At 71.9% G+C, this 43394-nt stretch carries 23 protein-coding genes and 7 pseudogenes; 6 read left to right on the forward strand and 24 right to left on the reverse strand.

The genetic code is table 11. The features are described from left to right. The 4 genes and pseudogenes from BM536_RS09580 to BM536_RS09595 form a co-directional block, all read right to left on the reverse strand. Positions 1–194 (reverse strand): flavodoxin-dependent (E)-4-hydroxy-3-methylbut-2-enyl-diphosphate synthase (locus BM536_RS09580; RefSeq protein ID WP_158086517.1); only part of this gene is annotated, 194 nt, incomplete at its 3' end. Between the two features lie 169 nt (positions 195–363). Continuing rightward, on the reverse strand, positions 364–1656 hold the full coding sequence (locus BM536_RS09585; protein WP_211362862.1) for a M50 family metallopeptidase: 1293 nt from the start codon (positions 1654–1656) through the stop codon (positions 364–366). Between the two features lie 8 nt (positions 1657–1664). After that, positions 1665–2920 (reverse strand): annotated as a pseudogene (gene dxr / locus BM536_RS09590) (1-deoxy-D-xylulose-5-phosphate reductoisomerase). Positions 2921–3036: 116 nt separating this feature from the next. Next, the gene (locus BM536_RS09595; protein ID WP_073499235.1) at positions 3037–4971 is read right to left on the reverse strand and encodes an acyl-CoA dehydrogenase family protein; all 1935 of its coding nucleotides are present in this window, start codon (positions 4969–4971) and stop codon (positions 3037–3039) included. A gap of 843 nt (positions 4972–5814) precedes the next feature. Between BM536_RS09595 and BM536_RS09600 the strand changes: the two are divergent. Together BM536_RS09600 and BM536_RS09605 are read left to right on the forward strand one after the other, a co-directional pair. Further along, a pseudogene (locus BM536_RS09600) lies at positions 5815–6827 on the forward strand (LacI family DNA-binding transcriptional regulator). A 129-nt stretch (positions 6828–6956) separates the two neighbouring features. Next, positions 6957–9005: a glycoside hydrolase family 31 protein gene (locus BM536_RS09605; protein WP_073499233.1), complete on the forward strand. Its 2049-nt coding sequence runs from the start codon at positions 6957–6959 to the stop codon at positions 9003–9005. A gap of 311 nt (positions 9006–9316) precedes the next feature. On the opposite strand, the gene BM536_RS09610 is transcribed toward BM536_RS09605, so the two are convergent. From BM536_RS09610 to BM536_RS09640, 7 genes and pseudogenes are all read right to left on the reverse strand, one after another. After that, a complete protein-coding gene (locus tag BM536_RS09610; RefSeq protein ID WP_073494105.1) occupies positions 9317–10030 on the reverse strand; it encodes a glycoside hydrolase family 12 protein in 714 nt (237 codons plus the stop codon). A gap of 47 nt (positions 10031–10077) precedes the next feature. Continuing rightward, a pseudogene (locus tag BM536_RS09615) lies at positions 10078–12269 on the reverse strand (glycosyl hydrolase family 95 catalytic domain-containing protein). Next, positions 12266–14233, reverse strand: coding sequence for a beta-galactosidase (locus BM536_RS09620; RefSeq protein WP_094102806.1), 1968 nt, complete (start codon positions 14231–14233; stop codon positions 12266–12268). Before BM536_RS09620 ends, BM536_RS09615 begins: the two are co-directional and overlap by 4 nt. Further along, a complete protein-coding gene (locus BM536_RS09625) occupies positions 14233–16452 on the reverse strand; it encodes a 1,4-beta-glucanase (protein WP_094102807.1) in 2220 nt (739 codons plus the stop codon). Before BM536_RS09625 ends, BM536_RS09620 begins: the two co-directional genes overlap by 1 nt. Before the next feature lie 267 nt (positions 16453–16719). Then, positions 16720–17670 carry a carbohydrate ABC transporter permease gene (locus tag BM536_RS09630; RefSeq protein WP_073494107.1) on the reverse strand — a complete coding sequence of 317 codons (951 nt, stop codon included), beginning with the start codon at positions 17668–17670 and terminating at the stop codon, positions 16720–16722. Beyond that, entirely contained in the window at positions 17667–18701 is a 1035-nt protein-coding gene (locus tag BM536_RS09635; RefSeq protein WP_073494109.1) for an ABC transporter permease, read from the reverse strand. Before BM536_RS09635 ends, BM536_RS09630 begins: the two co-directional genes overlap by 4 nt. Positions 18702–18727: 26 nt before the next feature. Next, positions 18728–20421, reverse strand: a pseudogene (locus BM536_RS09640) (extracellular solute-binding protein). Positions 20422–20805: 384 nt separating this feature from the next. Here BM536_RS09640 and BM536_RS09650 point away from each other — a divergent pair. After that, on the forward strand, positions 20806–23655 hold the full coding sequence (locus BM536_RS09650) for a glycoside hydrolase family 3 C-terminal domain-containing protein (RefSeq protein ID WP_073494111.1): 2850 nt from the start codon (positions 20806–20808) through the stop codon (positions 23653–23655). Positions 23656–23797: 142 nt separating this feature from the next. Here BM536_RS09650 and BM536_RS09655 read toward each other — a convergent pair whose 3' ends face one another. From BM536_RS09655 to gabT, 5 genes and pseudogenes are all read right to left on the reverse strand, one after another. Beyond that, complete coding sequence (locus tag BM536_RS09655) at positions 23798–25261, reverse strand: aldehyde dehydrogenase family protein (protein WP_094102808.1); 1464 nt, start codon at positions 25259–25261, stop codon at positions 23798–23800. A gap of 934 nt (positions 25262–26195) precedes the next feature. Beyond that, positions 26196–26867 carry a phosphatase PAP2 family protein gene (locus tag BM536_RS09660; RefSeq protein ID WP_094102809.1) on the reverse strand — a complete coding sequence of 224 codons (672 nt, stop codon included), beginning with the start codon at positions 26865–26867 and terminating at the stop codon, positions 26196–26198. Positions 26868–26880: 13 nt separating this feature from the next. After that, entirely contained in the window at positions 26881–27753 is an 873-nt protein-coding gene (locus BM536_RS09665; RefSeq protein WP_073494113.1) for an alpha/beta fold hydrolase, read from the reverse strand. 178 nt (positions 27754–27931) lie between these two features. Continuing rightward, positions 27932–28152 (reverse strand): annotated as a pseudogene (locus BM536_RS42660) (phosphatase PAP2 family protein); the annotation flags it as partial. Positions 28153–28287: 135 nt separating this feature from the next. Then, on the reverse strand, positions 28288–29622 hold the full coding sequence (gene gabT / locus BM536_RS09675; protein ID WP_073494115.1) for a 4-aminobutyrate--2-oxoglutarate transaminase: 1335 nt from the start codon (positions 29620–29622) through the stop codon (positions 28288–28290). A 268-nt stretch (positions 29623–29890) separates the two neighbouring features. Between gabT and BM536_RS09680 the strand changes: the two are divergent. Then, positions 29891–32421, forward strand: a pseudogene (locus BM536_RS09680) (ATP/GTP-binding protein). A gap of 112 nt (positions 32422–32533) precedes the next feature. Further along, positions 32534–34165 (forward strand): PucR family transcriptional regulator, encoded by a 1632-nt coding sequence (locus BM536_RS09685; RefSeq protein WP_094102810.1) that lies wholly within the window; start codon positions 32534–32536, stop codon positions 34163–34165. Between the two features lie 164 nt (positions 34166–34329). On the opposite strand, the gene BM536_RS09690 is transcribed toward BM536_RS09685, so the two are convergent. The 7 genes from BM536_RS09690 to BM536_RS09720 all read right to left on the reverse strand — a co-directional run bounded on the left by BM536_RS09690 (position 34330) and on the right by BM536_RS09720 (position 42125). Continuing rightward, positions 34330–34782, reverse strand: a complete 453-nt coding sequence (locus BM536_RS09690; protein WP_073494117.1) for a hypothetical protein — start codon at positions 34780–34782, stop codon at positions 34330–34332. A 155-nt stretch (positions 34783–34937) separates the two neighbouring features. Then, positions 34938–36371, reverse strand: coding sequence for an NAD(P)/FAD-dependent oxidoreductase (locus tag BM536_RS09695; RefSeq protein ID WP_073494119.1), 1434 nt, complete (start codon positions 36369–36371; stop codon positions 34938–34940). 21 nt (positions 36372–36392) lie between these two features. After that, positions 36393–37193: an ABC transporter permease gene (locus tag BM536_RS09700; RefSeq protein WP_073494120.1), complete on the reverse strand. Its 801-nt coding sequence runs from the start codon at positions 37191–37193 to the stop codon at positions 36393–36395. Then, entirely contained in the window at positions 37194–38123 is a 930-nt protein-coding gene (locus BM536_RS09705; protein ID WP_073494122.1) for an ABC transporter permease, read from the reverse strand. Continuing rightward, positions 38123–39274, reverse strand: coding sequence for an ABC transporter ATP-binding protein (locus BM536_RS09710; RefSeq protein ID WP_073494124.1), 1152 nt, complete (start codon positions 39272–39274; stop codon positions 38123–38125). The genes BM536_RS09705 and BM536_RS09710 overlap by 1 nt, the downstream gene beginning before the upstream one ends. Before the next feature lie 4 nt (positions 39275–39278). Beyond that, positions 39279–40526, reverse strand: a complete 1248-nt coding sequence (locus tag BM536_RS09715) for a polyamine ABC transporter substrate-binding protein (protein WP_073494125.1) — start codon at positions 40524–40526, stop codon at positions 39279–39281. A 54-nt stretch (positions 40527–40580) separates the two neighbouring features. Continuing rightward, positions 40581–42125, reverse strand: coding sequence for a gamma-aminobutyraldehyde dehydrogenase (locus BM536_RS09720; protein WP_094102811.1), 1545 nt, complete (start codon positions 42123–42125; stop codon positions 40581–40583). Between the two features lie 211 nt (positions 42126–42336). Here BM536_RS09720 and BM536_RS09725 point away from each other — a divergent pair. Next, positions 42337–42893: pseudogene (locus BM536_RS09725) on the forward strand (NADAR family protein). Between the two features lie 43 nt (positions 42894–42936). Here the strand turns inward: BM536_RS09725 and BM536_RS09730 are convergent. Then, on the reverse strand, positions 42937–43394 hold a 458-nt coding region (locus BM536_RS09730), incomplete at its 5' end, for a DUF4190 domain-containing protein (protein ID WP_245873350.1).

The following is a 43394-nucleotide window of genomic DNA, read 5'->3' on the forward strand; positions in this document are numbered from 1 at the left end:
CAGCCGGACGCCGTCAGCTCGGCGATCTGCTGGAGCGTCGCGCCGATGTCGGACGTCCGGGTCGTCGTCATCGACTGGACGGACACCGGGGCGTCCCCGCCGACCGCCACGGACCCGACCTGGATCTGCCGGCTCTTCCGGCGCTCGGCGAGCTTGGTCGGAACGGACGGCATGCCGAGAGAAATCGCAGTCATCTGCTGTGCAACCCCAAGTCGTGGATCAAGGTCCAGGTCCCGTCGGTGGCGGGCTCCAGGCTTCGAGATTACGGCACCGGCCCCTCCCCGGGCACCTCGCGGCCGTCGAACCCACTCGATGGAAGGCGGCCCGGCACAGATCGTGCCGGCGCCGGTGAACGCCGTACGGCTAGGAGATTCTCACCGGGTTGACGACGTCCGCGATCAGCACCAGGAGGGTGAAGCAGACGAAGATCCCGGCCACCACGTAGGCCACCGGCATCAGCTTCGCCACGTCGAAGGGGCCGGGGTCGGGGCGGCGCAGCACCCTGGCGATGTTGCGGCGCAGTGACTCCCACAGGGCGCCCGCGATGTGCCCGCCGTCGAGGGGCAGCAGGGGGAGCATGTTGAAGAGGAACAGCGAGAGGTTGAAGCCGGCGAGCAGCATCACGAACATCGCGAGCTGTTGCGAGGCCGGGATGTCGAGGGTGGCGATCTCGCCGCCGACCCGTGCCGCGCCGACGACGCCCATCGGGGAGTCCGCTTCGCGGGGACCGTCGCCGAAGGCCGCGTCCCACAGGGCGGGGACCTTGGAGGGCAGGGCGGCGAGGGAGTCGACGGCGTCGCCGACCCGCTCGGTCATCCAGGTCGCGGACTCGCCGAAGTCCTGTTTGACGACTCCGGTGGCCGCGCTGAAGCCGAGGAAGCCGGCCTTGACGTACTCGCCCTGGACGTAGGTGCCGTTGGCGTCCTTCTTCGCGACCTGGTTGGTGGCGATCTTCGCGTTCAGGGTGACCTCGCGGCCGTCCCGGTCGACGACGATCTCGACTTCCTTGCCGGCGCTGACCCGGATGAGGTCGGAGAGGGTCGCCCACTCCTCGGTGCGCTGTCCGGCGAAGGAGACGATCTTGTCGCCCTTCTCCATGCCGGCGGCGGCGGCCGGGGAGGCCGGGTCGGACTTCTTGCAGGTGTCGCGGTTCTCGCTCTGCGCGATGACGCAGGGCGAGACGGAGGCGACGGAGGTTGTCTGCTGCTGGATGCCGAAGCCCATCAGCACGGTGAGGAACAGGGCGATCGCGAGGATCAGGTTCATGAAGGGACCCGCGAACATCACGATGACCCGTTTCCACGGCTTGCGCGTGTAGAACATGCGCGTCTCGTCGCCGGGCCGGAGTTCCTCGTACGCCGCCGAGCGGGCGTCCTCGATCATGCCGCGCCAGGGTGAGGTGGAGCGGGCCGTGACGCGGCCGTCGTCACCCGGCGGGAACATGCCGATCATGCGGATGTAGCCGCCGAACGGGATGGCCTTGATGCCGTACTCGGTCTCGCCCTTGTGCCGCGAGAAGAGCGTCGGGCCGAAGCCGACCATGTACTGCGGCACGCGGATGCCGAAGAGCTTGGCGGTGGACAGGTGCCCCAGCTCGTGCCAGGCGATCGACACCAGCAGGCCGACGGCGAAGACCACTATGCCGAGGATGAACATCAGGGTCGTCATGCGCGGGCCTCCGCCGTCCGTACCGCCAGTTCCCGGCCCGGGCCCGTGCCCAGGTCTCCGCTTCGAGGACGTCCGGCACGGTGAGCGAGGTTCCCGCGCGCGGGGTGCCGTGTTCCTCGACGACCCTCGTCACGGTCTCCATGATCCCGTTGAACGGCAGCGCGCCCCTGCGGAACGCCTCCACGCACTCCTCGTTGGCGGCATTGAACACCGCCGGGGCCGTCCCCGCGAGCTCGCCCACGTGCCGGGCGAGGTTCACCGAGGGGAAGGCCTCGTCGTCCAGCGGGAAGAACTCCCACGTCGACGCCTTGCTCCAGTCGAACGCGGGGGCCGCGTCGGGCACCCGCTCGGGCCAGCCGAGGCCGATGGCGATGGGCCCGCGCATGTCGGGCGGCGTCGCCTGCGCCAGTGTCGATCCGTCCGTGAACTCAACCATCGAGTGGACATACGACTGGGGATGCACGACCACCTCAATGCGGGAGAAGGGAATGTCGTAGAGGAGGTGTGCCTCGATGACTTCCAGGCCCTTGTTGACGAGGGTCGCGGAGTTGATGGTGATGACCGGGCCCATGGCCCAGGTGGGGTGTGCCAGGGCCTCCTCGACGGTGACGTGCGCCAGCTGTTCCTTCGTACGGCCGCGGAAGGGGCCGCCGGAGGCGGTGACGACGAGCTTGCGGACGTCGGCGCGGGTGCCGGCCGCGAGGCACTGGAAGAGCGCCGCGTGCTCGGAGTCCACGGGGATGATCTGGCCCGGCTTGGCCAGCGCCTTCACCAGCGGGCCGCCGACGATGAGCGACTCCTTGTTGGCGAGCGCGAGGGTGCGGCCCGCCTCCAGGGCGGCGAGGGTGGGCGCGAGGCCGATGGAGCCGGTGATGCCGTTCAGCACGGTGTGGCTGTCGGAGGCGGCGAGCTGGGTGGCCGCCTCCGGTCCGGCGAGGATCTCGGGGAGCGGCTCGGCAGTGCCGTACTCGCCGCTCAGGGCCTCCCGCAGGGCGGGTACGGCGTCCTCGCGGGCGACCGCGACGGTCCGCACCCGCAGTCGGCGGGCCTGCTCGGCGAGGAGGGCGATCCGGCCGCCGTTGGCGGACAGGCCGGTCACCCGGAAGCGGTCCGGGTTGCGCAGCACGAGGTCGATGGCCTGGGTGCCGATCGACCCGGTCGACCCGAGGACCACCACGTCCTTGGGGCCGTCGCCCGCCACGGGGTCGAAGGCGAGGTGCGGGTCGGCGAGGAGGGCTGGACTGTCGCTCATTCCCCCATTGTTGCCGCAACGCACGGGGGCGTGGACAGGGTGTCCCCCCACGGCCCCCTCCTGGGGGGCTCTTGGGGTGCTCTTGGGGGGACAGCCCTGGCCAGGTGTGCCCGGTGTCACCCGATCGTGCGACGGACGTTCTCGTGTTCGGACGGTCCCGGAGTGGTGTCGGCGATCCAGGGGCCCTCGCCCGAGGGGTCGACGATGCCCTGCTCCAGCCACTCGTAGGTGCCCGCGAGGACGCCCTTGACGACCTTGTGGTCGAGGTCGTCGGTGTTGGACCACAGGCGGGTGAAGAGTTCCTCGACGCGGATGCGGGACTGGCGGCAGAAGACGTCGGCGAGCTGGTAGGCCTCACGGCCGTGCTCGCCGCGGGAGCGCAGCAGCTCGGCGCGCACACAGGCCGCGCTCATCGCGAACAGCTCCGCGCCGATGTCGACGATCCGGCCGAGGAAGCCCTGCTTGGTCTCCATGCGGCCCTGCCAGCGGGACATGGCGTAGAAGGTGGAGCGGGCCAGCTTGCGGGCGTGCCGCTCGACGTAGCGCAGGTGCGGGGAGAGGTCGACCTCGTGCTTGAACTCGGTGAACGAGTTCGGGAGTTGACCGGGTCCCGCGACGAGCTTGGGCAGCCACTTGGCGTAGAAGACACCCGCGTTGGCGCCCGCCCTCGCCTTGTCCTGGAGGGACTTGTCGGGGTCGATGAGGTCGCCGGCGACCGAGAGGTGGGCGTCGACGGCCTCACGGGCGATCAGCAGGTGCATGATCTCCGTCGAGCCCTCGAAGATGCGGTTGATGCGCAGGTCGCGCAGGACCTGTTCGGCGGGGACCGCCCGCTCGCCGCGGGCGGCGAGGGAGTCGGCGGTCTCGAAGCCGCGTCCACCGCGGATCTGGACCAGTTCGTCGGCCATCCGCCAGCCCATCTCGGAGGCGAACAGTTTGGCCAGGGCGCCCTCGATGCGGATGTCGTTGCGGTCCTCGTCGGCCATCTGGGAGGACAGGTCGAGCACGGCCTCCAGGGCGAAGGTCGTCGCCGCGATGAAGGAGATCTTCGCTCCGACCGCCTCGTGGTGGGCGACGGGCTTGCCCCACTGCTCGCGGGCCGCCGACCACTCGCGGGCGATCTTCAGGCTCCACTTGCCGGCCGCCACGCAGGAGGCGGGCAGCGAGAGCCGGCCGGTGTTGAGGGTGGTCAGGGCGATCTTCAGGCCCGCGCCCTCGGGACCGACGCGGTTCGCGGCGGGGACCCGGACCTGGTGGAAGCGGGTGACGCCGTTCTCGATGCCGCGCAGGCCCATGAAGGCGTTGCGGTTCTCGACGGTGACGCCGGGCGAGCCCGCCTCCACGACGAAGGCGGTGATGCCGCCCTTGTGGCCCTCGCTCTTCGGCACCCGGGCCATCACGACCAGCAGGTCGGCGACCACGCCGTTGGTGGTCCACAGCTTGACCCCGTCGAGCACGTAGTCGTCCCCGTCGGGTACGGCGCTGGTGGCGAGGCGGGCCGGGTCGGAGCCGACGTCCGGCTCGGTGAGGAGGAAGGCGCTGATGTCGGTGCGGGCACAGCGCGGCAGGAACCGCTGCTTCTGCTCGTCGGTGCCGAACAGCTTCAGCGGCTGCGGCACGCCGATCGACTGGTGTGCCGAGAGCAGCACGCCGACCGCCGGGCTGGCCGAGCCGACCAGGGCCAGCGCCTTGTTGTAGTACACCTGGGTGAGACCGAGCCCGCCGTACTTGGGGTCGATCTTCATGCCGAGGGCGCCGAGTTCCTTGAGACCGCGTACGACCTCGTCGGGGATGCGGGCCTCGCGCTCGATGAGGGCGCCGTCGATCCGCGTCTCGCAGAACTCGTGGAGCTTGGCCAGGAACTGCTCTCCGCGCCGTACGGCCTCGCCGGTGGGGACGGGATGGGGGTGGATGAGGTCGAGGCGGAAACGGCCCAGGAAGAGTTCCTTGGCGAAGCTGGGCTTGCGCCAGTCCTGTTCCCGGGCGGCCTCCGCCACCTGACGGGCCTCACGTTCGGTGACGACGGGCTTCTTGAGGGGTGGTGCGGACATGAGGCTCACCTCGCCGCGAATCGGGTTCTCGGACCACGTTGGTTACCGATGGGTGCTACCCGATCGTTGGTACCCGATCCCGGGCGAGCCCACCACCCCTCGCGCGTCCGATCGGCCGACGTCGACCGAGCACGACGTGGTGTCCGGGCGGCCCTTTCCCCTGGAGCCCCCGGTGCCGGACTCGGTTCCGGAGGCGTGCCGGTCGTTGCCGAGGAGCTTGCGCCGGACGAGTGCCCGGGTGGAGTCCGGCGGGCCGGTCGTTACCGAGGAGCTTGCGCCGGACGAGTGCCCGGGTGGAGTCGTCGAGGTCGGGGGTGGCCCGCCCCGGCGGTCGGGCCGGATCACGATCCCGCCGGTGGGCCGGTCCCGCCGGCCCGTGGTGTTCCTGCCGCGCGGCCCAGGTCGTGGGCGACGCTCGTGACGCCGGGGTTCGCTGAGACGGAGAAGCCCCCGTTCGACCACCTCCTGCGGCGCCGACCCGGATCGGCGGGCCGGCGCACGCCATCCACGCCCCGTCGACCTGTGACGCCGACGGCGGCGGCGAAGCCCTTCGCCCCCCGGGAAAGGCGGGTCCGCGGTGTTGCCTCAGGGGTCCTTCCGGGGGGACGGTTCCCGTACGTCCTCCAGCGGCCGCAGCGGCGCGGAAGGCCGCCGCGGCCGACGGAGTCGGGGCCGCCGGACCGGCCCGCGCGACCGGTTCGGCGAAGTCCCGAAGAAACCCTGTCGAAGCGCTTCGACAACCTATGGACACCCACTCGCGCTAGAGCTACTGTCAAAGCACCCTCACCCGCCCTTGTTCCCCCTGCGCACTGTCGAAGCGCTTCACACATCTTGGAGAGCTGGATGGTCACCCTCGCCGAGGTCGCCCAGCACGCCGGAGTCTCGGCGAGCACGGTGAGCTATGTCCTCAGCGGCAAGCGGTCCATCTCCGCGACCACCCGGGAGCGGTGGAGCAGAGCATCCGCCAGCTCGGCTACCACCCGAACGCGGGCGCGCGGGCCCTGGCCAGCAGCAAGTCGAACATCATCGCGCTGATGATCCCGCTGCGCACCGACATGTACGTGCCGGTGATGATGGAGATCGCCATCGCGGTCGCCACCACCGCCCGCACGCACGGCTACGACGTCCTGCTGCTCACCGGCGAGGAGGGCCCCGACGCCGTGCGCCGGGTCTCCGGCAGCGGGCTCGCCGACGCGATGATCCTCATGGACGTCCAGCTCGACGACGAGCGGCTGCCGCTGCTGCGCGGCACCGACCAGCCGTCGGTCCTGATCGGGCTGCCCGCCGACACCACGGGCCTGACCTGCGTGGACCTCGACTGGACCGCGACCGGCGCGCTGTGCGTGGAGCACCTGGCGACGTTCGGACACCGCGACATCGCTGTCATCGGCGAGGCGCCCGCCGTGTACGAGCGGCACACCGGTTTCGCCGAGCGCACCCTCGAAGGACTCCGCTCCCGGGCGAAGGAACTGGGGCTGCGGGTGCTGCACCGCCCGTGCGAGAACGGGTACGACGCGATGGCGGTGACGCTGGCCCGGGTCCTCGACGAGCGTCCTGGCACCACCGGGTTCGTCGTGCAGAACGAGTCGGCGGTCGAGCCGCTGCTCGCGCTGCTGCGGCAGCAGGGCCGGGCCGTCCCCGAGGACGTGTCCGTGGTCGCCATCTGTCCCGACCAGGTCGCCGTGCAGGCGTCGGTGCGGCTGACGTCGGTCGCCATCCCCGCGCAGGAGATGGGGCGGCGGGCCGTGGAGTACCTGGTCGCCAAGCTCGATCGCCGGGGTGACGACGACGTGGTGCTGCTCGCCCCGGAACTGACGGTCCGCGCGAGTTCGGGCCCCGCGCCGGCCGCTTCCTGACCCACCGCACCTCCCGCACGTCCCTGCCGCACACCTCTCGCACACGCCTCTCCCACACCACGGACCGCACCGGTGCCCGCCCGTGGCACCCGCATGTCCCACTCCTCCAGGAGCACAGGAGCACGCCACGTGAATCAGCCTGCCGAAAACCAGCCTCAGGTCAGCCTGGCGCAGTCGTCTCCCACCGTCGGGACGTTCCGTGAGCGGGACGGCGCGCTGGAATGGAGCGGCCGTCAGGAGACCGTCCGGGTCGAGCCGTGGGGTCCGGACGGGGTCCGGGTCCGTGCGCGGCTCGGCGGTCCCGTTCTCGACGGTCTGCCCGGCGCGCTGCTCGCGGAGGCGCCGCCGGCCTCGTCCACGGTCAAGATCGAGGACGGGCGGGGGCGGCTGACGGTCGGCGCGCTGACCGTCGAGGTGGACGCGGAGGGCATGATCCGCTTCCTGGACACCTCCGACGACCGGGAGCTGCTGGCCGAGGAGCGCGCCCACTTCTGGTGGCCCGGTTCGCGTCTCTACACGGCCGTCGGCAATGGCCACCACCGCCTGGAGCAGCGCTTCGCCGCCTACGACGACGAGAAGCTGTACGGCCTGGGCCAGCACCAGCACGGACGGTTCGACCAGAAGGGCCTCGTCCTGGACCTGGTCCAGCGCAACGCCGAGGTCGGCATCCCGGTGCTCACCTCCAGCCGGGGCTACACCCTGCTGTGGAACAACCCGGCGATCGGTCGGGTGGAGCTGGCGCACAACGGCACCCGCTGGGTGGCCGACTCGGCCCGGCAGATCGACTACTGGGTCACCGCGGGCGCCCCGGCCGACGCCCAGCGCCGCTACAGCGCGGTGACGGGCCGTACGCCGATGCTGCCGGAGTGGGCGGCGGGCTTCTGGCAGTGCAAGCTGCGCTACCGCACTCAGGAGGAACTCCTCGCGGTGGCAAGGGAGTACAAGCGGCGGGGGCTGCCCCTGGACGTCATCGTGTGCGACTTCTTCCACTGGACGCACCTGGGCGACTGGAAGTTCGACCTGAAGGAGTGGCCCGACCCGGCCGCGATGGTCCGCGAACTGGACGAGCTGGGCGTGAAGCTCGTGGTGAGCGTCTGGCCGTCGGTGTCCCCGCTGTCGGAGAACCACCAGCTGATGGAGCAGCGCGGCTACTTCATCGGCACCCAGTACGGCCCGATGGCGCACGCCGACTGGCCGGACAAGGAGGTCGCCTCCACGGTCCAGGTCGCCTTCTACGACGCCACCAACCCGGAGGCCCGCGAGTTCGTGTGGTCCAGGGTCCGCGACAACTACCTGGCTCCCTACGGGATCACGGCGTTCTGGCTGGACGCCTGCGAGCCGGAGCTGAAGCCGGGCTTCCCGGAGAACCTGCGCTACTGGGCGGGTCCGGGCCTGGAGGTCGGCAACATGTACCCGGCCGAGAACGCGCGCACCTTCTACGAGGGCCTGCGCGCGTCCGGCAGCGGCGACGACGAGATCATCACCCTCAACCGGTCGGCGTGGGCGGGCAGTCAGCGCTACGGCGCCGCCCTGTGGTCCGGTGACATCGGCACCGACTTCCCGACCCTGCGCCGCCAGATCGCGGCCGGCCTCAACACCGCCCTGTCGGGCATCCCCTGGTGGAACACCGACATCGGCGGCTTCCACGGCGGCGACCCGGACGACCCGGAGTACCGCGAGGTGCTGGTCCGCTGGTTCCAGTTCGGCGCGCTGTCCCCGCTGATGCGCCTGCACGGCTTCCGCGACCCGGGCACGCCGCTGGGCCCCCAGATGACCGGCGGCCCCAACGAGGTGTGGTCGTACGGTGAGGAGGCCGGGGCGGTCCTGGAGAAGTACCTGCGGCTGCGCGAGCGGCTGAAGCCGTACGTGCTCCAGGTGATGCGGGATGCGCACGAGGAGGGGCTGCCGGTGATGCGGCCGCTGTTCCTGGAATTCCCCGACGACCAGGCCGCCTGGTCCGTCGACGACTCCTACCTCTTCGGCCGGGATCTGCTGGTCGCCCCGGTCCTCACGGCGGGCGCGACGGCCCGTACGGCCTACCTTCCGGCGGGCGCGCGCTGGACGGACGCGTGGACGGGTCGGACGTACGAGGGCGGTACGGCCGTGACGGTCGACGCCCCGCTGGACCGGATCCCGCTGTTCCTGCGGGACGGGGCGCGGCTGCCCGTGGCCGAGTAGCCACGGCGGGCGCGCGGACGCGGCCGGTCTCCCCCGGGAGGGACCGGCCGCGTGGTCCGTCCGCGGGGGCGGACCGAGGCCAGGAAGCGGACGAGGGCGCGGGTGTGCGGGACGTCGGGGTGCAGCGGGGGGCGGGGGCCGTGCGGGCGACGTGCGGCTGGACCGCCCGGCCGCCACGGCCGCGACCGTGGCGCCGAGTGGGTGCCGCCGTCGCGGTGCCCGGTGTGGCGAGCGGCGCGGCGGCGGCGACCAGGATGACGCGGAGGGGGTGGGGGTCCGCACGGGCTCCGGGAGATCCCACCCCCGCCCGGTCAACTGCTGCTGACGGTGAGGTTGTTGGTCTGGAAGTTCAGGCCGCCCGAGGACGAGGTGATCTCGAAGCCGAACTGGACGTCGCCGATGGTCTCGTTGCCCATCCAGCCCTTGGTGTCCTTGATCCACTTGAGGATGGGGAGGATCTGGACGGTGCCGGAGGACGAGTTCGAGGTGCGGATGAAGGAGAACACCTCGTTGGCGCCGTTGTCGCCCTTGTAGACGGTCCAGGTGTGACCGCCCAGCGTCACGTTGCCCTGCGAGGTGCCGAGGGGACCGACGGCTCCGGTCTTGTTGACCCAGAGCATGATCTCGTAGTCGTAGTCGGTGTCCCAGATGTCGTACGAGGAGTTGTAGGCGCCGGACGACGGGACGGTGACGTTGTAGCTGCTGCTGAGGGAGCCCAGTGAGGTGATCGTCTTGTTGATCACCTTCTTGGAGTTCGGGTAGGACTTGATGCCGCCGGTGTTGGGGTGGTTCGCCCAGGCGCCCCAGTTGGTGCCGGAGTTGGCCCAGACGCACTGGCTGCCGGCGCCGGAGCCCCAGATGTTGTTGTAGAGGGTGTAGCCGTTGAGGCTGGTGTTGCCCCACTGTTCGCAGGAGTTCCAGACGGCTGCCTGGGCGGGGGCGGAGGCGAGGCCGATGGTGGCGCCGAGCGCCAGGGCGGGGGCGAGCAGGGCCTTGGTGACCCTGCCGAGCGTGCGAGATGCCATGGTGTCCCTTCCATGGGTGGGGGGAGATGCGGGGGAATTGCGGGGAGTCACCACGCCCCCAGGGTGAGGACGTGGTCTTCTCCGGCGACGAGGTCGAGCGGCTCCGTGCCGGAGGAAGTCCGGACTTCGATGCGGTGTGTGCGGTGCGGCCTGAGGACGGCGCGGGCTCCGTCGGGCCCCAGGCGAGGTCGAGGTCGGCGCCGAACCGGGTGCGTACGCCCCGGAGTTCGCCCGCCGGGAGGGCAGGGCCGAGGGCGGGCAGCAGGACCAGCCGGTCGGGGGTCGACTGGACGAGTGCCTCGATCAGCACGGCGGGCAGGGTGTGGGCGGCGTCCGCGTTGTAGACGTCGCGGTGGGGGTAGTGGGCGCTCATCGAGGGAGGCGTGGAAGAAGTCGCCCTGCAGCACCTGGGCGAGGGCCTCGGTGACGCGTCGGCCGTCGCGGAGCCGGGCCGCGATCAGCGCGTGGTGGAGGTGGCCGTGCGCGGAGTCGTTCTCGGCGCCGCGCAGTTCGAGGGCGCGGTGGGCGGCGGCGGCGAGCCGGGGGGTGTCGTAGGGATTGATCTCGTCGAGGGGCCAGACGGCGTAGAGGTGGCTGAGGTGGCGGTGGTCGTAGGTGTCGTCGAGGCCGGGCCAGGCCCATTCGGCGAGGGCGCCGTCGGCGTTGGTCCGGTGCGGCGGGAGGCGGTCGGCCAGGGCTCGCCAGCGGGCCGCGTGGTCGGGGTGGTAGGCGGCGGCGGTGAGGAGCGCGTGCCGGGCGGCGGAGAGGTCCATGGCCGCGTTGACCGCCCCCCAGCTCGCGTTCGCGGGCCGGTTCTCCGGTGAGTAGGACGGGACGACGACGAGGTGCCCGTCGGCGTCGGTGCGGGTGAGGAAGTCCTCGTAGAACAGCGCGACCTCGGCGAGCGCGGCGGCGGTGCGCGGGTCCTGTTCGCCGCGGATCTCGTCGTGGTCGACGAGCGGCTTGAGGAGCCAGTCGGCGCCGGCGGTCCACAGGTGGAGGGGGAATTCGCGGCTGAAGTGGTACGTCAGTCCCGACTCGCCGTCGGTGTGCGGCGGGGCGACGACGCCTCGGGCGCCGAAGATGGCGCGGGCGTTCTCGCGCCAGTCGTCCGCCTGCCCGTGGATCAGGGCGGCGAGGGCCGCCGTGACCTCGGGCAGGGCGGCTGCCGCCGCCGACGCCGTCTGGAGGTTGAGGTTGGCGTCGGTGGTGAACGCGCCGGCCCAGGCCGTGTCCCAGTCGCCGGTCCACAGGCCGGTGAGGCGGGGCGGGAAGACGCCGCTCGCGCTGAGCAGGTGGTAGCGGCCTGCCGCGAAGAGCCGCTCCAGCAGCGCCGTGGCGTCCGGACGCTTCAGCAGCTCCGAGCCCGGCAGGGCGCGTTCGCCGGGGTCGGCGGCGAGGTCGAGGCCGACGCGTTCGTAGGCGGTGCGGTGGAGTGTCGTGTGCCGGTCGCGGAGTTCGTCGTACGACCGTCCGGCGAGGACGGCGCGCAGGGCGCGGGTCTCCTCGGCGACGTCGAGGTCGCCGGTGTGACGGCGGACGCGGGTGAGGAGCAGGACCGATTCGGCGTCCTCGACCCGGGCGCCGGGGGCGGCGAGGGAGAGCCGGCCGCCGGTCACCGCGACGAGCGTGACTCCGGTGTAGGCGCGGTCGCTGTCCGGGTAGCGGGCGCGGAGGCTGAGGACGGCGCCTCCGGGGTGAGGAGCGCCCCGTGGCCGACGCCCAGGCCCGCGGGCACGTTCGCGAGCCGGTGGTCCAGGGTGATGTCCAGGCTCGGTCCGGGGCCGGTGATGTGCTGGACGATCACGTCGTCCGCCCGGGAGACGAGGACGCGGCTGGTCCAGCCGGCGGTGGCGGCGGTGATCTCGCCGGTGGAGAAGTCGACGCCACGGCGGTAGTCGCGGGCGGCGGCGTCCGGTCGTCGCAGCCGGATCTGGAAGGCGGGGTGGAAGGGCTGCACCCATTGCAGGGGCCGTCCGTCGGTGAAGTCCTCGGCGGCCGTGAGGTCTCCGGCGAGCAACCGGGCCTGGAGCGCGGGGAGTTCGCCGGCGAGTCGCGGGGGCTCGGCGTGTTCGGCGCCGTTGGGGCGGACGAGGGTGTGATGGGTGACGATGACCCGGTCGTCGTTCGGATCTCCGAACACGAGGGCTCCGTGCCGGCCGTTGCCGCCGAGGAAGCCGTCCTCCCAGCGGGCGGCCGGGCGTGGCTCCCAGGTGCCGTGGACGGGGCCGGCGGTCATGGCGTCAGCACCGCGACGCCGTGGCGGCCGAGGGTGATCTCGTCGCTGACCTCGGCGTCGGTGAGGAGGTCCCGGTGGCTGCCCGGCACCTCGACGGTCACGGCCTCGCGCCCGTGGTTGAGCAGGAACAGCAGGTCACCGCGGCGGACGGCCTCCACCTGGCCGGGCAGCCCGGCGAGCACCGGGGCGGCTCCCGCGCCGGCCGCGATCCGGGCGAGCAGCTCGCGCAGGGACTCGGGCTCGGGGAGCGTCGAGACGTACCAGGCGCGGCCCTTGCGGAGCACGGCGGGCAGGCCGTCCAGCTCTCCGCCCTTGTACGAGGCCTCCGCCACGGCCTCCTCGGTCTTCTCGATCTCCTCCGACCACAGGGTGCCGCGGAAGCCGTCGCACTCGGCCGGCTCCCCCGGCTCCAGCGGCCACCACTCGTGCAGGGTGCGGATGCCGAACAGGTCGCGCAGCCGGGGGTCCATGCCGCCGGGGCGGACCCGGTCGTCCTCGTCGGCGACGCCGGTCAGGAAGCCACTGACGAGGGTGCCCCCGCCGCGGACGTAGGCGAGGAGGTTGTCGACGGCGGCGTCGGTGAGGAGGTAGAGCTGCGGGACGACGACCAGCTTGTATCCGCCGAGGTCGTGTTCGGGGTGGGCGAAGTCGGTGGTGAGGTGGGACTCCCACAGGGCGCGGTGCCAGGCGTGCAGGACGGTCGGGTGGTCGACGTGCGCGGAGAGGCGTCCGTCCTGGGAGCTCGCCCACCAGGCGTGCCAGTCGTGCAGGATCGCGATGTCGTTGACGGTGTGCCGGTCCGTCACCCGCCCGGAGATCTTCGCCAGGTCGGCGCCGAGCTGCTTGACCTCCTGGTAGGTACGGCCCTCCTCCCCCGCGTGGCTGACCATGCCCGAGTGGAACTTCTCCGCGCCCTGGCGGGACTGGCGCCACTGGAAGTAGCAGACGGCGTCGGCGCCGCGGGCCACGGCCTGGAGCGACCAGAGGCGGTTGAGTCCGCGCGGCTTGGGGTGGTTCACCCCGCGCCAGTTGACCGGTCCGGCCGCCTGTTCCATCAGCATCCAGGGGCCGCGGGCCTGCGAGCGGGTCATGTCCTGGACGAGGGCGCCGTGCTGGGCGCCGGCCGGGTCGCGCGGGTCGGGGTAGAGGTCGACGGAGACGACGTCCTCCTCCGCGGCCCAGCGCCAGGCGTCCTGGCCGGCCCACAGCGGCATGAAGTTGCTCGTCACCGGGGTGTGCGGGGTGGCCCGGCGGACGATGTCCCGCTCGGCGGTGTAGCACTCCAGGAGCATGTCGGAGGTGAACCGCCTGAAGTCCAGCACCTGGCTGGGGTTCTTCAGGTAGTGGGCGTGGCGGGGCGTGTGGATCTCGGCCCAGTCGCCGTAGCCCTGGCTCCAGAAGGCGGTGCCCCAGGCCTCGTTGAGGGCGTCGAGGGTGCCGTACCTGCCCTGGAGCCAGCGGCGGAAGCGGGCGGCGGCCTCGTCGCTCCAGTCGTAGGTGCAGTACTCGTTGTTGATGTGCCACATCGTGAGGGCCGGGTGGCCGCCGTAGCGGGCTGCGAGGTCCTCGGTGACGGCGGCGGCGTAGCGGCGGTAGGTGGCGCTGGAGTGCGAGAAGTGCTGGCGGCCGCCCCACCACTCGGTGCGCCCGTCCTGGTCGACGGGCAGCGTGTCCGGGTGGAGGTGTCCCATCCAGGGCGGCGGCGAGGAGGTGGGGGTGGCCAGGACGACCCCGATGCCGTGCTCGTGCATCAGGTCCATGAGCCGGTCCAGCCAGCCGAACTCGCGTTCTCCCGGGGTGGGTTCGAGCTTCGACCAGGAGAAGACGCCGAGCGTGACGGAGTTGACCGCGGCGTCCTTCATCAGCCGGACGTCCTCGTGCCAGGTCTCCTCGGGCCACTGCTCGGGGTTGTAGTCGCCGCCGAACAGGATGCGGCCGTTCGTCGCCGTGCTCAGGCCGGGCATCAGACGGGCTCCCCGTACTGGATGCCGCGCCCGTTGGTGGCCAGGTAGACGCGGCCGTGGATCCGCGGGTCGCCGGTGATGACCTCGCCGGTCCAGCCCCACTGGTGGGCGTCGTCGTTGATCCTCATCCAGGTCTTCGCGCCGTCGTCGGAGCGGTGGACGGCGGTGATCGTCCCGGTGGAGCCGACCTGGTAGATCGCGGGGTAGTCGGCCCCGTCGGCGGCCTTTCCGAAGCCGAGGGTGTACGAGGCCCAGCAGCTGTCGATCTTCGAGAAGCCGGCGCCGCCGTCGGTGGACCGGTACAGGCCGTTCCACTTGGCGCTCAGCCACAGGTCGCCGGAGCGTCCCGGCGCCGCGACCACCTTGAACTGGCTGTCCCCGGAGGGTAGTCCGGTCGCCCGCGCGGTGAAGGTACGGCCGCCGTCGGTGCTGGCCAGCAGCGTGCCCGCGTCGGTGTCGTAGACGTAGAAGACCGCCGGGTCGGCCGGGTCGGCGACCGGTGTGGCGCCCTTGGGGAAGGAGGGGACCTCGGTCCAGGTGGCCCCGTTGTCCGACGACCGGTGGGCCGGGTGCTTCGTGCCGTCCCAGTGCACGAAGGACCACAGCAGCACGCTGCCGTCGGCGTTGGCGGCGATCGGCCCCGGCGCGTCCTTCGCGATGGCGGGCTGGGCGGCGAAGGGCGCCCAGGTCCGGCCGCCGTCCCGCGAGAAGGCGCCGTTGCCGTGGTCGCCCCAGCCCGCGCGGACCACGTACGAGGGCCTGAGCGCGGCCTGCGCGAGTCCGGTCGCGGAGCCGAAGACGGGGTTGGTGGCCATGCCGCGCGACGGCGAGGCGGTGAGCCGCTCGTGGTACATCACGCCGATGTCGCCGAGTCCGCTGATCAGATGCGCCTCGCCCGTCGGCGGCGAGATCAGCTGGCGTACGGCGGTCTCCTCCAAGCCGCGGATCTGCGGGGCCCAGCGCCTGAGGTCGCGGGTGCCGTAGAGGGTGGCGCCGGTGCCGTACACGAGGTGCTCGGAGTCGTACGGGTCGACGGCCACCGCCTGGATCCACCAGCCGAACTTGGGCGCGGCCTCGCCCCACTTGAGGAAGGGCGTCTCGGAGACGTCGAACACCGCGGAGTCCTTGAGGGAGGTCCAGGTGCGGCCGCCGTCGGTCGTGCGGTACAGGGTGTCGACGGCCGCCCAGCGGTTGTTGGTGGAGACCACGACGGTGCCGGGGCGGCGGGCGTCCACGGCGGCCCCGCCGTACCCGAAGGTGTCGGCGGAGCCGTCCTGGGTCGTGCCGCCGGGCTTCACCGGCGTGACCTCGGTCCACTTGCCGGTGGTCGTGGCCAGCTTGTGCACACTGCCGTCCGACTGGCCGTTGGGGCCCGGGGCGTTGGCGTACGTCACGTACAGCTCACGCGTGTGCCGGTCGTACGCGGCGCGGACCGGGACCTTCGCGGCGGTGCCGGCGGGTTGTCCGGGGACGGGCTCCCAGGTGGTGCCGTCCGCCGTCCGGAACAGGTTGGCCGACGCCGTCGTGCCGTCCGAGTCGCCCCAGCCGGCGTAGAGCGTGCGGCCGGCCGCGACCAGGAGGGTGACGCCCTGGCCGGTGGGGTTCGGGGCGGCCGGGAAGGTGTCCGCCGCTTTCCAGGTGGCCCCGCGGTCGGTGGACTTCAGGAGTCCGTCGTGCCGGGTGCCCAGCCAGAGGGTGTCGCTGTCGCGCGGGTCCACGAGGAGGCGCTCGCCCGTGCCGCGGCCGTCCTCGTTGGCGCCGAGCTTCACGGTCAGGTCGGTGCGGGTCCAGGTGGCACCGCGGTCCTCGGAGCGCAGGATCGCGCCGTTCCCGGCCCAGGACTGGGAGTACGCGCCGAGGGCCAGGTAGACGCGGGCGGGGTGGGCCGGGTCGACGGCGACGGCCTCCACCCCGAGGAGGTTCCAGTCGTCCCAGCCGAGGTGGTCGGTGAGGGGGGTCCAGCGGGCGGTGCGGTCGTCCCAGCGGTACGCGCCGCCGATGTCCGTGCGGGCGTAGGCGAGGCCTCGGACCGTGGGGTGGAAGAGGACACCCGTCACGAATCCGGTGCCCCCGATGACGGCGGTGCGCCAGCGGTAGGTGGGGCTCGGCGGTTGTTCCGCGGCGCTGGTACGGCCCTGGAGGGCGGGGGTGGCGGTGAGGGCCGCGGCGGCCGCCGTCCCGGCGAGTACCGTGCGGCGGTTGAGGGGGGAGGTGTGCATGGGTGACCTCGCAGGGGGGGGGAGGGACGGTGGGCCGGGGTGCGGGTGGCGTGGTGCCGGGGCCGGGTCAGGTGGCGGGCGCTGCCGGGTGCCTCCCCCGCTCTCGGCCGTGCTCGAGCGGGGAGCCCTCCGTCGCCCACCCGACGGGGAGCCGCAGGCAGCGGCGTGAGTGGACGTGCCCGAGGGGCGGGGGGAACCGCGCGACCGGCCACCGACGGGTCGAGGACGGGGGACGGCTCGTATCCGGTTCGACCGGCGGAGCCGCTCTCAGCCCTTCACCGCCCCCGTCAGCATCCCCTTCTTGAAGTGCTTCTGGACGAACGGGGACAGCACTGCCACCGGCAGCAGAGCCATCACCATGACCGCCATCTGCACGGCCAGCGCCGACAGTTGACCCGTTTTGATGGCCTGCCCCATCCCGACCGGCGCCTCCTGTTTCTGCACCAGCTGGATCATGACGTTCTGGAGCGGCATCATGTCCTGGTCGTTGAGGTACAGCGAGGCGTTGAACCAGGCGCTCCAGTACCCGACGGCGTAGAACAGCGTGATCACCGCCAGCACCGCACGCGACAGCGGCATCACGATCTGCCAGAGGATGCGGAAGTCCCCCGCCCCGTCGATCCGCGCGCTGTCGATGAGTTCCTGCGAGATCCCCATGAAGAAGCCGCGCAGGACCAGGATGTTGAAGACACTGATCGCGCTCGGCAGGATCAGCGCGAGGTAGGTGTCGGTCAGCCCGAGGGACTGCACCAGCAGGTAGGTCGGGATCAGTCCCGCGCTGAAGAACATCGTCGCCAGCAGGGTCATCAGGATCCAGCGGTGGGCGAGCGACCCCGAGCGGGACAGGCCGTAGGCGCACAGCACGGACACCGTCATGGAGAACGCCGTACCGACGACGGTGATCAGGACGCTGATGATCGCGGCCCGGGTGACCTGGCCACCGCTGAGGAGTTCGCGGTAGGCGATGAAGTCGATCTCCTTCGGGATCATCACCAGGCCGCCGGCCTCATCGATGGTCTTCCGTGAGGAGAGACTGGTGACGAGGACGATCCACAGCGGGAAGACGATCGCGAGGCAGGCGAAGCCCAGGGCGATTCCCTTGCCCGCGAGGCCCGCCCTGCTGGGCTGCTCCTCCCACGAGGGCCGCGGCGGGGCGGCCCAACGGCTCGGTGCGCGCACGCTCTTGTCGGCCGCGGGCCGGTCGGTCACGGTGCTCACTTCTTGTACACCCCCTGCTCGCCCATGAGATGGGCCACCTTGTTCGCGACGAGCACGAGGCCGAGGCTGATCACGCCCTTGATCAGACCGGCGGCGGCCGCGTAGCCGAAGTCCTGGTTGCGGACGCCGTTCCACCACACGAAGGTGTCGAGGACCTCCGAGGCCCCTGGTCCCACCGCGTCGCGTTGCAGAAGGATCTGTTCGAACCCGACCGTGAGGGCGTCGCCCACACGGAGCACCAGCAGCAGGGCGATGACCGGCCGCAGGGCGGGGAGGGTGACGTGCCACATGCGGCGCCACCGGTTGGCGCCGTCCATCGCGGCGGCCTCGTACAGGTCCGGGTTCACCGACGCGAGGGCGGCGAGGAAGACGATGATGCCCCAGCCGGCGTCCTTCCACACGCTCTGCGCGGTGATGAGGAACTTGAAGGTCTCCGGGTCGGTCATGATGTCGATGCCGTCGTACCCGTTCTGCCGCAGCAGCTGCGAGAGGATTCCCGCGCCGCCGAAGAGCTGCTGGAACACGGCGATGACCAGCACCCAGGAGAAGAAGTGCGGCAGGTAGAGGATCGCCTGCGACACCGCCCGCACCCGGGGCCTGACCACACTGTTGATGAGCAGCGCGAGCCCGATCGGGATCGGGAAGTACAGCACGAGCTGGAGGAAGAACAGCACCAGCGTGTTCTGGACCGCCTCCCAGAACGCCGAGTCCTCGAAGAGCCGCTGGAAGTTCTCCAGACCCACCCAGGGGCTGTTCAGGATGGAGACGACCCCGTTGTCGCTGATGTAGGGGTCGTAGTCCTGGAAGGCGACCACGTTGCCGAGGATCGGCAGGTAGTTGAAGAGCAGGACCAGTGCGACCGCGGGCAGCGTCATCAGCAGCAGGACGCGGTCGCGCCGGAACCTGGTCCGCAGGCTCAGCTTGCCCGAGGACCGTCTCCCCGCGGAACCGGTGGTTCCGCCGGACGCCGCCGGGGTCTTGTCCGTCTTCTCGGCCTCGGGCCTGCTCCGAGGCACCGTGCTGTGGGACACGGCCGTTCTCCTCGCCTCGCCGCCGGTCAGCTCGCCGCCGTGCCGTTCTCGTCGAGCAGCTTCTGGTACCAGTCGCGGAGCTGGTCGCCGCCCTTCTTCTTCCAGTCCGAGACGGCGGCCTGCATGTCGCTGATCTTCTTGCGGCCGCGGACGATGTCGTCCTCCAGCTGCTCGAAGTCGTTGGACAGGTTGGTCCAGCGGCTGGGCTCGGTGATCTGCATGCCGTAGAAGGCCGACTTCTTGGTGAAGGCGCCCATCCGCTGCTGCCACTCGACCTGGCCCCTGGCGACGTCCGGGAGGTCGGGGTGGGCGATGGTGGACGCCGGGCTCGCGATCATCACGAACGCGTTGGCGACCTCCTGGTTGCCCTTGTCGTTCTTGACGGGCACGCCGTCCTTGACCGCGTAGTGCGTGCCCTCCACCCCGTAGTTGGTGAGCATGTACTCCTTGGTGCCGTACGGGGCGGCGGTGGCGTTGGCGACGGCCAGCACGTCACGGATGACCGATTCGGAGGCCTTCTTGTTGACGAAGGCGAAGATGTTGGCCGGCTGGGTGGCGTAGATGACCGGGTCGGAGCCGCCGGTGCCGAAGATGTCCATGCCCCAGATCTGGAAGCCGGGGTTCTGGGTGGCCTGCGAGGCCTGCTGCCCGTACCAGCTGGAGATGTCGGTGTTGTAGATGAGGAACTCGCCGGCCGCGAACTTGGTGCTCGGATCGATGGCCTGGCTCTTGCCCAGCTTGAAGTCGGGGTGCACGTATCCGGCGTCGAACAGCTTGCGGGACCACTCCAGCGCTTCGAGGTAGGCGTCCAGTTCGATGCGGTTGACCAGCTTGCCGTCCTGGACGATCCAGCCGAGCGGCTTCTCCCCGCCGACGGCACGCCGAAGCTGTTGAACGCCGTCCACTTCATGTCGCCACAGGCCCACACCTTGGCCTTGGCGTTGGTGATCTCCTTGGCCAGCGCCACGAACTCCTCGGTGGTCTTCGGGACCGTGTAGCCCGCCTTGTCGAAGAGGTCCTTGCGGTAGAAGGGCACGATGTTCGTCACGTACGAGGACGGCATCGGCAGGCCGCGCAGTTTGCCGCCGAAGATCGACCGCTGCCAGGCGTCGGTCGGTATCGCCGCGAGGTTCGGGTAGTCCTTGACCGCGTCCCCGGAGAGGTACGGGCCCAGGTCGGCGAACTTGCTGAGGATGGCGCTCGGTATCTTGCCGCCCATGTTCCAGCCGGGGACGACCACGACATCGGGCACGTCGCTGGAGGCGAGCACGGCGCCGAGCTTCTGGTCGTAGGTGTTTCCGTCCTGGTTCTGCCAGACGACGTCGACGCCGGTGAGGGCGTTCATCGCCGTGTAGTAGGGGTTGCCACCCTTCGGGGGCGATCCCCAGAACGGCGACATCACGGTGACCTTCGCGCCCTTGCCGAGCTTCTTCGGTACCGAGGTCTTCAGGCCCGCCAGGTCGAGCTTGCCGGTGAAACCGACCGAGGAGCCGTTCTTGGACGGGATGTCGGGCGTCACCACGTTGTTGGCGACGAAGGTCGGCAGGATCTTCCTGGCGTCCTTGCCCGAGGTGGTGCCGTCGCGCGAGCCGCTGTCCGAACCGCCGCAGGCGGCGAGCAGCGGCATCCCTCCTGCCACCGCTGCGGTGGCGACCGCCGTGGAGGCGAGGAAGCTTCTCCGGCTGGGCCCGGAGGAGGCGGAAGCGGCGTTCGGCGTCATTGCGTCAACCCTTCATGGCGCACCAGGACACCCGGCGGTGGCCGTCGGCTGCGGTGTCTTGAGTGGAACTGGCTGAGCTGAAGCGTCTCCGGTCCCTGATCGTCGGAGGTCTGCCTGCCTCGCGGCGGAGGCTCCACACTGGCGAAGGATCGTCGAAGCGCTTCGATGTTGCTGTGAGGTTAAGTGAAGGCATGGGGGTGCACAAGGGTCGCTCCCAAGATTCCTCCGAGGCGTCCGGGTTTGGTCGGCGCGCATGCACGACTTGAAATGTCGCCCAAGAGTCCTAGTTGTTGCCGCGGGGTCCCTTGACACCCACCCCGGGGCCGAATGAGCATCGAAGCGCTTCGAAAGCGCCTCCCCGCTCCATCGCAAAGGGAACCTCACGTGACCGCATCCACGCCGCCCGCCCCGCCGTTCCGCGATCCGCGTCTGCCGTTCGCGAAGCGCATCGACGATCTGCTGTCGCGACTGACCCTCCAGGAGAAGATCTCCTTCCTGCACCAGTTCGCCCCCGCCGTGGAACGGCTCGGCGTCGGTGCCTTCCGCACCGGTCAGGAGGCGCTGCACGGAGTGGCGTGGATGGGCCCGGCGACGGTGTTCCCGCAGGCCGTGGGGCTGGGCGCGACCTGGAACCCGGAGCTGGTGCGGCGGGTCGGAGAGGCGGTGTCCAAGGAGGTGCGCGCGATGCGCGCCCGCGACGACCGGATCGGCCTCAACGTCTGGGCGCCCACGGTCAACCTGCTGCGCCACCCCCTGTGGGGCCGCAACGAGGAGGGCTACTCGGAGGACCCGAAGCTCACCTCCGCCATCGCCACCGCCTATACGCACGGTCTGCGCGGCGACCATCCGACCTACTGGCGGACGGCTCCGGTCCTCAAGCACTGGCTGGCCCACAACAACGAGACGGGCCGTGACGTCACCTCGTCCTCGGTGCGGCCGCGTGTGCTGCACGAGTACGACCTGCGCGCCTTCCGCGAGACCGTCGAGGCGGGCGCGGTGGCCGGGGTGATGCCGGCGTACAACCTGGTCAACGGGCGCCCCAACCACGTGTCGCCGTATCTGCGCGAGCAACTGCGGGCCTGGACCGAGGAGGAGCTGCTGGTCTGCTCGGACGCGGGGGCGCCCTCCAACCTGGTCGACTCCGAGCACTACTTCGACACCCACGAGGAGGCGACGGCTGCCTCGCTGACCGCCGGCGTGGACAGCTTCACCGACCACGGCACGGACGGCTCGAAGATCGTCGCGCGGGTGACGGGGGCGTACGAGCGGGGTCTGCTGGCCGAGGCGGACATCGACGCGGCGGTCCGCCGCCAGCTCTCGGTGCGGTTCCGGCTGGGCGAGTTCGATCCGCGTCACGACCCCTACGCGGGCACCGGCGAGTTCGACACCCCGGCCCACCGTGCCCTCGCGCGGGAGGCCGCCGAGCAGGCGGTGGTGCTGCTGCGCAACGACGGGGTGCTGCCGCTGGCCGCGGACGCCCGGATCGCGGTGGTCGGCCTGCTCGCCGACGAGTGCAAGCTCGACTGGTACAGCGGCACCCTGATCCACCGGTCCACTCCGCTGGAGGGGCTGTACGAGCGGTTCGGCGCGGAGCGCGTGGAGTTCGCGGAGGGCGTGGACCGGGTCCTGCTGCGGACCGCCGCCGGAACGTTTCTCAAGGTGCGACCGGCCCCCGGGGCCACCGATGAGGTGCGCGGCGCCGAGGGCGCCCTGGACCCGGCGCTGCTCGCCGGCCGCACCGACCTCCCGGCGCTCACCGCCGACCCCGACGGCACCGAGTTCGCGCTGGTCGACTGGGGCGGGGACGTGCTCACCCTGCGCGCCCCCGACGGCCGCTACCTCTCGGTCGCCGAGGACGGCTTCCTGCGCGCCTCCGCGGACCAGCCCGGCGGCTGGGTCGTGCAGGAGACGTTCCGCCTCGAACCCCACGGCGACGGTCACCTCCTGCGGCATCTCGGCACGGGTCGCCACGTCTGTGTCGCCGCCGACGGCGTGAAGGTTGCCGACGAGCACTCCGCGACGGAGGCGGAGGTGTTCCGCCTCGTCGTCACCGAGCGCGGCGAGGAGGCGGTGACGCGGGCGGCGGCGCGGGCGGACGTGGTCGTGGTGGTGGCGGGCAACGACCCGCACATCAACGGCCGCGAGACCGAGGACCGTACGACCCTGCGGCTGCCCGGCCGGCAGGAGGAACTGCTCGAGGCGGCCCGCGCCGCGAATCCGCGCACGGTGCTGGCGCTGGTGTCGGCGTACCCGTACGCGATCGAGCCGGGGCGGCTGTCCGCGGTGCTGTGGACGGCGCACGGCGGTCAGGCCGCGGGCACCGCCCTGGCGCGGGTCCTGGCCGGTGACGTGTCCCCGGCGGGCCGGCTGCCGCAGACCTGGTACGCCGACGACGCGGACCTGCCCGACCTGCTGGACTACGACGTGATCGGCGCCCGCCAGACATATCTGTACTTCGAGGGCACTCCCCTGTTCCCGTTCGGGCACGGCCTGTCGTACGCGTCGTTCGCGTACGCCGATCTGGCGGTGCGGGTCGCGGAGGGCTCGGTGCGGGTCTCCTTCACGGTGACCAACACCGGGGAGGTGACCGCCGACGAGGTCGCCCAGCTCTACTCGCGGGCGGTGGACCCCTCGGTCACCCGTCCCCGGCGCGAACTGCTGGCCCACCACCGGGTCACGCTGGCCCCCGGCGCGCGGACGGCACTGTCCTTCGAGGTCCCCCTGTCCGCCTTCGCGTTCTGGGACGTGGCGCGGGGCGACTGGCGCCGCGAGCCGGGACCGTACGAACTGCTGGTGGGCGCGTCCAGCGAGGACGTCCGGCTGCGTACGACGGTGACCCTGGACGGCGAGCGGGCCGCCCCCCGTCCGGTCCTGCGCGACGGACTGGCCGCCGTCGACTTCGACGAGCAGAGCGGCGCGGAGATCGTGGACCGGACGAAGGTGGCGGGTGACGCGGTGACGCCCGCGGCGGACGGCACCGCCGAACTGCTCTACCGGGCCTGCGACTTCGGCACGGGTGTCACGCGCGTGAGCGTGCAGGTGGCGGGCGGGGGCACGGTGGAGGTCTGCCTGGCCGACGGCCCGGCGCTGGCGACCCTCACCCCGGGCACGCCCACGCCGGGGCCGTACGCCTACACCCAGCTCGACGCCCCCTTCGGCGCCGAGGGCGTCCAGGATCTGCGTCTCAGGCTGCGCGGCCCGCTGCGGCTCGCGCTCGTCGGCTTCTCCGGCTGAGGGTACGGACACGGCCGGCACGAGGAAGGGGCCCGGCACCGGAAGGCATCGGTGCCGGGCCCCTTCCGGGACGACGAGCTCGCGTCCCGAGCGAGACTAGCTGAACACGGTTCCCATTAGCCAGAGGGCCTCGGGGTCCGTTTCACAGGGCGAGTCCGGTGAGGACCAGCACACGCTCGTAGGTGTAGTCGTCCATCGCGAACCGCACGCCCTCGCGGCCCACACCGGACTGCTTGGCTCCGCCGTACGGCATCTGGTCGGCGCGGTAGGAGGGCACGTCGCCGATGATCACGCCGCCGACCTCCAGCGCCCGGTGGGCGCGGAAGGCGGCCTGGATGTCATGGGTGAAAACGCCCGCCTGGAGGCCGTACTTGGAGTCGTTGACGGCGGCGAAGGCCTCGGCCTCGCCGTCCACCCTGCGCACGGTGAGGACCGGCCCGAAGACCTCCTCGCAGGAGAGGGTGGCGCTCGCCGGTACGTCGGTGAGGACGGTCGGCGCGTACGAGGCGCCGTCGCGCTTGCCTCCGGCGAGGAGCGTGGCGCCCGCGGAGACCGCCTCGTCGACCCACGACTCGACGCGCCTGGCGGCGTCCTCGCTGACCAGCGGTCCGACATCGGTCCTGTCGTCGGACGGGTCACCGGTGACCTGGGCCTCGACGGCGGCGACGATGCGCGGCAGCAGCCGGTCGTAGACGGAGGCGTCGGCGATGACCCGCTGCACGGAGATGCAGGACTGGCCGCCCTGGTAGTTGGAGAAGGTGGCGATGCGGGTCGCGGCCCAGTCGAGGTCGGCGTCGCTCGCGAAGTCGGCGAGGACGACGGCCGCGCCGTTGCCGCCCAGCTCCAGGGTGCAGTGCTTGCGCGGCACCGAGTCCATGATCGCGTAGCCGACCTTCTCGGAACCCGTGAAGGAGATCACCGGCAGCCGCTCGTCCTGGACGAGGGCGGGCATGCGGTCGTTGGAGACCGGCAGGATGCTCCACGAACCGGCCGGCAGCTCGGTCTCGGCGAGCAGTTCGCCGATGATCAGGCCGGAGAGCGGGGTGGCCGGGGCGGGCTTCAGGATGATCGGCGCACCCGCCGCGATCGCCGGGGCGATCTTGTGGGCGCACAGGTTCAGCGGGAAGTTGAACGGCGCGATGCCGAGCACGACGCCCTTCGGGAAGCGCCGGGTCAGGGCCAGGCGGCCCTGACCGCCGGCGTCGGTGTCGAGCCGCTGGGCCTCACCGCCGTTGAACCGGCGGGCCTCCTCGGCGGCGAACCGGAACACGGACACGGCCCGGCCGACCTCGCCGCGCGCCCACTTGATCGGCTTGCCGTTCTCGGCGGAGATCAGCTGGGCGATCTCCTCGGTGCGCTCGACGAGCCGCTTGCTGACGTGGTCGAGGGCGGCGGCACGGACGTGCGCCGGGGTGGCGGCGAACTCGTCCCGCACGGCGTACGCGGCGGCCACGGCCTCCTCGACCTGCGCGTCGCTCGGCACGCCGACCGTGCCGACGAGACGGCCGTCCCACGGGGAGGTGACGTCGAAGCTGTCCTCGCCGGTGACCTGGCGGCCGGCGAGCCAGAAGGCGTGGGTGGCCCCCGCGTTCTTTTCCTGGGGCATGAGAGAGTCCCGGCCCTTCCGCGTAGTGGGTGTGCTGGCTTTTCCTGCTCCACGGTAGGGGCGCGGCGGCGGAGGGGCGTTTGTCCGAGTCGTAGTGGTGGGGGCGGGGGGTGCGCCGCTTTGGCGGAGTCGGCCACGGCACGGCACCCTGCTCACCGCGGATCCGGGCCCCGCACACGTGCCCCAGCGCGGCACCCGGCCCACCGCGGATCCGGGCCCCGCACAGGACCGGCGCCGACCGCTCGCGCCGACCACTCCCACGCGGAACGCGGCAGGAACAACCGCCACGCCCGCGGCTCCGCCCCCGGAGACGGGCTCGGCTGTGCCCGCAGCGCAGCCGAACACTCGTGTGGCTACCACTCCCCGCGGAACGCGGCAGCGACAACCGCGACGCCCGCAGCTCCGCCGTGCCCGAAAACCCGCTCGGCTGCGCCACGGACCCCCGCCGAAGACTCCCCCGCCCACCACTCCCACACGGAACGCAGCAGCGCCCACCGCAGCACCCGCAGCACCACCGCGCCCGAAAACCCCCTCAGCGGTCCGATCGACCGCCACCGAACACTCCCCCACCAACCACTCCCACGCCGAACCCGGCAGGAACAACCGCCGCACCCGCGGCTCCGCCCCCGGAGACCGGCTCGGCGGTGCCCGCAGCTCAGCCGCTCGGAGACCGGCTCGCGGACGGCGCCCGTGCCGCGACCGCTCCGCGGGTCCGACGGCGGTAAGAGCGCCGTCGGGGCCATGAGCCGCGAGCCGCAGCGCTGTCAGCCCAGGGGACGCCCCATGCACCGAGCCGGCGCGAGCCGCAGCGCTGTCGGCCGGGGGGACGCCCCATGCGCCGGACCGGCGCGAGCCACAGCGCTGTCGGGCCTGCACCACGCCACCGTGCGGAGCGCCCGGGCCGTCGGCCGGGTGACGCCGTCGGCGCGGACGGCTACCGCGCGACCCTCCGCAGGAACAGCCACAGCGCCCCCAGCAGCATCGCGCCCAGGCACCAGCTCGCCACCACGTCGAGCGGCCAGTGGTAGCCCCGCCGTACGAGCCCGAAGGAGACGGCCGCGACCAGCACGAGCGCCGTGGCGACGGCCGTGCGGCGGGCGGGCGGGGAGACCAGCCAGGGCAGCAGGACCAGTACCGCCGCGCCGTAGGCCACGGCCGCCGTCGCGGTGTGGCCGGACGGGTAGTAACCGGTCGCCGGCGGCACGGCGGGCGTCCCCGGCCGGTCCGTCCACTCCTTCAGGGGTACGACGATCAGCGGCACCATCACCATCAGCGCGAGCCCGGCGACGGACGGCAGCCACCACCGCGGCACGCCCGCCGACCGTGCCCGCCGGGCGGTGTACCCGGCGATCAGTACCAGCACGGGCACCGCGACCTGCACATTGCCCAGGTCGGCCATCAGCTCGGCGGCCCGGCCGGGTTGGACGAGGGCCCGGCTCAGGCGCTCGTCCAGCTCCAGCAGGGGCCCTTCGACGGCGACCTGCCAGGTGAACAGGGTGAAGAGGAGCGCGGGGAGGCCGAGCAGGAGCGCGCCCCGGGCGGGGCGTCCGGGGGCTGGGGGCGCCGAGGCGGCACCCTCGGACGCCGGGTGGGAGCGGGTCGACATGGCCCCCAGCTTGTCAGGAACCGCTGTGCTCCAGGATCGCGGCGGCCAGCGGTGCGTGCACCGCGGGCGGCAGGGCGTGTCCCATGCCGGGGATCTCCACCAGGCGGGCGCCACGGATCACCTGGGCGAGGTGCTGCGGGTGCGGCGGCGGGAAGACCGGCTCGGCCGGGGCGGCGATCACCAGGGTGGGGACCTCGTTGCGGGCGAGCTGCCGGGTGCGGTCCATGCCGAAGACGTCGGCCCGGCCGTGCGCGGTGTTGGTGCGGTGATGCCCGGTGTGCTCGATGATCCCGCGCTCCGAGGCACGGGTGTACGCGGCGTCGAAGGGGAGGGCGTCACCGCTCAGCGCCCGCCAGTGCTCCACCCTGCGGTCCAGCTCGGCCTCCAGGTCCAGGTCGGGCGGCACGGGCCGGGCCCACAGCTCCAGCACCCGCGGGTCGATCCCGGGCAGCTCCTCGACGGGCACCTCCACACCGTCCGGCCGTACGTACGGCGTGGAGCTGAGCGCCTGGGTGCCCATCAGGGTCGCGGTGCGCAGCCGGTCGGGGTGGTCGGCGAGCAGCAGTTGGGTGAGCATGCCGCCGAGGGAGAGGCCGACGACATGGGCCCGGTCGACACCGAGGGCGTCGAGGACCGTCACGGCGTCGGCCGCGAGCGCGGTGATCGGGTACGGCTGCTCGTCGAACGCCCACGTGGAGCGGCCGGTGTCACGGTGGTCGTAGCGGATGACGCGGTGGCGGGCGGCGAGGAGGTCCACGAACGGGTCGGGCCAGCCGACCCCGCTGGCCTGGGCGCCCATGATCAGCAGGAGCGGGGGCGCGTCCGCGGGACCGCGCTCCTCCACCCAGAGGCGGATGCCGGGGGCTGCGTCGACGTGGCGGTGCATGGGGGCCTCCAGCGGACGGGCGGCGGACGGGGCTCGAAGAAGCCGCGAGGCCGAGAGTGCGAGACGAGACGTATCGTATCGCTATTCCCTCAAAAAAGGGACCCCGGGGCGTGAACCGGGGTCCGCAGTCTCTGGCCTGTGTCCGAAAGGTCGGCGCCCGGGAGATCGGCGTCCGAGAAGGAGGTCGCCACCCCGGAACAGGGGGGGTGGTTCCGGGGTGGCCGTCCGGATCGGAATGTCGCGCGCCCCGGGGGGTTTGGGGCGAGCGACCGTCCGATCGGTGAGGAGATCCGAAGCCGAGGGCTCCGGTTGTGTGCGCGAGGCACGACCAGGTCGAAGCTGGGGAGGCCCCGGCCTGGGTTCGCCCACAGTCCCCTGTGAGCGGGGTGTATCTCTCATCTGGGTAGAACCTACGGCAGTGACTCCAGGGACGACAGGCGGATCTCCCTCCCGCCATCCACCTCGCACACCTTCTTCACACGCTCTGCCCGGCCCGCGATTCCGTGGCTCGCGGACCGGACGCACAGGTCCCGCTCAGACGCGGGCGAAAGCCTGCTCGATGATGTCCAGACCCTCGTCGAGCAGGTCCTCACCGATGACCAGCGGCGGCAGGAAGCGCAGCACGTTGCCGTAGGTGCCACAGGTCAGGACCAGCAGGCCCTCCTGGTGGCAGGCCTTGGCGAGCGCGGCGGTCGCCTCCGGGTTCGGCTCCTTGGTCGTACGGTCCTTGACCAGCTCGATGGCGATCATCGCGCCGCGGCCACGCACGTCACCGATGATGTCGAACTTGTCCTGCATCGCGGTCAGCCGGGCCTTCATCGTGGCCTCGATCGCCTTCGCCTTCCCGTTGAGGTCCAGCTCCTTCATCGTCTCGATGGAGCCGAGCGCGCCGGCGCAGGCGACCGGGTTGCCGCCGTAGGTGCCGCCGAGGCCGCCCGCGTGCGCGGCGTCCATGATCTCGGCGCGGCCGGTGACGGCGGCGAGCGGCAGCCCGCCCGCGATGCCCTTGGCGGTGGTGATCAGGTCCGGGACGATGCCCTCGTCCTCGCAGGCGAACCACTGGCCGGTGCGGCAGAAGCCGGACTGGATCTCGTCCGCGACGAAGACGATGCCGTTGGCGGCGGCGAACTCGCTGATCGCGGGCAGGAAGCCCTTGGCCGGCTCGATGAAACCGCCCTCGCCGAGCACCGGCTCGATGATGATCGCGGCCACGTTGTCGGCGCCGACCTGCTTGGAGATCTGGTCGATGGCCTGGGCGGCGGCCTCCGGGCCGGCGTTCTCGGCCCCGGTCGGCCAGCGGTAGCCGTAGGCCACCGGCACCCGGTAGACCTCGGGCGCGAACGGACCGAAGCCGTTCTTGTAGGGCATGTTCTTCGACGTCAGCGCCATCGTCAGGTTCGTCCGGCCGTGGTAGCCGTGGTCGAAGACGACGACCGCCTGGCGCTTGGTGTACGCGCGGGCGATCTTGACGGCGTTCTCGACGGCCTCCGCACCGCTGTTGAACAGCGCGGACTTCTTGGCGTGGTCACCCGGGGTCAGCTCGGCGAGCGCCTCGGCGACCTCCACGTAGCCCTCGTACGGGGTGACCATGAAACAGGTGTGGGTGAAGTCGGCGAGCTGCGCGGCGGCCCGGCGTACGACGGCCTCGGCGGAGGCGCCGACGCTGGTCACCGCGATTCCGGAGCCGAAGTCGATCAGCCGGTTGCCGTCGACGTCCTCGATGATGCCGCCGCCCGCTCGCGCGGTGAACACCGGCAGCACAGAGCCCACGCCCTGCGCGACCGCGGCGACGCGGCGGGCCTGAAGCTCCTGCGACTTCGGGCCGGGGATGGCGGTGACGACGCGGCGCTCCTGCGGAAGTGCGGTCATGGGGGGCTCCCTGATGATCTTGCGTACCGGGCGTACCGGGGTGCGTTTTACGGACGCACAGGTTCTTTTCTCGCAGGCTAGGGCGGGGAAGGGGGTGCGGGCATGCTCCATGTGGGCGTTGTCGGCGGCGCCGGTTGTCCGTCGTGGACATAGCCACTCGGAGGGTCCGCCGCCGGGACCCGGCCGCGTGAGCGGTGAACTCCCCTTGCGGGGGCGTTAGATTGACTCGGCGATGGTGGACGGAGCGGCTGGTCAGGGGGCAAGGGCGATGGACAGCGACGGGACGCAGGACGCGCGGGGCGCGCAGGCGGATCCTGTGCCGCGACCGGCGGTGCCGCCGGAGCGCGCCGCGACGCCGCCCGCCGGTGTGCCGGCGCCGCCCACGGTGCCGCCCCGGCCGGGCGACGCACCGCCGCTGCCTGCCGGTACGCCGTCGGTGCCGCCCGGTATGCCGTCCGTGCCTGCCAGTACGCCGTCCGTGCCCGCCGCTACGCCGTCCGTGCCGCGTGCCGGGGGGCCGGGTGCCCCGGTCTCCTCCGCGGTGGCCCCCTCGGCCGTGGCCGCCTGGCTGAACGAGCCCCGTGCGACGGCCGGGCCGGGCATCTGGCGGTTCGGGTACCGGCTGCCGAAGGCCGCGCGGGCGTCGGAGCGGCTCGCGCCGGTCACCGTCGTCGGCCTGCTCATCCCGTTCGTGGTGGCGCTGGTGCTGTGGTCGCTGTGGCGCCGCGGGAGCCTGCCGTACCAGTTCGCGCCGCTGCGACTGTTCACGCCGGACGACTGGTGGTGGGGCGGCACGATCGCCTCCCCGAAGAACATGGAGGGCGCCGAGGCCCGCGTGGTCTACGACGGCGTCTTCTTCGCCGTCCTCGTGTTCGCCATGGGGCGGCTGGGCGCCTGGCCCGACGCCGTACGCCACTTCGTCGGCCGTCGGCCGCAGCCCGCGCGGGCACTGCTCGGGCTGCTGGGCGCCCTGGTCGCGCTGAGCTTCGTGTTCCCGACCGCCTTCCCGGGGGTGGGCTGGGACGCCCTGCCCGTCATCGACCCCCTGTTCTCCCTGATCGCGCTGATCGCCGGCAGCTACGAGCTGTTCGCCTCCCGGCTGTTCACCAACGCGCTGTACACCGTGATCACCCTGCTCGTCGTCTGGCCGTTCGCACTGGTCGGCGGCTGGTGGCCGTATCTGAGGGAACGGCTCGCCGCCCGGCGTGCGGCGGCCGACCCCGCGACGCCCGCCCCCGTGGAGCGCCCGCGCGCCGAGTGGCCCGAGCTGCGCGACGCCGGGCAGCACGAGGCGGCCGACGTGCTGACCGCCGAGGTCGCGGCCGGACGCATCAACGACGTGGACTGCGCGCGCGTCGTGCGCGCGTGGACGTCCGCCGGCCGGACTTCCGGGAGACCGTGCTGCGCCAGGCCGGGGCCGCCTGGACGCACCCCTCCGGCTCCCGCGACCTGCCCCGCCGCACCGGCCGCCACGACCTGCTCGCGCGCCAGGTCCGCATCGGGCGGTGGGTGGCCGGCGAACGTGCCCCCGCCGCCTATCACGACGCGGGCGCCGCGCTCGGCCCGGACGTGCTGGGCACCTCGCTGCTCGCGGTCGGGCCGTCCGGCTCGGGCAAGACGCGCACCCTGGTGGAGCCGGTCACCGAGGCACTGGCCCTCCAGGCGCTCACCGGGGCGTGCGCGCTCGTCGCGGTCTCCTCGGCCGGGAGCCCGCTCGGCTCCGACTCCGCCTTCGACGTGATCGTCCGGATCGGCGACCCCTCGTCGGTGCACGACCTCGATCCGTACGCCGGGTGCGACGACCCCGACGAGGCCGCCGCCGTCCTCGCCGAGGCGCTGGTGGGCGACCTCGACACGGTGAACGCGCAGGGCGCGGCCACCGCCCTCGCCCAGCTCCTCGGCCCCTACCGGGCCGTGCACGGCCGCTTCCCGCCGCTGCCGGTCCTGCGCGAGCTGCTGGAGGGCGAGCCGACGGCGCTGTCCGCGCTGCGCGAGGCGGTGGCCGGTGACGAGGTCATGCGCCGTGAGCTGGACGCGCGCGTCCGGCAGGCGGGTGCGCCGGGTGATCCGGGCCGCGCCCTCGCCGACCGCCTGGCCCTGCTGAACCGGCCGGCCTTCGCCGACTTCCTCGGCGGGGACGGCGGGCCGCAGAGCGGCGCGCACCGGGCGTTCTCGCTGCGCTCCGTCGCCCACCACCCGCTGCGGGTGCGCGTCGACCTGCCGGAGCGCGGCCACGAGGAGGCCGGCCGGCTGATCACCCGGCTCGTCCTCGCCCAGTTCCACACGGTCGTACGGGAGGCGGGGCGCGGTCACTTCGCCGCCCTGGTCCTGGACGACGCGACGGGCGCGGTCACCGCCGGCTCGGTGCGCCGGATCCAGCGGCTGCGCTCGCAGAACGCGGGCGTGCTGCTGTCGCTGCGCACGGTCGCCGACGTCCCGGAGGCCCTGCACGGTCCGCTGTACGGGGCCGTCGGCTGCCGGATGGCGTTCTCCGGGATCACCACCTGGGACGGCAGCCGGTTCGCGCAGACCTGGGGCACCGAGTGGGTGGAGACGACGGAGGTCGCCAAGCACACGGTCTTCGCCGACCAGCCGATGACCCGCGCCCTGCACGCCCTGCGCAAGCTGGTCACCGGCAAGGCGGTCACCACGGACGCGGTGACCGTGCGCCAGGTGGAACGGGAGCGGTGGTCGGCGTCCCAGCTGGCGCACGAGGTGCCGCCGGGGCACGCGGTGCTGTCCCTGACCACCGTCCAGGGTGAGCACGCGCCGCCGCTGCTGGTGGATCTGCGCGGCTGAGGCGGCCCGGCGACCCCTACAGTGAGGCAGAATCGGCATAGGCCCTTCATACGAAGCGGCCAAAAGATCATCCACCTGATCGCCCGGCGTCCGCCTCAGACCTGAAGGTCCCATGCCCCCCACGCTCGCCTCGCTCGTCCACCACTCCGCACTGAAGCTGACCGTGCGGGCGGGCGGGGACCGTCTGGACGTGCCGGTGCGCTGGGCGCACGTCAGCGAACTCGCCGACCCCGTGCCGTACATGGAGGGCGGGGAGCTGCTGCTGATCACCGCGCTGAAGCTGGACGCGGAGGACCCCGGGGCGATGCGGCGCTATGTGAAGCGGCTGGCCGGGGCCGGGGTGGTGGGGCTCGGCTTCGCCGTGGGCGTCAACTACGAGGAGATCCCGAAGGCCCTCGTGGACGCGGCCGAGGAGGAGGGCCTGCCCCTGCTGGAGGTGCCCCGCCGCACGCCGTTCCTCGCCATCAGCAAGGAGGTGTCGGCGGCGATCGCGGCCGACCAGTACCGGGCGGTGACGGCGGGTTTCGCGGCCCAGCGCGAGCTGACCCGGCAGGCGTTGACGGACGGCCCCGAGGGCCTGCTCGCCGCGCTCGCCTCCCAGGTCGACGGCTGGGCCGCGCTCTACGACGCCTCGGGCGCCGTCGTCGCCGCCGCGCCGGAGTGGGCGGAGCGGCGGGCCGCGCGGCTCACCGCGGACGTGGAGCGGCTGCGGGAGCGTCCGGTACCGGCCTCGGCGGTGGTCGGCGGGCCGGAGCACTCCGACCACGACGACCGGGTCGAGCTGCACTCGCTGGGCACCGGGCGCCGCCCGCGGGCCGCCCTCGCGGTCGGCACGGCGTCGGCCCCCGGCACGGCGGAGCGCTACGCCGTCCACTCGGCGATCGCCCTGCTGACCCTCACCACCGAACGCTCCCGCTCCCTCCAGGCGGCGGAACAGCGCATCGGTGTGGCGGTGCTGCGCATGATGCTGGCGGGCGAACCGGACCACGCGCGGGCCGTCGCCGGTGAGCTGTACGGCGGTCTGCTGGACGCCCCGTTCCGGGTGCTGGTGGCCGAGCCGGCGTCCGCGCGGGGCCACGCCGACGCGTCCTCGCACGCGCGCGTGCCCGGATCCGCCGACCGGGCCGAGGATCCCCTGGGCGCACTGGCCGAGGTCGTGGAGTCGGCGGCGGCCAGGTCCGGGGAGACGGTGCTGGTGGTGCCCGAGGGCGAGCGGCTGGTGGCGCTCGCCGTCGACGGGGGCGCGGCTGCCGCGGCCGTCGCCTCGTACGCGGCCGCGCTGGAGGACGCGCGGGCGTCCGGGGCCGAGGGCGAGGAGGACGAACTGGTCGTCGGCCTGTCCGGGCCGGCCGGTCCGATCGCCGCGGCGGCCGCGTACAAGCAGGCCGAGCAGGCGCTGTCGGTGGCGCGGCGGAGGGGCCGGGTCCTCGTGGAGCACGAGCAGCTCGCGGCGGGCTCGGTGCTGCCGCTCCTCGCGGACGACGCGGTGAAGGCCTTCGCGGACGGTCTGCTGAGGGCCCTGCACGAGCACGACGCGACGGGCCGGGGCGATCTGGTGGCCTCCCTGCGCGCCTGGCTCTCCCGCCACGGCCAGTGGGACGCCGCGGCGGCCGACCTCGGCGTCCACCGGCACACCCTGCGCTACCGCATGCGCCGCGTCGAGGAGATCCTGGGCCGCTCCCTGGACGACCCGGACGTACGGATGGAGCTGTGGCTGGCGCTGAAGGCGACGGCACCGGAGTAGCCGCCGGGCAGCGGGGAGCGCCGCGTCGCCGCATGGGCGGCCGTCGTCGGTGACGGGTGCCGTATGGGCGGCCGACGTCGGTGACGGGTCGCCCCCGGCAGAGCCGGGGTCACTGTCCCGGCCGGGGCAGGTGGCCGGGGTCGGTGGCGCCGTGGACGGGCGGGTCAGCCGGCCGCTCCCCCGGCGGGGCCCGCCACCGCCTCGTGCATGGCCAGTTCGAGGAGGGCCGGGTCGGTCAGCGTGCCGGAGCCGTCCGGCGGGACCAGCCAGCGGACGGCGCCGGTCGAGCGGCCCGGATGGGGCACGACGATCCAGGTGCCGGGCCCTGCCGTGCGGATGCCGGTGCCGACCCAGCGGGCGGCCGTGCCGGGTGGCACGAGAAACCCCATCCGGTTGTCCCCGAAGTCGGCCAGTACGGGTCCGGGCCGGCCGAGGATGCGGGTGAGGACGTCAAGGGTGGGGTAGCCGAGTTCGCCCGGCAGGATGAGCACGTCCCAGGCCCTGCCCGCGGGCAGGAGCGCGACCCCGAGGGGGTTGCGCTCCCATTCCCAGCGGCAGGCCGCGGGATCCGGTGCGACGGATGCCAGCCATTCGACGGCTGTCTTCGCCCCAGCCATGTGGGACCTCCCTGTGTCTCGTCGACGCGTGCGCGTCACCAGGGAGAGGGAGGTTTCCGGCGGGCATTACGCGGGTTCGGCATCCTCGTCGGAGTGAACCGGCTCACTCCGGCACCGGACCGCCGGCCGCCGAGGCGTCGGTCGTCGTCGCGGCGTCAGCTGTCGAAGCCCAGCCCGAGCCGGTCCATCGCCCGCAGCCACAGGTTGCGGCGCCCGTCGTGCGCGTCCGCCCGCGCCAGCGACCACTTGGTGAGGGCGATGCCGGTCCAGGCGAAGGGCTCCGGCGGGAAGGGCAGCGGCTTCCTGCGGACCATCTCCAGCGAGGTCAGCTCGGTGGGCTCGCCGGCCAGCAGGTCGAGCATCACCTCGGCGCCGAACCGGGTCGCGCCCACCCCGAGCCCCGTGTACCCGGCGGCATAGGCCACCTTCCCCCGGTGGGCCGTGCCGAAGAAGGCCGAGAAGCGCGAGCAGGTGTCGATGGCGCCGCCCCACGCGTGCGTGAAGCGCACCCCCTCCAGCTGGGGGAAGCAGGTGAAGAAGTGCTCGGCGAGCTTGGCGTACGTCTCAGGCCGGTCGTCGTACTCGGCGCGCACCCGGCCGCCGTACGGGTAGATCGCGTCGTAGCCACCCCACAGGACTCGGTTGTCGGCGGAGAGCCGGAAGTAGTGGAACTGGTTCGCGCTGTCGCCGAGGCCCTGCCGGTTCTTCCAGCCGATCGCGTCGAGCTGTCCGGCGCTCAGCGGTTCCGTCATCAGCGCGTAGTCGTAGACCGGCACGGTGTAGGCGCGGACCCGCTTGACCAGGTTGGGGAAGACGTTCGTGCCGAGCGCGACCTGCCGCGCGCGGACCTGCCCGTACGGGGTGCCCACGGCCATCCCCGTGCCGTGCGGCTTCAGCGTCAGCGCGGGGGTGTGCTCGTGGACGCGGACGCCGAGGCGCAGGCACGCCTGCTTCAGGCCCCACGCGAGTTTCGCCGGGTGGAGCATGGCCACGCCCCGGCGGTCGTACAGACCCGCCTGGAAGGTGGGCGAGTCGACCTGTTCGCGGACCGCTTCGCCGTCGAGGAACTCGATGCCCTCGGCGAGGCCCTTGGCGTCGATCTCCTCGTACCAGTCGCGCAGTTCGCGTGCCTGGTAGGGCTCGGTCGCCACGTCGATCTCGCCGGTGCGCTCGAAGTCGCAGTCGATGCCGTACCGGGCGATCGCCGCCTCGATCCCGTCGAGGTTGCGCGCGCCCAGTTCCTCCAGCCGGTGGATCTCGTCCGGCCAGCGGGTCAGCCCGTTGGCGAGTCCGTGGGTGAGGGAGGCCGCGCAGAAGCCCCCGTTGCGGCCCGAGGCGGCCCAGCCCACCTCGCGGCCCTCCAGCAGCACCACGTCCCGCTGCGGCTCGCGCTCCTTGGCGATCAGCGCTGTCCACAGTCCGCTGTACCCGCCGCCCACGACCAGCAGGTCGCAGGTCGTGGCGGCGGTGAGCGCGGGCTCGGGGTGGGGCTTTCCCGGATCCTCCAGCCAGTAGGGAACCGGCTGCGCATCCGCGAGCGATGTCGTCCAGTGATTGTCTCTGCCACGGCTCATGGCGCTTGGGGCCATGATTCCAACTCCCTACAGGGCTTACGCCTTTTGCTTGTTACGGCGGTTGTTGACGACCATCGAGGTCAGGACGATCAGGACGGCGACGAGGAACATGGCCGTACCGATGACGTTGATCTGGACGGGCGTTCCGCGCTGTGCCGAGCCCCAGACGAACATGGGGAAGGTCACGGTGGAGCCCGCGTTGAAATTGGTGATGATGAAATCGTCGAAGGAGAGCGCGAAGGCGAGCAGCGCGCCCGCGGCGATTCCCGGTGCGGCGATCGGCAGGGTGACCCGCCAGAAGGTCTGGAGCGGGCCGGCGTAGAGGTCCTGGGCCGCCTGTTCCAGCCTCGGGTCCATCGACATGACGCGTGCCTTCACGGCCGTCACGACGAAGCTGAGGCAGAACATGATGTGGGCGATGAGGATCGTCCAGAAACCCAGCTGCGCGCCCATGTTCAGGAACAGCGTGAGCAGCGAGGCCGCCATGACGACCTCGGGCATGGCCATGGGCAGGAAGATCAGCGAGCTGACGGCGCCCCGCGCGCGGAAGCGGTAGCGGACCAGCGCGAAGGCGATCATCGTGCCGAGCGCGGTCGCGCCGAGCGTCGCCCAGAACGCGATCTGGAGGCTGAGCGACAGTGAGCCGCACAGCCCGGAGACCCCGCACGGGTCCTTCCAGGCGTCGGCGGAGAACTGCTGCCACTCGTAGTTGAAGCGCCCCTTCGGTTCGTTGAAGGAGAACACCGTGACGACGATGTTGGGCAGCAGCAGATAGGCGAGCGTCAGAAGCCCCGCGATGACGACGAATTTCCTCTTGAACCAGTTGACGAGAGGCATTCAGACCAGATCCTCCGTCCCGGACCTGCGGATGTAGAAGGTGACCATGAAAAGGATCGCGGCCATGAGGATGAAGGAGAGCGCCGCGGCCGTCGGGTAGTCCAGCACCCGCAGGAACTGCGTCTGGATGACGTTGCCGATCATGCGGGTGTCGGTGGAGCCGAGGAGTTCGGCGTTGACGTAGTCGCCGGACGCCGGGATGAAGGTCAGCAGCGTGCCGGAGACCACGCCCGGCATCGACAGCGGGAAGGTGACCTTGCGGAAGGTGGTGACGGGCCTGGCGTACAGGTCGCCGGCCGCCTCGTGCAGCCGTCCGTCGATGCGCTCCAGCGAGGTGTAGAGCGGAAGGATCATGAACGGCAGGAAGTTGTACGTCAGGCCGCAGACCACCGCCAGCGGCGTGGCCAGCACCCGGTCCCCCGCGGTCCAGCCGAGCCAGCTCGTCACGTCCAGCACGTGGAGCGTGTTGAGGGCACCGACGACGGGCCCGCCGTCCGACAGGATCGTCTTCCAGGCGAGGGTGCGGATCAGGAAGCTGGTGAAGAACGGCGCGATCACCAGGACCATGATCAGGTTCCGCCAGCGGCCCGCGCGGAAGGCGATCAGGTAGGCGAGCGGATAGCCCAGCACCAGGCACAGGATCGTCGCGGCGGCGGCGTAGAGGACCGAGCGCAGGAACTGCGGCCAGTAGTCGCTCAGCGCGTCCCAGTAGGTCGCGAAGTGCCAGGTGACCTTGTAGCCCTCTTCGAGGGAGCCGGTCTGCACGGACGTGGAGGCCTGGTAGATCATCGGCAGCGCGAAGAACACCAGCAGCCAGAGCATGCCGGGCAGCAGCAGCCAGTAGGGCGTCCAGCGGCCCCGCCTGCGGGGCGGCCCGGTCTCCGGGGCGGTCGGGACGAGGGGCGGTGGCGCCTCCGTGAGGGTCGCCATCAGAGCGCCGCCTCTTCGTCCAGGCCGGCGTCGATGGCCTGTTCGGCGTCGAAGCCGAAGGTGTGGGCGGGGCTCCAGTGCAGGACGACCTCGGCGCCGGGGGCCAGCCGGGTGTCGCGGTCGACGTTCTGGACGTAGACCTCGAACTCGGGGCAGACGGCGCTGTCGACGACGTACTGCGTGGAGACGCCGATGAACGACGTGGCGGCGATCGTGCCGGTGATGCGGTTGCGGCCCTCCGGGATCCCGCCGGCGTCGTCGGCGTGGGTGAGGGAGATCTTCTCCGGGCGGATGCCGACGAGCACCTTGCCGCCGGTCGTCGTCGGCGCCGCGCAGCGGGCTTCCGGCAGTACGAGCTTGCCGCCGCCGGCCCTCAGCACGACGTCCTCGCCGCTCCTGGAGTCGACCTCGGCCTCGATGAGGTTGGAGGTGCCGAGGAAGTTCGCGACGAAGGTGCTGCGCGGGTTCTCGTACAGGTCGGCGGGCGAGCCGAGCTGCTCGACGCGGCCCGCGTTCATCACGGCGACCGTGTCGGCCATGGTCATGGCCTCCTCCTGGTCGTGCGTGACGTGCACGAAGGTGATGCCGACCTCGGTCTGGATGCGCTTGAGCTCCAGCTGCATCTGGCGGCGCAGCTTGAGGTCGAGGGCGCCGAGGGGTTCGTCGAGGAGGAGCACCCTGGGGTGGTTGATCAGGGCGCGGGCCACGGCGACGCGCTGCTGCTGGCCGCCGGAGAGCTGGTGCGGCTTCTTGCGGGCCTGCTCGCCGAGCTGGACGAGGTCCAGCATGTCCCCGACCTGCTTCTTCACGCTCTTGATGCCGCGTCGGCGCAGGCCGAAGGCGACGTTCTCGAAGATGTCGAGGTGCGGGAAGAGGGCGTAGGACTGGAAGACGGTGTTCACGGGCCGCTTGTAGGGCGGGAGGGCCGTGACGTCCTGGTCGCCGAGGTGGACGGTCCCGGACGTGGGCTCCTCCAGGCCGGCGATCATGCGCAGGGTGGTGGTCTTGCCGCAGCCCGAGGCGCCGAGCAGGGCGAAGAAGGAGCCCTGCGGGACGGTCAGGTCGAGCGGGTGGACGGCGGTGAAGGAGCCGTAGGTCTTGCTGATCCCGGAGAGGCGGACATCGCCGCCGGCGTCGGTCGTCGTCTTCATCTCGTCACGCCCCAGTGAGCTTCGCGAACTGCGCTTCATAGGCCGTCTCTTCCTCGGCGCTCAGTGAGCGGAAGGCGTGGGACTTGGCCTGCATGGCCTTGTCGGGGATGATCAGCGGGTTGTTCGCCGCATCCTCGTCGATCTTCGCCAGCTCGTCCTTCACTCCGTCGACGGGACAGACGTAGTTGATGTAGGCGGCGAGTTCGGCGGCCGGCCGGGGCTCGTAGTAGTAGTCGATGAGCCGCTCGGCGTTCGTCTTGTGACGGGCCTTGTTGGGGATCAGCATGTTGTCGCTGGACGTCAGGTATCCGCTGTCCGGGATCAGGAAGTCGATGTCCGGGCTGTCCGCCTTGAGCTGGACGACGTCACCGGCCCAGGCGATGCAGGCCGCGAAGTCGCCGCTGGTGATGTCCGACGTGTAGTCGTTGCCGGTGAAGCGGCGGATCTGCCCGCTGTCGACGCCCTTCTGGAGGCGGGCGATCGCCGCCGCGTAGTCGTCGTCCGTGAACTTCCCGGGGTCCTTGCCCATGTCCAGCAGTGTCATGCCGATGCTGTCGCGCATCTCGGTGAGGAACCCGACGCGGCCCTTGAGTTTGGGGTTGTCGAGCAGGTCGGAGACCGACTTCACCTCGACGCCGTCGAGCGCCTTCTTGTTGTAGGCGATGACCGTGGAGATGCCCTGCCAGGGGTAGGAGTACGCCCGCCCGGGGTCCCAGTCGGGGCTGCGGAACTGGCCCGACAGGTTGGCGTACGCGTGCGGCAGGTTGGACGGGTCCAGTTTCTGGACCCAGCCCAGGCGGATGAGGCGGGCGGCGAGCCAGTCGGTGAGGACGACGAGGTCGCGCCCGGTCTCCTGGCCCGCGGCGAGCTGCGGCTTGATCTTGCCGAAGAACTCGTTGTTGTCGTTGATGTCCTCGGTGTACTTGACCTTGATGCCGGTCCGCTCCGTGAACGTGTCGAGGGTCGGGTGGTGCTTGCCCGCCTCGTCGACGTCCATGTACTCGGTCCAGTTGGAGAAGCTGACGGTCTTCTCCTTCGCCGAGTGGTCCTCGGCGGACGTGCCGCCCTCGGTCTTGCCGGCCGCGGGGATCCCGCAGGCGCTCAGCGCCCCGAGGCCGCCCAGTGTCAGGGCGCCGCCCGCCGAGGCGCGCAGCAGCGACCTGCGGGTCATGGCTGCCCTGCCGTTGCGGAGACTGCGCCGCATGGCGGCCGCTTGGGGCGGGGTCAGGCGGTCTGGCTCGTACTGCTCCATGCGCGTGGTGCCCTTTCGGGAGGATTCGGCCCGGTCGGCGGCCGGAATTCGTGACTAACGGTCCCCGAAGACGGTGCGGTGCCAGTCCTTGCGGACCACCGCGGTGTTGTCGAACATGACGTGCTTGATCTGGGTGTACTCCTCGAACGAGTAGGCGGACATGTCCTTGCCGAAGCCGGACGCCTTGTATCCGCCGTGAGGCATCTCGCTGATGATCGGGATGTGGTCGTTGACCCACACGCATCCGGCCTTGATCTCGCGTGTCGCCCGGTTCGCCCGGTAGACGTCCCGGCTCCACGCGGAGGCGGCCAGCCCGTACGGCGTGTCGTTGGCGAGCGCGATGCCCTCGTCGTCGCTGTCGAAGGGGAGGACGACGAGGACCGGCCCGAAGATCTCGGACTGGACGATCTCGCTGTCCTGCCCGGCGTCCGCGACCAGGGTGGGCGGATAGTACGCGCCGTTCGCGAGATCCCCCTGAGGGGCCTCGCCGCCTGTCACCACGCGCGCGTAGGCACGCGCCCGGTCGACGAAGGCGGCGACCCGGTCGCGCTGGACGTGCGAGATCAGCGGCCCGAGGTCGGTGCCCGGGGCGAAGGGGTCCCCGAGCCGGACGGTCTCCATGAGGGCGGCCGTCCTCTCGACGAACGCCTCGTAGAGGGGCAGCTGCACATAGGCGCGCGTGGCCGCCGTGCAGTCCTGCCCGGTGTTGATGAGCGAGCCGGCGACCGCGCCCTGCACGGCGGCGTCCAGGTCGGCGTCGTCGAAGACGACGAAGGGCGCCTTGCCGCCCAGCTCCAGGTGCAGGCGCTTCACGGTGGCGGTGGCGATCTCCGCGACCCGCCTACCCACGGCGGTGGACCCGGTGAAGGAGGTCATGACGACGTCGGGATGGCCGACGAGGTGCTCGCCCGCTTCCCGCCCGGTCCCGGTGACGACGTTGATCACGCCGTCGGGGATGCCCGCGTCGGTGGCCGCCTGGGCGAAGAGGAGCGAGGTGAGGGGGGTGAGTTCGGCGGGCTTGAGCACGATCGTGTTGCCCGCGGCGATCGCCGGGAGGATCTTCCAGGCGGCCATCTGGAGGGGGTAGTTCCAGGGGGCGACGGAGCCGACGACGCCGATCGGTTCGCGCCGTACGTACGAGGTGTGGTCGCCGGAGTACTCCCCGGCCGACTGGCCCTGGAGGTGCCGGGCGGCCCCCGCGAAGAAGGCGGTGTTGTCGATGGTGCCGGGGACGTCGAACTCGCGGGTCAGCTTCAGCGGCTTGCCGCACTGGAGCGACTCGGCACGGGCGAAGTCCTCGGCGCGTTCGGCGAGGACGGCGGCGAAACGGTGCAGGGCGTCGGAGCGCTCGCCGGGGGTGGCGGCCGCCCACGCCGGGAAGGCGGCACGGGCGGCGGCGACGGCCGCGTCGACGTCGTCCGCCCCGGCGAGTTCGTAGGTGAGGACCTCTTCCCCGGTGGCCGGGTCGATCACGGCGTGCGTCCGCCCGGACGTGCCCTTGCGCAGGCGGCCCGCGATGTACTGCGCGCCGTCCGCGAAACGTGCCTGTGCGGGAAACCGGCCGACTCGGTCCGGGGTGGCGCTAGCCGGGTTCTGCATGTCGCTCTCCTCCGCCTTCGCCCCCCTGTCCACGGGGGTGGGTGGCGTAGCTCCAGCCTGATTTGAGTGCCGATCCTGACAGAGCAATGGGACTCCAACAAGTGATTCCGTTGTTGCCTTTTGGTTACGCGACGGAATCTGTCGACCAGGTGTCGAGTCGGCGAGGAAAAGGACAGACGCACTGTCCGTGGTGCGTGCCACAGTGGAATGCATGGAGAAGATCGATTCCCGGGAAGCCCTGCTCAGGGAGGTCCGGTCGGGAGCCCGCATCAGGTATCTGCACTTCTGGGGCCACCGCCCGCGGCCCGACGGAGAGATCGGACCGAGTTGCCTGAGCCAGTGGTGGCCGTCCCCTTTCACCGTGGACGGCGTGGAGTACGCGACGGCCGAGCACTGGATGATGGCGGGCAAGGCACGCCTGTTCGGTGACGCGGAGGCGGAGCGCCGGGCGCTGGCCGCCGGTCACCCCTCCGAGGCGAAGAAGGCCGGGCGTCTGGTGCGCGGCTTCGACGAGACGGCTGGGGGCGCGAGCGGTTCCGGATCGTGGTGGAGGGCAGCGTCCACAAGTTCGGCGCGGATCCGGCGCTGCGGCGGTACCTCCTGGGCACGGGCGAGCGCGTGCTGGTGGAGGCGAGCCCGGTCGACCGCGTCTGGGGCATCGGCCTCACCGCGGACGACGACGCGGCGACGGACCCGGAGCGCTGGAGAGGCCCCAACCTGCTGGGCTTCGCGCTGATGGAGGCCAGGCGGACGCTGCGGGCCGGGTGAGGGACGCTGCGGGCCGGGTGAGGGAGCCGGGGGAGGGCCGCCCCTACGGCGCCACCATGATCAGCACGGCAAGGCCCGTGCCGAGGAGGATCCCGACGGTCCCGCAGATGACGCCGGCCAGGGCCTGACCCGGGTTGGACGCCTCGCCCCGGTTGGCCTTGCTCCGGCCGATCAGTCCGAAGATGAGGGCGAGGACGCCGGTGATGATCGCGACCGGCCACAGGCAGAAGCCCACGGCGGCGACGATGCCGAGGACCATGGCCGCCATCCCCATGCCGTTGCTCGGGCCGGGCTGCGGGGCGGCCCACCCGTAGTAGCCGGGGACGCCGCCGTAACCGGGGGTGCCGCCGTGGCCGGGGACGCCGCCGTAACCGGGCCCGCCCGGGAAGCCGTAGCCGCCGGGGTAGCCGTACGGCACGTGACCGGGACCGTCGGGGGAGATCGGCGGCGGCGGGACGCCCCGTCGGCGGGTGGGGCGAAGGGGGCGGGGCCGGACGCCGT

Source organism: Streptomyces phaeoluteigriseus (assembly GCF_001896135.2).
GTDB lineage: Bacteria > Actinomycetota > Actinomycetes > Streptomycetales > Streptomycetaceae > Streptomyces > Streptomyces phaeoluteigriseus.

Bases quoted from the DNA above. Each gene is read 5' to 3' on its own strand.
- BM536_RS09585 (WP_211362862.1), bottom strand. From the start codon at position 1,656: ATGTTCATCCTCGGCATAGTGGTCTTCGCCGTCGGCCTGCTGGTGTCG.
- BM536_RS09595 (WP_073499235.1), bottom strand. From the start codon at position 4,971: ATGTCCGCACCACCCCTCAAGAAGCCCGTCGTCACCGAACGTGAGGCC.
- BM536_RS09610 (WP_073494105.1), bottom strand. From the start codon at position 10,030: ATGGCATCTCGCACGCTCGGCAGGGTCACCAAGGCCCTGCTCGCCCCC.
- BM536_RS09620 (WP_094102806.1), bottom strand. From the start codon at position 14,233: ATGCCCGGCCTGAGCACGGCGACGAACGGCCGCATCCTGTTCGGCGGC.
- BM536_RS09625 (WP_094102807.1), bottom strand. From the start codon at position 16,452: ATGCACACCTCCCCCCTCAACCGCCGCACGGTACTCGCCGGGACGGCG.
- BM536_RS09655 (WP_094102808.1), bottom strand. From the start codon at position 25,261: ATGCCCCAGGAAAAGAACGCGGGGGCCACCCACGCCTTCTGGCTCGCC.
- BM536_RS09660 (WP_094102809.1), bottom strand. From the start codon at position 26,867: ATGTCGACCCGCTCCCACCCGGCGTCCGAGGGTGCCGCCTCGGCGCCC.
- BM536_RS09665 (WP_073494113.1), bottom strand. From the start codon at position 27,753: ATGCACCGCCACGTCGACGCAGCCCCCGGCATCCGCCTCTGGGTGGAG.
- gabT (WP_073494115.1), bottom strand. From the start codon at position 29,622: ATGACCGCACTTCCGCAGGAGCGCCGCGTCGTCACCGCCATCCCCGGC.
- BM536_RS09685 (WP_094102810.1), top strand. From the start codon at position 32,534: ATGCCCCCCACGCTCGCCTCGCTCGTCCACCACTCCGCACTGAAGCTG.
- BM536_RS09690 (WP_073494117.1), bottom strand. From the start codon at position 34,782: ATGGCTGGGGCGAAGACAGCCGTCGAATGGCTGGCATCCGTCGCACCG.
- BM536_RS09695 (WP_073494119.1), bottom strand. From the start codon at position 36,371: ATGGCCCCAAGCGCCATGAGCCGTGGCAGAGACAATCACTGGACGACA.
- BM536_RS09700 (WP_073494120.1), bottom strand. From the start codon at position 37,193: ATGCCTCTCGTCAACTGGTTCAAGAGGAAATTCGTCGTCATCGCGGGG.
- BM536_RS09705 (WP_073494122.1), bottom strand. From the start codon at position 38,123: ATGGCGACCCTCACGGAGGCGCCACCGCCCCTCGTCCCGACCGCCCCG.
- BM536_RS09710 (WP_073494124.1), bottom strand. From the start codon at position 39,274: ATGAAGACGACGACCGACGCCGGCGGCGATGTCCGCCTCTCCGGGATC.
- BM536_RS09715 (WP_073494125.1), bottom strand. From the start codon at position 40,526: ATGGAGCAGTACGAGCCAGACCGCCTGACCCCGCCCCAAGCGGCCGCC.
- BM536_RS09720 (WP_094102811.1), bottom strand. From the start codon at position 42,125: ATGCAGAACCCGGCTAGCGCCACCCCGGACCGAGTCGGCCGGTTTCCC.